Source organism: Nonomuraea sp. NPDC050153, from assembly GCF_044460125.1.
Lineage (GTDB): Bacteria > Actinomycetota > Actinomycetes > Streptosporangiales > Streptosporangiaceae > Nonomuraea.
This window is the reverse complement of sequence record NZ_JBITJQ010000007.1, coordinates 278716-336386: the sequence shown is the minus strand read 5'-3', so window position 1 is coordinate 336386 and position 57671 is coordinate 278716. Positions and strand designations below refer to the sequence as shown.

Annotated in this window: 45 protein-coding genes (2 of these 45 only partly in view); 23 read left to right on the top strand and 22 right to left on the bottom strand. The window is 72.5% G+C overall.

All coding sequences use genetic code 11. From position 1 onward, the window contains the following. Nucleotides 1–229 carry the end of an FBP domain-containing protein gene (locus ACIBQ1_RS20805; RefSeq protein WP_397279612.1) on the top strand. 278 nt of this gene lie to the left of the window's left edge, so only the last 229 of its 507 coding nucleotides appear in the window; its start codon lies beyond the left edge, outside the window; its stop codon occupies nt 227–229. 166 nt (nt 230–395) lie between these two features. Here the strand turns inward: ACIBQ1_RS20805 and ACIBQ1_RS20800 are convergent, their stop codons facing one another. Further along, nucleotides 396–1304 carry a LysR family transcriptional regulator gene (locus ACIBQ1_RS20800; RefSeq protein ID WP_397279611.1) on the bottom strand — a complete coding sequence of 303 codons (909 nt, stop codon included), beginning with the start codon at nt 1302–1304 and terminating at the stop codon, nt 396–398. A gap of 84 nt (nt 1305–1388) precedes the next feature. Between ACIBQ1_RS20800 and ACIBQ1_RS20795 the strand changes: the two genes are divergently transcribed. After that, nucleotides 1389–2210: an oxaloacetate decarboxylase gene (locus ACIBQ1_RS20795; protein WP_397279610.1), complete on the top strand. Its 822-nt coding sequence runs from the start codon at nt 1389–1391 to the stop codon at nt 2208–2210. Nucleotides 2211–2228: 18 nt separating this feature from the next. Here ACIBQ1_RS20795 and ACIBQ1_RS20790 read toward each other — a convergent pair whose 3' ends face one another. The 7 genes from ACIBQ1_RS20790 to ACIBQ1_RS20760 form a co-directional block, all read right to left on the bottom strand. After that, nucleotides 2229–2591 (bottom strand): hypothetical protein, encoded by a 363-nt coding sequence (locus ACIBQ1_RS20790; RefSeq protein ID WP_397279609.1) that lies wholly within the window; start codon nt 2589–2591, stop codon nt 2229–2231. A gap of 46 nt (nt 2592–2637) precedes the next feature. Beyond that, a complete protein-coding gene (locus ACIBQ1_RS20785) occupies nt 2638–4362 on the bottom strand; it encodes a hypothetical protein (RefSeq protein WP_397279607.1) in 1725 nt (574 codons plus the stop codon). Between the two features lies 1 nt (nt 4363). Continuing rightward, nucleotides 4364–7081 carry a hypothetical protein gene (locus ACIBQ1_RS20780; protein WP_397279605.1) on the bottom strand — a complete coding sequence of 906 codons (2718 nt, stop codon included), beginning with the start codon at nt 7079–7081 and terminating at the stop codon, nt 4364–4366. A gap of 260 nt (nt 7082–7341) precedes the next feature. Next, nucleotides 7342–8829, bottom strand: a complete 1488-nt coding sequence (locus ACIBQ1_RS20775) for an MFS transporter (RefSeq protein ID WP_397279604.1) — start codon at nt 8827–8829, stop codon at nt 7342–7344. Between the two features lie 226 nt (nt 8830–9055). After that, nucleotides 9056–9598, bottom strand: coding sequence for a TetR/AcrR family transcriptional regulator (locus ACIBQ1_RS20770; RefSeq protein WP_397279602.1), 543 nt, complete (start codon nt 9596–9598; stop codon nt 9056–9058). 94 nt (nt 9599–9692) lie between these two features. Further along, entirely contained in the window at nt 9693–9920 is a 228-nt protein-coding gene (locus tag ACIBQ1_RS20765) for a hypothetical protein (protein WP_397279600.1), read from the bottom strand. A 41-nt stretch (nt 9921–9961) separates the two neighbouring features. Continuing rightward, the gene (locus tag ACIBQ1_RS20760) at nt 9962–11152 is read right to left on the bottom strand and encodes a cytochrome P450 (RefSeq protein WP_397279598.1); all 1191 of its coding nucleotides are present in this window, start codon (nt 11150–11152) and stop codon (nt 9962–9964) included. Between the two features lie 173 nt (nt 11153–11325). Between ACIBQ1_RS20760 and ACIBQ1_RS20755 the strand changes: the two genes are divergently transcribed. After that, nucleotides 11326–12153, top strand: coding sequence for a hypothetical protein (locus ACIBQ1_RS20755; RefSeq protein ID WP_397279596.1), 828 nt, complete (start codon nt 11326–11328; stop codon nt 12151–12153). A gap of 184 nt (nt 12154–12337) precedes the next feature. Beyond that, a complete protein-coding gene (locus tag ACIBQ1_RS20750) occupies nt 12338–13927 on the top strand; it encodes a sulfatase (RefSeq protein WP_397279594.1) in 1590 nt (529 codons plus the stop codon). Nucleotides 13928–13949: 22 nt separating this feature from the next. Here ACIBQ1_RS20750 and ACIBQ1_RS20745 read toward each other — a convergent pair whose 3' ends face one another. Together ACIBQ1_RS20745 and ACIBQ1_RS20740 are read right to left on the bottom strand one after the other, a co-directional pair. Next, nucleotides 13950–14468, bottom strand: coding sequence for an XdhC family protein (locus ACIBQ1_RS20745; protein ID WP_397279593.1), 519 nt, complete (start codon nt 14466–14468; stop codon nt 13950–13952). A 55-nt stretch (nt 14469–14523) separates the two neighbouring features. Next, nucleotides 14524–14688 carry a hypothetical protein gene (locus tag ACIBQ1_RS20740; RefSeq protein ID WP_397279591.1) on the bottom strand — a complete coding sequence of 55 codons (165 nt, stop codon included), beginning with the start codon at nt 14686–14688 and terminating at the stop codon, nt 14524–14526. 58 nt (nt 14689–14746) lie between these two features. On the opposite strand from ACIBQ1_RS20740, the gene ACIBQ1_RS20735 reads away from it, so the two are divergent. After that, the gene (locus ACIBQ1_RS20735) at nt 14747–15535 is read left to right on the top strand and encodes an SAM-dependent methyltransferase (RefSeq protein ID WP_397279588.1); all 789 of its coding nucleotides are present in this window, start codon (nt 14747–14749) and stop codon (nt 15533–15535) included. Between the two features lie 12 nt (nt 15536–15547). Then, on the top strand, nt 15548–17860 hold the full coding sequence (locus tag ACIBQ1_RS20730; RefSeq protein WP_397279587.1) for a DUF4132 domain-containing protein: 2313 nt from the start codon (nt 15548–15550) through the stop codon (nt 17858–17860). A gap of 51 nt (nt 17861–17911) precedes the next feature. On the opposite strand, the gene ACIBQ1_RS20725 is transcribed toward ACIBQ1_RS20730, so the two are convergent. The 6 genes from ACIBQ1_RS20725 to ACIBQ1_RS20700 all read right to left on the bottom strand — a co-directional run bounded on the left by ACIBQ1_RS20725 (nt 17912) and on the right by ACIBQ1_RS20700 (nt 25633). After that, the gene (locus tag ACIBQ1_RS20725) at nt 17912–19609 is read right to left on the bottom strand and encodes a hypothetical protein (protein ID WP_397279586.1); all 1698 of its coding nucleotides are present in this window, start codon (nt 19607–19609) and stop codon (nt 17912–17914) included. Nucleotides 19610–19613: 4 nt separating this feature from the next. After that, nucleotides 19614–21500, bottom strand: a complete 1887-nt coding sequence (locus tag ACIBQ1_RS20720) for a glycoside hydrolase family 127 protein (RefSeq protein WP_397279584.1) — start codon at nt 21498–21500, stop codon at nt 19614–19616. A gap of 26 nt (nt 21501–21526) precedes the next feature. After that, nucleotides 21527–22333 carry a carbohydrate ABC transporter permease gene (locus ACIBQ1_RS20715; protein ID WP_397279583.1) on the bottom strand — a complete coding sequence of 269 codons (807 nt, stop codon included), beginning with the start codon at nt 22331–22333 and terminating at the stop codon, nt 21527–21529. Continuing rightward, the gene (locus ACIBQ1_RS20710) at nt 22330–23274 is read right to left on the bottom strand and encodes a carbohydrate ABC transporter permease (protein WP_397279581.1); all 945 of its coding nucleotides are present in this window, start codon (nt 23272–23274) and stop codon (nt 22330–22332) included. Before ACIBQ1_RS20710 ends, ACIBQ1_RS20715 begins: the two co-directional genes overlap by 4 nt. Before the next feature lie 4 nt (nt 23275–23278). Then, nucleotides 23279–24544 (bottom strand): extracellular solute-binding protein, encoded by a 1266-nt coding sequence (locus ACIBQ1_RS20705; RefSeq protein WP_397279579.1) that lies wholly within the window; start codon nt 24542–24544, stop codon nt 23279–23281. Between the two features lie 66 nt (nt 24545–24610). Beyond that, the gene (locus ACIBQ1_RS20700; RefSeq protein ID WP_397279577.1) at nt 24611–25633 is read right to left on the bottom strand and encodes a LacI family DNA-binding transcriptional regulator; all 1023 of its coding nucleotides are present in this window, start codon (nt 25631–25633) and stop codon (nt 24611–24613) included. Between the two features lie 373 nt (nt 25634–26006). Between ACIBQ1_RS20700 and ACIBQ1_RS20695 the strand changes: the two genes are divergently transcribed. Further along, nucleotides 26007–29627 (top strand): LamG-like jellyroll fold domain-containing protein, encoded by a 3621-nt coding sequence (locus ACIBQ1_RS20695; protein WP_397279576.1) that lies wholly within the window; start codon nt 26007–26009, stop codon nt 29625–29627. Between the two features lie 169 nt (nt 29628–29796). Here ACIBQ1_RS20695 and ACIBQ1_RS20690 read toward each other — a convergent pair whose 3' ends face one another. The 3 genes from ACIBQ1_RS20690 to ACIBQ1_RS20680 form a co-directional block, all read right to left on the bottom strand. Next, on the bottom strand, nt 29797–30351 hold the full coding sequence (locus ACIBQ1_RS20690) for a hypothetical protein (RefSeq protein WP_397279574.1): 555 nt from the start codon (nt 30349–30351) through the stop codon (nt 29797–29799). Nucleotides 30352–30412: 61 nt separating this feature from the next. Next, nucleotides 30413–31447: a LacI family DNA-binding transcriptional regulator gene (locus ACIBQ1_RS20685; RefSeq protein WP_397279573.1), complete on the bottom strand. Its 1035-nt coding sequence runs from the start codon at nt 31445–31447 to the stop codon at nt 30413–30415. Further along, nucleotides 31431–33848 (bottom strand): glycoside hydrolase family 3 N-terminal domain-containing protein, encoded by a 2418-nt coding sequence (locus ACIBQ1_RS20680; RefSeq protein WP_397279570.1) that lies wholly within the window; start codon nt 33846–33848, stop codon nt 31431–31433. The genes ACIBQ1_RS20685 and ACIBQ1_RS20680 overlap by 17 nt, the downstream gene beginning before the upstream one ends. Nucleotides 33849–34204: 356 nt before the next feature. On the opposite strand from ACIBQ1_RS20680, the gene ACIBQ1_RS20675 reads away from it, so the two are divergent. The 6 genes from ACIBQ1_RS20675 (at nt 34205) to ACIBQ1_RS20650 (ending at nt 41329) form a co-directional block, all read left to right on the top strand. Continuing rightward, the gene (locus tag ACIBQ1_RS20675) at nt 34205–35566 is read left to right on the top strand and encodes an extracellular solute-binding protein (RefSeq protein WP_397279569.1); all 1362 of its coding nucleotides are present in this window, start codon (nt 34205–34207) and stop codon (nt 35564–35566) included. Then, a complete protein-coding gene (locus ACIBQ1_RS20670) occupies nt 35563–36489 on the top strand; it encodes a carbohydrate ABC transporter permease (protein WP_397279567.1) in 927 nt (308 codons plus the stop codon). The genes ACIBQ1_RS20675 and ACIBQ1_RS20670 overlap by 4 nt, the downstream gene beginning before the upstream one ends. Before the next feature lies 1 nt (nt 36490). Next, complete coding sequence (locus tag ACIBQ1_RS20665) at nt 36491–37381, top strand: carbohydrate ABC transporter permease (protein ID WP_397279565.1); 891 nt, start codon at nt 36491–36493, stop codon at nt 37379–37381. 340 nt (nt 37382–37721) lie between these two features. Then, the gene (locus ACIBQ1_RS20660) at nt 37722–38696 is read left to right on the top strand and encodes a pirin family protein (RefSeq protein WP_397279563.1); all 975 of its coding nucleotides are present in this window, start codon (nt 37722–37724) and stop codon (nt 38694–38696) included. Nucleotides 38697–38698: 2 nt separating this feature from the next. After that, a complete protein-coding gene (locus tag ACIBQ1_RS20655; protein WP_355377913.1) occupies nt 38699–39019 on the top strand; it encodes a tetratricopeptide repeat protein in 321 nt (106 codons plus the stop codon). A 153-nt stretch (nt 39020–39172) separates the two neighbouring features. Beyond that, nucleotides 39173–41329, top strand: a complete 2157-nt coding sequence (locus ACIBQ1_RS20650; protein ID WP_397279561.1) for a transglycosylase domain-containing protein — start codon at nt 39173–39175, stop codon at nt 41327–41329. A gap of 163 nt (nt 41330–41492) precedes the next feature. Here the strand turns inward: ACIBQ1_RS20650 and ACIBQ1_RS20645 are convergent, their stop codons facing one another. The 3 genes from ACIBQ1_RS20645 to ACIBQ1_RS20635 are packed head-to-tail and all read right to left on the bottom strand — an operon-like array spanning nt 41493 to nt 45837. Then, nucleotides 41493–43472 (bottom strand): hypothetical protein, encoded by a 1980-nt coding sequence (locus ACIBQ1_RS20645; protein WP_397279559.1) that lies wholly within the window; start codon nt 43470–43472, stop codon nt 41493–41495. Then, nucleotides 43466–44611, bottom strand: a complete 1146-nt coding sequence (dgoD, locus tag ACIBQ1_RS20640) for a galactonate dehydratase (RefSeq protein ID WP_397279558.1) — start codon at nt 44609–44611, stop codon at nt 43466–43468. Before dgoD ends, ACIBQ1_RS20645 begins: the two co-directional genes overlap by 7 nt. Then, the gene (locus ACIBQ1_RS20635) at nt 44608–45837 is read right to left on the bottom strand and encodes an ROK family protein (protein ID WP_397279556.1); all 1230 of its coding nucleotides are present in this window, start codon (nt 45835–45837) and stop codon (nt 44608–44610) included. The genes dgoD and ACIBQ1_RS20635 overlap by 4 nt, the downstream gene beginning before the upstream one ends. Before the next feature lie 145 nt (nt 45838–45982). Here ACIBQ1_RS20635 and ACIBQ1_RS20630 point away from each other — a divergent pair, with 145 nt between their 5' ends. From ACIBQ1_RS20630 to ACIBQ1_RS20585, 10 genes are all read left to right on the top strand, one after another. Then, complete coding sequence (locus ACIBQ1_RS20630) at nt 45983–46792, top strand: NAD-dependent epimerase/dehydratase family protein (RefSeq protein WP_397279554.1); 810 nt, start codon at nt 45983–45985, stop codon at nt 46790–46792. Further along, nucleotides 46789–47253 (top strand): hypothetical protein, encoded by a 465-nt coding sequence (locus tag ACIBQ1_RS20625; protein WP_397279552.1) that lies wholly within the window; start codon nt 46789–46791, stop codon nt 47251–47253. Before ACIBQ1_RS20630 ends, ACIBQ1_RS20625 begins: the two co-directional genes overlap by 4 nt. Continuing rightward, on the top strand, nt 47247–48143 hold the full coding sequence (locus tag ACIBQ1_RS20620) for an extracellular solute-binding protein (RefSeq protein ID WP_397279550.1): 897 nt from the start codon (nt 47247–47249) through the stop codon (nt 48141–48143). The genes ACIBQ1_RS20625 and ACIBQ1_RS20620 overlap by 7 nt, the downstream gene beginning before the upstream one ends. Continuing rightward, nucleotides 48140–49099, top strand: coding sequence for a carbohydrate ABC transporter permease (locus ACIBQ1_RS20615; protein ID WP_397279549.1), 960 nt, complete (start codon nt 48140–48142; stop codon nt 49097–49099). Before ACIBQ1_RS20620 ends, ACIBQ1_RS20615 begins: the two co-directional genes overlap by 4 nt. Continuing rightward, entirely contained in the window at nt 49096–49917 is an 822-nt protein-coding gene (locus ACIBQ1_RS20610) for a carbohydrate ABC transporter permease (protein ID WP_397279547.1), read from the top strand. The genes ACIBQ1_RS20615 and ACIBQ1_RS20610 overlap by 4 nt, the downstream gene beginning before the upstream one ends. Nucleotides 49918–50125: 208 nt before the next feature. Next, nucleotides 50126–53824, top strand: coding sequence for a hypothetical protein (locus ACIBQ1_RS20605; RefSeq protein ID WP_397279545.1), 3699 nt, complete (start codon nt 50126–50128; stop codon nt 53822–53824). Nucleotides 53825–53904: 80 nt separating this feature from the next. Then, entirely contained in the window at nt 53905–55173 is a 1269-nt protein-coding gene (locus tag ACIBQ1_RS20600; protein WP_397279544.1) for a CHAT domain-containing protein, read from the top strand. 9 nt (nt 55174–55182) lie between these two features. Continuing rightward, nucleotides 55183–55689, top strand: coding sequence for a hypothetical protein (locus ACIBQ1_RS20595; protein ID WP_397279543.1), 507 nt, complete (start codon nt 55183–55185; stop codon nt 55687–55689). Nucleotide 55690: 1 nt separating this feature from the next. Next, the gene (locus ACIBQ1_RS20590; protein WP_397279542.1) at nt 55691–57265 is read left to right on the top strand and encodes a hypothetical protein; all 1575 of its coding nucleotides are present in this window, start codon (nt 55691–55693) and stop codon (nt 57263–57265) included. A 10-nt stretch (nt 57266–57275) separates the two neighbouring features. Then, a protein-coding gene (locus tag ACIBQ1_RS20585) for a hypothetical protein (protein ID WP_397279541.1) crosses the window boundary here: on the top strand, nt 57276–57671 show its beginning. The gene runs 2289 nt beyond the window's last position; only the first 396 of its 2685 coding nucleotides appear in the window; the start codon lies at nt 57276–57278; the stop codon falls past the right edge of the window.

The window sequence follows — 57671 nt, the reverse complement described above, 5'->3', positions numbered from 1 at the left end:
CGGGGTGGCGCTGTTCACCGCGCCCAGGGTCGGGGCGGCGGGCCGCCAGGGCAACACGGTCGGCGCCTACATGTGCGCGGACCTGGCCTGCTCCCTCTACGTCCGCGACAGGAAGCAGACGGAGCTGGGCACCCGGTTCGAGTCGCTCACCGTGGCGGAGCGGGTCGCGCGTGCCGCCGCCAACCTGGACGGGTTCCTGGAGCGGGTGCTCGACGGGGAGCTGAGGTGACGGGACTTGGCGGGGGCGACGCCCAGCACGCGTCCGCGGACGGGAAGGGCCATCCGCGGCGCCGTCCAGGCGCTCTGTGAGGCGCCTGCGTGGGCGTCGCCCATAGCTTGGACAGCGCTTGCCCGCCCGGCGGTTCCATCGAAACGCCGATGATCATGCACTCGCGTCAGCCGAGCAGCTCAGGCATGTGGTCCTTGAGGGTGTCCAGGAAGGCCGCCGCCAGCCGGCTCTCATAGCCGCGCCTCCTGCGGACGGCGACCACGGGCAGGCCCGCGTCCAGGTCGTCCACCTCGATCGCCCGCAGGCTGCCGATGCGCAGCTCCTCCCGGACGCTGCTGACGGGCATGAGGGCGACGCCCAGCCCGGCCTCGACCAGCCTCCGCTGCGCGGTCAGGCTGTCGACCCTGGTGATCGCGGGGTCCGCCGCGCCGGACGCGGCCAGGAGACGTCCGAGAAGGTGACCGAAGGAGTCGCTCTGGCCCCGCTCGGGCGGGAAGCCGAGCCACCGCTCCCCCCGCAGGGCCCGCAGGTCGGGCAGGCCGCGGGCGGTGACCGGGTGCGCGGCGGCCACCACGACCAGGAGCTTCTCCACCCCGAGCGGGATCGACTCCAGCTTGGGGTCGGCGTCGGGGAAGTAGCGCAGGCCCAGCGACGCCTCGCCGCCGCGCACCAGCGCGCTGACCTCGCGGCTGGTCGCGGTGCGCAGGTCGACCGCGGCCTCGGGGAACTCCGCCTCGAACGCGCGCAGCGCCCGGACGATGTGCGAGTCGGCCAGGGTGCCGACGATGGCCAGGCTGAGGGCCCGCGCCTCGGCGGGCTCCCGCGACAGGTCCCGTACGGCCCGCTCGCCGTCGCGGATCGCGGCGAGGGCGGCCTCGGCGTACGGCAGGAGCGCGCGTCCGGCCTCGGTGAGCACCACCCGGCGACCGGCCCGCTCGAACAGCGCCGAGCCCAGCGACCGCTCCAGCTCCTTGATCCGGCGGCTGATCGCGGGCTGGGACCGGTCGAGCCGCCTGGACGCCTCCGTGAACCCGCCCAGCCGCGCGATGCACACGAACGTCTCAAGCTCTTCCACGGTCACGATCCATCAGTATTCCTGATGTCAAAAGTCAGATCTATGCATTTGACGGATCACTCAGATGGCGACGACAGTGAGCCCATGACCGATCAGCCGGCCAAGGCCACCCGTTTCCGGGCTCTGCACGAGCGACCGGAGCCCTTCCTGCTGCCCAACCCGTGGGACGCCGGGACGGCGCGACTGCTGGCCGGCCTCGGATTCGAGGCCGTCGCCACCACGAGCCTCGGCGTGGCCAACGTGCTGGGCCGCACCCGGGCCGGCCGGCAGGACGTCCTCGACAACTGCCGCGTCATCAGCGAGGCGACGTCCCTGCCCGTCAACGCCGACCTCGAGAACGGCTACGCCGACGAGCCCGCCGAGGCGGCCAGGATGATCGCCGACGCCTGCGCGTGCGGCGCGGTCGGGGCGTCCATCGAGGACGCGTCCGGCGATCCAGGCGCGCCGATCTACGACTTCGGGCTCGCCGTCGAGCGGATCCACGCGGCCGTCGAGGTCGCCCGCGGGCTGCCCGTCCCGCCCGTCCTGACCGCCAGGGCCGAGAACCTCCTGTACGGCGTCGCCGGCCTCGACGACACGATCAGGCGCCTGCAGGCGTTCGAGGCGGCGGGCGCCGACGTCCTGTACGCGCCGGGGCTGCGCACGCTCGACCAGATGCGCGCGGTCGTCTCCTCCGTCGGCAGGCCGGTCAACGTGGTGATGGGCTTCGCCGACCCCTCGATCACGCTGGAGCAGCTCGCCGAGATCGGCGTGCGCCGGGTGAGCATCGGCGGCGCGCTCTCCCGGCTCGCCCTGCGGTCGTTCCTGGACGGGGCACGGCAGATGCGGGCGGGCCGGTTCGGGTTCGTCGCCGAGATGGCCTCGATCTCCGAGCTCCACGAGGAGTTCGCGCCGCCGCCCGGGTAGACCGCCCGGGTAGGCCGCTCAGGTGGCGGAGAGCAGCCACCGCCAGCGCGGCAGCTCCAGCACCGCGGTGACCACGGCCAGCACCGACACCGCCGCGGCGGCGAACACCGGCCAGGCCACCCACGCCGCCGCCACCGCGGCCACGAGCTGCAGCAGGACCAGCGCGATCGTCACCGGCCCCGGCACCGCGACGATCACGTTCCGCTTGTCGCCCGGGGTGGAGAACAACGTGGGCAGGCCGATCAGCACCACCACCGACAGCACGGCCAGCGGGACGGAGTGCGGGGCCAGCGCCCATGGGGTGGCGACCCAGGCGACCAGCTCGGTGGCGAACCGGAACGCGGAGGCGACGCGGTCGTCCGGGCGCGGGGTGGAGGGCATGCGCGCAATCTACCGGGTCCGTCCCACAGGCTCCTCACCTTCACGATCAAGGCGCCATCGTGGCCTCCATGAAGCCGACCGAGGCGGGATCCCGGGGGTCGCCGTGGATCTCCTCGCCCGCGAAGACCACGAACTGGTGCCACCACCCGCTCAGCTGCCCACCCGGGAACTTCGCGGCGGTCCAGGGCTTGGCGTCGGCGAAGACGTACTCGGCCCAGGGGTTGGCCGGGTTGGGCGGGGCGCCGAAGTAGCGCGGGCCCGCCTTGGGCCAGACGACCGGCCGGCCGCCGTGCCCGCGCAGGGCCTTGAGGAAGCCGTCCGGCGGCGGGTGGCCCATCGCGTATGGGCTCCACACGATCTGCGCCTGCAGCCCCGGGCGGCGCGCCGCGGCGCGGGCCTTGGCGGTGGCCAGCAGGCGGTCCTGACCGGGGTCGGTGAAGCCCACGGTGTCGAAGACCAGCGCCCGGGCCACGCCCGCGCGGTTGCCCGGGTCGTTCAGCAGCTCCCACAGCGCGTGGCCACCGCTGCTGTACGCGCCCACCCACGTGTCCTGGGCGACCCGCAGCGTCCCGTTCGCGGACGCCGCGGCCCCGGGCTGGGGCGGCTGCGGTGGAGCGATCTCGCCCGGCTCCAGCAGTTGCTGGCCTGGCCCGCCGAACCCGCCCCTGGTCCACAGCAGCCGGATCGCGGCCGACAGGCGCGCGGTGTTGCCCGGCCCGGCGTTGCCGCCGTAGCCGTAGCCGGGGCTGTTCTTCTCCGGCACCGGCAGCAGCAGCACCCGCAGGGAGCGCGTCTCGGAAACGAGCTTGGGCGCGGTCCTGTCCAGGGCGTACTCCATGCCGCACGGCAGGAACGAGTAGGCGTTCAGCGGGTGGTCGGCGTCGGGGCTGTGGTCGATGAGCTGGTGCCAGTCCGGCAGCCCGGTGATCTTGGCCTTGCCGGTCCTGGTGTGGCCCTGGAGCAGGTAGCGGCACAGGTTGCGCAGGCCGGTGGTGGCGTGCGCCGGCGCGGCGAGCACGTCGGGCCAGGTGGCGGGGTAGGAGTAGGCGCTGCCGATGGGCCGCAGGAACAGGTATCCGCCCACCGAGGTCTCGCTGGGCAGCTCCCGCACGGGCGGCAGGCTCGCGAACCACAGCATGGGCGTGACGCGGGTGTTGAGCAGCACCCGCAGCCGCTCCGGCCGGTCGTTGCAGGTCGGCTCCAGGTACCAGGGGTTGAAGCCGTCCTCGTGGTTGTTCCGGCACACCCGGAAGTGCAGCGCCCACCACAGGTTGGTGACGTCCAGGAACTCGGTGTCGATCTCGGGCGTGTCCCCGGCCGCCATGCGCAGCAGCGGATGGCGGCCGAAGAAGGACCGCGCCGTGCCGGTCGGCTGCGTGCTCGGAACATCCTGGAGCACCTCGCCGCCTCCGCCGCGCCGCCTGAGGTGCGCGGCGAAGCGGTCGAGCCGGTAGGCGTCGGGCACGAGCACCCGCGGCCTGGCCACGGTCAGCCGCTGGACCACCGACAGCGCCTCCTCGTCCTGGCCCGCGGCCCGCAGCCGCACGGTGAGGCTCAGCCGCAGCGCCGCCGCCGTGTCGGGGACGGTGAAGGCGGCCGACACCTCGTTCGGCGCCCCCGCCGGCGGGCACGGCTGCCCCGCCGCCGGATCGGCCCAGCGTGCCGGTTCGGTGGCGTCGAGTGCCCGCAGCTCGACCTTCACCGCGCCTCGGAGCAGGGGGTGGGCGGCCTCGCCGGGCCGCCGCCACCTGATCGTCGTCGTGAAGGCCATGTCAGAGCTGCTGCCCGGTCTTGGGGTCGTACCGGACCTGCACCGCCACCACCTGGTCGGTCGGCAGGACCTCCACCCACTGGTCGAACACCTGGTACGGCGCGGCCGGCCGGAATCCGCCCTCCAGCGGATCGAACCCGGTCTCGAAGACCTCCTCGGTGGCCAGCGTCTTGGTGATGTCGGTGTTGGCCGCCTGGAGCTCGGCCGCGAGCAGGTCGAGGACCTGGCCCACCGTCTTGCCCTGGTAGGCGGGCGGGTCGCCCGGCTGCATCGGGTACGGCAGCCCGAGCCCGGCCTCGCCCTCGACGTTCGCCTGGGCCAGCCATCTGAGCGCCTCCACCTCGTGCCCCGGCCGGATCGGCAGGACCGCCTTGGCCCAGGAGGCGTTGAGGAACTCGTTGCGCCGCTCGTCGCCGTCCTCCTGGATCAGCCAGCCGAGCGAGCTGCCCAGCGGGGCGGGCTGGGTCTCCTCGGTGAGCAGGTAGTTGACCCGCCATTCCGGCACGGTGTGCAGCTGCTCGTCGAGCGCGTTGCTCGCGTCGGTGTGGGCGTACCAGGTGAGCACGGTCTGCCCGCCGAGCACGCCGGGATTCTGCATGTCCCAGGGCGCCGGCGGGACGGGGTACTTGCCGACGCTGCCCTGACTCGGCGGGGGCACGTCGATCGGCCGCCAGTAGTCGGGGGCGACGAAGTACAGCATCTCGTCCACGTCGAAGATCTGGCGGATCAGCTCGGAGCCGAGGTGGTCGTCGTCGAAGAGCCGCAGCCGGCGGATCAGGTGGGCGTAGACGGTCTGGCGCTCCTCGTCGCGCAGGTCCTCCGAGGACCGCGGGCGGATGCCGCTGACCAGCCGCAGCCGGTCGCGCACGGCGTTCCCGTACGCCTCGTGCTGGAGCGCGGCCACCCGGCGGTCGTAGGCGGTCCGGGCGGCCTCGTTGACGACGTCCACGGCGTGCTTGGCCTCGGGCGTCGGCTCGTAGACCATGATCGCGTCGAACGGCATGAACTTGCGGCCCTCGAAGTTGGCGTACGTGAGCCGGACCTTCAGCGTGTTGGTCGCGGGGTCGGGGTTGACGCCGAGGTCGGCGGCGTCGGTGGTGAACCTGACCTGCGCGCCGTGGAAGTCGAGCATGCCGATCTTCTTGAGCGTGGTCCCCGGCGGCGGGGGCGGCAGCGGGAAGTCGAACCGGAACTCGATGATGTCGTTCGCGCCCACGTCGGGGCGGAAGATGCCGTGGTTGATGTTCTCGTTGGAGGTCTGGTAGGTGTTCTCCGCCTCGTCGTCGGCGCCCTGGTAGAGCACGAACGGCACGGCGAGGTGGTAGGTGACCTGCTGCTCGGCCGGATAGGGCTGAATGTCGGGCTTGGGCACCGCGGTCAGGTCAGGTGCAGTGACGACGTGCACCAGCTCTCCGAGACCGAGCTCGCGGCCGGGCCCGTCGAGGTAGACCTGCCAGCTCAGCCGCGCCCCGATGTGCTGCACCTGGACGCCGACCTTGCGCATCTTGCGCCGCAGCTCGTAGTTGACCAGGTCGTCCGTGGTGTTCTGCACGACGTAGCGGCGGCTGGAGGTGTCGGTGGTCTCGGTGACCGTCTTGAACGTCGTCTTGAAGTTCCGCTTGATCTCGCTGGTGCTCTTGGAGCTCTGCGTGCGGGTGTGCTTGTGCGTCTGCTCCGACGAGCGCTTGACCGTGGTCTGCAGCGAGAAGCTGGCGCTGGCGTCCGCGTGGTAGACGCCGGTGTTGACGCCGCCGCTGGCGGTGACGCCGAGGTTGGTGTCGTTGGCGTTGTCCTCCTTGACGGCGTCGGCGAGGTCGTCCTGGTCGGTCAGGCTCTCCTCGACCTTGCGCGAGGTCTCCTCCGACTGCTCGGCGGTCCGCTCGACCAGCGTGCGGCGGGTGCTGCTCTCGACCACCTCGACCATGCCGCCCGGACTGATCCACAGGTGACCGACGGGGCCGCCCAGGAAGGTGTCGAACTCGAAGAAGTACTCCCTGAAGAGGTTGACCAGCCCGACCGGGGACAGCACGCCCTGCGCGAGCGCGTCGAACCGCTCGACGAGCGCCGCCAGCCCCTCGTGTTCCAGCGCGCGGGCGGCCTCCCCGGCGAAGGCGCCGCCGCCGAGGCCGGCCAGCCGCTCGTCGGCGATCGCCCGCATGGCCCGCAGGGAGCCGTTCTGGCCGAACCATCCGGCCAGCGGCTGGTAGACGCCGAACAGCTCGCTCGAGTACGGCAGCGTGCCGGTGAAGTCGCCGGGCGGTCGCCCGTTGAAGATCGGCGCGCCGGCCATGGGCGCGGTCATGACCTGGAGAGGCTGCCCCGTGGTGCCCGCCCCGGCCAGGAACGGCACCGAGTCGAGCGTCTGCCCCTGCGGCACCTTGGCCACGAGCACCTCGTACGAGGACTCGACCGACGGCGCGACGAACGAGATCGTCTGGGGCCCCGGCGAGCTGATCTGCCGGCCCGCGTACACGCGGCTGGCCGTGGTGTCCCGCAGCACGAAGATGCCTTCGAGCTGCGGGACGCCCGGGTACTGCTCGGGGCCGCGCACGTCCACCCCGCGCGGGAAGCCGATGGCGATGCGCTGGCCCGGCGTGAGATCCCCTTGCCCGCCCGGCCCCGGATTGTTCGTGTCCACCCGGTAGGACCAGATGCTGTAGCCGGTGCCGGCGGCGGGACCGGGGATCGCGGCCCGGCCGGCGAAGGTGACGATCAGCACTGAACACCACTCCCTCGTTCGAAGACCCGTCGCTGACCAGCGTCAGGGACGGCCGCGCGGGACGCATGAGTATGGCCTACTCAACGTGCGCCCATGGCGGCGGAACGTCATCTCCGAGGGCGGCGCCTCAGGTCAGAGGTCCATGTCGCCGCCGCCCGGCATGGCCGGAGCGGCAGGGGTCTTCTCGGGCTTCTCCGCGATGACGACCTCGGTCGTCAGGAAGAGCGCCGCGATGGAGGCGGCGTTCCGCAGCGGTGCGCTCAGTGCTGCGCCGAGGCCAGGTCCAGCCGGGCGGGGGTGCGCCACCAGACGGCCGCCGCCGCCAGCAGCATGAGCACCGCCCCGTACAGGCTGGTCGTCCGCAGCGATTCGGTGAAGGCGAGCGTGGCCTGTGCGGCCAGGTCGGAGGAGCCGAGCGCGCGGGCTGCGGCCAGCGCGCCGCCGAGCGACTCGCGGGCCGCGCCGCCGGCGTTCTCGGGGAGTTCGGCCCGGTAGAGGGCGGCGGCCAGGCTGCCCAGCACCGCGACGCCGAAGGTGCCACCGATCTCGTAGGAGGTCTCCTCGATGGCGGCCGCGCTGCCCGCCTTCTCCGCCGGGGCGCCCGACATGATCACGGCGGAGGCGATGGCGAGCGAGCCCATGCCCGCTCCGATCAGCAGGATCGACACGGCCACCCAGAGGTAGGTCGTCGGGGCGATCCACAGCACCGCGAAGCCGAGCGCGCCGATCGCCAGCCCGCCGGCCAGCACCGTACGCGCGCCGATCCGGACGGCCAGGGCCGGCGCCAGCGGCGAGAGCACGGCGGAGCCGACCGCCATGGGCAGCATGGCCAGGCCGGTCTGCAGCGGCGAGTAGCCCTGGACGAGCTGCGCCCACTGGACCATGAGCAGCATCATGGCCGCCATGGCGATCGAGGTGGTGAAGGCGGCCACGGTGCCGGAGGTGAAGGCGCCGCCGCGGAAGAGCCGGACCTCCAGGAGGGGGTCGGGGCGGCGCAGGCACCGCCGTACGAACCAGGTCAAGGTGACGGCGGCCAGGACGGCCGTGAGGGCGGTCCAGACGTCCAGGCCCTCGGTGGCCAGGTGCTTGATGGCGTAGACCAGGGCGATCATGCCGACCATCGACAGCGCCGTGCCCAGGCCGTCCCAGCGGCCCGGGTCGGGGTTGCGGGACTCGGGCAGCAGGAACAGCCCGGTGCCGACGGCGACGGCCATGATCGGCACGTTCACCAGGAACGCGGCGTGCCAGCTGAAGACCTCCAGCAGCAGCCCGCCCACGATCGGGCCGACCGCGCCGCCCACCGCCGCCATGGCCGCCCAGACGCCCAGCGCGGTGGCCCGCTCGCGGGCGTCGGTGAACAGGTTGCGGATCATCGACAGGGTCGACGGCATGATCATCGCACCGCCGACGCCGAGCATCGCCCGTACCGCGATCACCTCGGCCGGGCTGTCGGCCCACAGCACGGCGACGGAGGCCAGGCCGAACAGGGTGAAGCCGGAGATGAGCATGCGCTTGCGCCCCCAGCGGTCACCCAGTGCACTGACGGCCACCAGCAGGCCCGCCACCACCAGGGAGTAGATGTCGATCATCCACAGCAGCTCCACCGCGCCCGGGCGCAGGTCTGTGGAGATCTGCGGCAGTGCCACGTTGAGGATGGTCATGTCCATCATGATCAGCAACAGGCTCGCCGACAGGACGGCCAGGGCCGCCCAGCGTCTGGGGTTCAGCTCGGTCATCGCGTTCGTCATGAGGTCCTCCGGAGAAAAGGGGGTCGATGAGCAGGCGGAGCACGCACCGGGCTCGCCGCCGGGGGGCTTCACGGCAGGGCCGGTGCGGCCATCGACCGGCCGCGGGTGACGAGGTGGCGAGGTGGCGGGGTGGCGGTGCAGGGTCACGCGGCCGGCCCTCGGTGACCGGATCGGTCCCGGTCGCCGGGGCGGATGGGCAGGTATGGGGGCCGCCCGGGGAGATTCCTCAGCCGGCGTCGGCCTCCACCAGCGCGAGCAGCCGGTCCAGGACGGCCTTCCTGACCGGCTCGGGCAACGGGATCCCACTCGTGGCCTGCCACAGCCACAGCCCGTCGACGGCCAGCCGGGCCAGGAACAGGTCGATGTCGCGAGGCTCGGTCGAGGATGGTGGCGGGGCCCAGCGGCCGATGAGGTCGTCCCACACCTCGGCCAGCTCCGGCGTGGTGGCCGACTCGACCATGAACGCCAGGTCCGCCTTGCTCGCCGAACCGTGCGCGCCCACCCGTACGTAGGCCTCGGCGGCCTCGCGCGGCGACGCCTCCGCCAGCGGCTTGCCCAGCTCGGCGGTGAGGTGGTCCTCCCAGGCGTCGGTCAGATGCTTCTGGATCGCCACCAGCAGCTCGTCACGCGTGCGGAAGTGGTACATGAGCCCGCCCTTGGTCACTCCGGCCTCCTCGGCCGCCGACTCCAGCGTCAGGCCGGTGATGCCGTCGCGCTCCGTCACACGGATCGCGGCGTCCAGGATCTGGTTTCTCTGGCTCGGTCGCATGCCTGCAACTATACCTTCTAGAAGGTACAGTTACGACCAGCTCGTGGCCGGCGCCGACCGGGCGGCGACCGCCATCCGGGCGGGGCGAGCCGCATTACGCCGAGGAGCCACAGCGCCGGCCGAAGACGTGAGCACGAGCGGGCCACACCGGCACTTCGACGACTTCGACGCCTTCCTCGCCGAGTTCGTGCTCGATCGCGTCGACCGGCCACTTCACGATGCGGTACGCCACGGCGGTGGTCACCGCGGTGCGCGCCGACGTCTCCTGACCCCCGGCCGGTGCGGGCTTCGGGGACGGCCGGACGGGGAACGTACTTCGCACAGCGGCGCCGGCCACCTGGCCGAGGCGTGACGCCCGCCGCGTCACTCCCCCACGCTGACCACCAGGCCGCGGATCTCGTAGCCGCCGATGTCGTTGTTGAAGCTCACGCGCGGCGCCGACGCCATCCGCACGCCGTCCATCGCGAACAGGCGGCTGAGGAAGACGTCCGTCTCCAGGATGGCGATGCCCGCCCCCGGGCACCGGTGCGGGCCGTCGCCGAAGGACAGCGCCGCGGCGGCCGTGCCCCCGTCGATGGCGCGGCCGGGGCAGACCGACAGCGGGCGCGAGCCCACGGCTTGGGGATCGGTGTTGGCCGCGTCGACGAACACCTCGATCACCGCGCCCGCCGGCACCGTCACCGGCCCGTCGGCGCCGGCCAGGTCGAGGGCGGCCGTGGTGCGCCGGCGCAGCCGCCCGACCACGGGTTCGAGCCTCAGGATCTCGTGCAGGACGGCGAGGCGACCGGGCTCGTCCGCGGCGCGGTAGCGCTCCAGCAGCGCCTCGTCGGTGAACAGGTGCCAGGCCGCCACGCAGATGAACTCGCGCGTGGTCACCATGCCGGCCGCGGCGAAGGTCAGGCACTCGCCGAGGATCTCGGCGTCCGTGCACCCTTCGGAGATCAGGTGCGAGATGAGGTCGTCGCGCGGCTCGCGGCGGTGGGCGCGGATCGCCGGGCGCACGTCGGCCAGGTAGACCCGCAGCCAGTTCACGTTCTGCCTGATCATCCAGTAGACACCGCTCGGGCTGGTCAGGCCCGGCCGGCCGAACTTCTCGGGGAAGAACCGTTCCAACCGGCCCCGGATCCCCGGCCTGCTGGAGGTGAGGCCGATGATCGCGCCGGCCACCTCGATCGCCATGCCGAAGCTCAGCTCCGACAGCTGCGCCTCCCCCGCCGCCCGCAACGTCGCGAGCCGGCTCTCGGCGACGCGCGCCATCAGGTCGCGATACCGCTCGTCCACCCTGCGGGGCGTGAAGAACCGCGCGGTCTGGCGCCGGTCCTCGCGGTGCTCGGGCCCGTCCCGGTAAAGGACGGGACGCCGGACCCTGGCGGGCAGCTTCTCCACGGTCTCGACGCCCAGCCCGGCCTGGACGGTGTCGTCGCTGCGCAGCACGGCGCGGGCCTGCGCGTAGCCGCGGACCTCCCACGTCCCGTCGTCGGCGCGCCGGACCGGGCAGGAGCCGGATGCGGCCGGGCGCGGGATCTTACGCACGTCCCCGCTCTGGTCGTTCACGCCGGCACGCCTCCTTTGTCGTCGGCCGCCGTTGACCATGCTCGCCCCCGTACGGCGTGAGATCAAGAGGAACGGGCTGCCCGGGACATACCGGATGTCGTGGTTCGACTTGACTGATGATCTTCGATGCACCAGATTGTTCGCGACTTTTCGGACCGTTCCCAAGGAAACCCATGAAGCGAGCCATCATCGGTGCCGCCGTGGTCGCGGGCGTGGCGCAACTCGCCGCGACGCCGGCGCAGGCGGCACCCAAGATCGACCCGGTCAAGGAGCTCAAGGCCGAGTTAGCCGCCGGCCTGGCCGTCAACGTCCAGGCCACGGCGAAGGTGACGTACACGCCCAGCCTGGTCGTCACCTCCGGGCTGGAGGGCACGATCGGGTTCGACCGGCGCGGCGCGGCCGCGTCCGATGTGGCCCAGACCCTGCAGTACAGCGAGGAACTCCTCCGCAGCGTGAAGAAGGCCAGGCCGGAGGAGGTCGAGGCCCTGCGGCAGGGGCCGATCAGGATGATCTCCACGCGGGACGCGAGCTACGTCTCCGGCCCGGTGGTCGGCAACGCGTTGCCCAAGGGCACCGGCTGGGTGCGCTACGGACCGGCCGATCTGCCGCCGAGCAACCTGGTCCTGGAGATCCTGGAGCCCGCCACGCTCAAGACGCTCCTGTCCCATCGCACGTCCTCGCGCGACGGTGTGGTCAAGGGCTCCATCAAGGCCGCCGAGCTCGCGGCGGTGTCCCCCTCTTTCGCGTCGCGCTTCGGTGCGCGCCCCAAGAGCGGCAGGATCGCCTACACCCTCTGGTTCGACGGCGACGGCCTGGTCGAGCGGGTGTCCGCCAAGGCCGTGCTGCCCTTCAACGACCGCTCCGTCACGGTCGAGTCGAGCACCCGGTACGCGGACTGGGGCCGCGAGGTCACCGTTCTCCTGCCTCTGGAGGGTGACGTGCTCGACCGGAACCAGCTCGGGGACAAGGTCCCGGCCGAGGTCCCGGGGATCTGGAACTAGGCAGCGGTACGCCCCTGCCCCCGGCCGCCCTCATGAGGGCCGGCCGGGATGAACTCCCGGGCCTTCCCCCGGTTCCGGAGCACACTCTCGCGGGTGGTATGAAGTTGATTGAGTGCTTTGTCCTGAATTACCGTGCATCGCACCCCCAACCTCCCGTCCCCTGCCGAAGAGACTGCTCATCACGATGTCCGGAAATATCAGGAAAAGCTGGGCGGTGGCGCTCGCCTTCGTCCTCGCCTTGACCGTCGCGTCCCCCGCGGGCGCCGGCACCCTCGCCCCGCCCAAGCGACCGAACATCATCTTCTTCCTCGTCGACGACATGTCCGCCGAGCTGCTCCAGTACATGGACACGGTCAGGAGCCTGAGCCGCGACGGCACCACGTTCACCGACTACTACGTGGCCGACTCGCTCTGCTGCCCGTCCCGCGCCACCATGTTCACCGGCCAGTTCCCGCACAACACCGGCGTACGCACCAACCAGGGCTACGACCACGGCGGCTACGGGGCGTTCGCGAAGCACGAGGGCAGGACGTACGCCGTCTCCCTGCACCAGGCCGGATACCGCACGGGCTACCTGGGCAAGTACATCAACGAGTATCCCGCCGGCCCCGGCTACCACGTCCCGGCGGGCTGGGACGAGTGGCACGTGACAGCGAGCGGCGGCTACAACGAGTTCAGGTACCGGCTCACCCGCTACGTCAAGGAGGAAGCGGGCGCCCGGCGGCCGCTCGACGCCTCCAAGGGCACGTACCTGGTCGACGAGCTGGGGCAGCGCGCGGTGGGCTTCATCGAGCGCTCCCGCCGCTACGCCCCCGGCGAGCCGTTCTTCCTCCAGGTCTCGCCCTTCTCACCGCACAACAGGGTCGACGTCAAGCCCGGTGACACGGAGCCGCGCTTCCCGCCCGCGCCCCGCGACCGGCCGAAGGACCGCTTCCCCGCCGGGGAGTTCCCGCACGGCGACTGCGGCGGCCCCGACTGCGACTCCATAGACGTGACCACCCTGCCGTCGTTCAACGAGGACACCACCGACAAGCCGTCCTGGGTACGGCGCGCGCCCATCGGCCCGAAAATCATCGGCAAGCTCCGGGAGGACTTCCGCGACCGGATCCGCATGGTGCAGTCGATCGACGACATGGTGCAGCGCGTCCTGTCCGCGCTGACCGAGGAGGAGCGGCGCGACACGTACGTCGTGTTCACCAGCGACAACGGCTTCCACCTGGGGCAGCACCGCCTGGTGCGCGGCAAGGCCAGCGCCTACGACCACGACGTACGGGTGCCGCTCCTGGTCAGGCGCCCGCTCTCGGGGCCGCGCGGCGACCTCGTGAGCCACGCCATCGCCCAGAACGTGGACCTGTTCGCGACCTTCCTCGACATGGCCGGCGTCGCCCCCGCGACGCGTGACAGCCGCGACGGCCGCAGCCTGCTGCCCCTCATCCAGGGGCAGAACATCACCGGCTGGCGCGACGCGGCGCTGATCGAGCACGTCAAGCCGAACCCGCGCACGCCGGGCCGGCCCGACCCGGACGCGGACGCCATGAAGCGGGGCAACTCCCGGCCGCCCAGCTACTCCGCCGTGCGCACGGCCGGGGAGCTCTATGTCGAGTACAAGGGCGATCCGAAGCCCGAGTACTACAACACCGTCACCGACCCCCGCGAGGAGTCCAACGACCCCGCCAACGCCAGGACGGCCGCCCTGAGCAAGGTCCTCGACGCCTTGAAGACGTGCGGCAAGCCGGGCGCGACGGACTGCTGGTCGGCCGCTCACCTGCGCTGACCCGGGCGGGGACCTGAAGCGGTCAGAAGGCGAAGCCGCCCGGGCGGGCGTTGCGGTCGGCGATCAGGCCGGCCAGGGTGGCGACGGCGATCTCGGGCGGGGTGCGCGAGCCGATGTTGAGCCCGATGGGCCGGTGCACCCGGGCGATCTCGTCGGGCGGCACGCCGAGGTCGGCCAGCGCCCGTACGTGTGGCGCGGTGTGGCGGGCGCTGCCCATGATGCCGACCCACCGGACGGGGAACTTGAGCACGTCCCGGAGGACCGGCCCGATCTCCTCGCGATGATGGTCGGTGAGCACCACGTCGGCCGTGGCGTCGAGATAGCCGCCGAGCTCGGTCACCGCCGTGAATCCCGCGAGGCGGCGACCGGGGTCGGGTTCGAGGAGGATCGGGCGGAAGCCGAGCTCCGCGCCGAACCTCAGCAGGCAGTCCGCCACCGGGGAGGCGAAGACGGCGACCAGCGTCCGCCCGGCAGGCTCGGCGGGAGCCTCGCTGTGGGCCACCGCGCACGCCGGGTCCTCTGCGTCATGGGTGTGGGCCATATGCGCAGTCTGACATGAGCGGACGGGCTCGCGCCCGACGCGCCCGCGATCCCCGTCAGGAGCTCAGGGCTTGCATGCCACCGCGCCGTACGCGTCGATCGGCTCGTCCGCGTCGTCGCCGGGCCGCCATGCCGCCCATCCAGTAGTACCAGATGCGCGCCGCGTGCGGCGTTCCCGAGTCGACCTTCGCGGCGAGGTCTCCGCGGGGGTCGTCAGCCATGGCTCCGGCTCCCAAACGCGAACGGGGGATGATGGGGAAGATCGTATAGGCTTCGGCAATGGACGCCGACCCCAGGATCGACCGCACCAAGCCGCATTCCGCCCGGGTCTGGAACTACCTGCTCGGCGGGACCGACAACTACGACGTCGACCGCGAGGCAGGGGAAAATCTGCTGCGCGCCTTCCCCGATTTCGCGCAGGTGGCCACGCTCCAGCGCGAGTTCCTGCGGCGGGCGGTGACCTACCTCGTCACCGAGGCGGGCATCCGGCAGTTCCTCGACATCGGCTCGGGTCTGCCCACCGCCGACAACACCCACGAGGTGGCGCAGCGCCTCGCCCCCGAGTCCCGCGTCGTCTACGTCGACAACGACCCCCTGGTGCTCGTGCACGCCCGCGCCCTGCTGACCGGCACCCCGGAGGGCCGGACCGGCTACGTCGACGCCGACGTGCGCGACCCCGGCACCATCCTCGCGGCGGCGGCAGAGACCCTCGACTTCTCCCGGCCGATCGGCCTGATGATGCTCAGCATCGCCGGTCAGGTCCCCGACGACGGCCTCGCCTCCGGCCTCGTCCGCCAGTACGTCGCGGCGCTGCCGCCCGGCAGCCACCTGGCGCTGTCCGACGGAGTCAACGCCAACCCCTCGCTGGTGGAGGCGGTGAGCGCCTACAACGAGCGGGCCGCCTTCCCCTACACGCTGCGCAGCCCCGACAGGCTCGCCGGCTACTTCGAAGGGCTCGAACTCGTGGCCCCCGGCGTGGTCTCGACGCCGCTCTGGCGGCCCCCGGCGGGGGCGCCGCATCAGCCCGCGGTGGTCAACGCGGTCTGCGGCGTCGGCCGCAAACCCTAGAGGACCTGTCACATGCGGCTCTCCCCCACCGCGCAGCGGATCCACCACCACCTGACCGAGCCCGGCGCCGGCTATCCCGCCCCGTGGCCGGACGCGACCCTGCTGAGCGCGGCCGATCTGGGTGCCCTGCTGCCCCTCGCCTACCGGGTGACCGGCGGCGGCCCGGCCTTCTCGATGCGGGTCGCGGTCGAGGGCCAGGCCAAGGAGCGACAGCCGGCCTTCTCTCCCGAGGCGTGCGTGGCCCTGTTCGAGGCCCTGGTCGACGGCTTGGAGGGGCGGAAGTGGGCCGATCTGTCCCTGGCCGCGGCGGCGCTGCTGCGCTGCCCCGGCGGCGCGCCGGCGGCGGCCCTCGCCGCGCCCGCGCGCACCCTGGTCGAGTTCATGGCCGGCGGGAAGCGGGTCGAGCACCCGTATGCGTTCCTCGCCGTGGCCGGTCTGGCCGGGATGGACGAGCTGGCCGAGGTCGTGGAAGAACGGCAGGAGCCGCTGGCCGCCGCCGAGCTCGACCTGCTCATGGGCCTCGACCCGGCGGGCAGGGCGCTGCTGGCCGAGATCGGGCCCCGGTCGTTCGGGGCGCCGCCGGAGCTGCCCGACGCGTGGGAGCGGCTGGCCGCGATGCCGGCGTACGTGGACCTCGCCCGTTCGACGCTGGAGGCCGCCGCGGACCGGCTGGCGGCGATCCACGCGGGCGAGCTCCCCTACCGGGCGGACAAGGCGTTCGGAGCGGCCGAGACGGCGGCGGCCGGGCGGGCCGCCCGGCTGGCGCTCTTCCGCGACGAGCCGTGGCTGCCCGAGCTGCTCGACGGCCTGCTGACCCGGGTCGCCGTCGCGCCCACGGCCGCGAAGACCCTGCCCTCGCAGGCGCTGCTGTACGAGATCGCGCGGGCGGCCGAACGCTTCCCGACGCCGGAGGCGATCACGGCGCTGCGCACGGCCCGCGCGATCACCCGGCACGCGGGCGTGGTCAAGCAGCTCGACCGGATGATCCGCAAGGCCGAACCCGGCCTCGCGGACCGCGTCGAGGTGGCCTTCCGCATGCCGGATCTCGGCTTCGGGCCGGGCGGACGGCTGGAGTCGACGGCCGGCGAGCACCGGGCGGTCGTCGCGGCCGGCGAGGACGGCGCGTTCGCGCTGACCTGGTGGCACGGGGACCGCCCGCTCAAGAGCGTGCCGGCGGCGGTGCGCAAGGAGCGTCCCGAGGAGGTCAAGCGCCTGCGCGAGCTGGTCAAGCAGGTGCAGCGGCAGGTGAAGACCCTGGTCAGGGCGCTGGAGGCGGGCTTCGCCGGCGAGGCCGCGCAGCCGTACGGCACCTGGCGCGAGCAGGTCGCCGAGCACCCGATCGCCTCCGCCGTGGCCCGGCGGCTGATCTGGGAGGCCGAGGTCGCCCCCGGCGAGTGGCGGGCCGCGCTCGGCGAGCCTGAGGCCGGCGGGGCGGAGGGTGGGCGGGTGCGCCTGTGGCATCCCGCCCGCGCGATGCCGGACGAGGTGGCCCGCTGGCGGGAGACCGTGGCCGAAGGGCGGATCAGGCAGCCGTTCAAACAGGCCTTCCGCGAGGTCTACCCGCTGACGCCGGCGGAGGAGCGGACCGCCGGCTACTCCAACCGGTTCGCCGGCCACATCGTCGACTACCGGCGGCTGTACGCGATGTTCAAGGCCCGGGGGTGGCGGGCCGACCTGCTCGGCCCCTGGGACGGCGGCGGCGCCGGCGAGGCCACGCGCGTGCTGGCCGAAGGGCGGTGGCGGGCGTCGTTCTTCCACGACTACCTGTACGGCGACCCGGGCGAGCACGCCTCCACCGACCAGGTGCGCTTCCACCGGCGCACGGACGGCGAGTGGCGGGAGACGCCGCTGCCCGAGGTGCCGGCGCTGGTGTTCAGCGAGGCCATGCGGGACGTGGACCTGTTCGTGGCGGTGACCTCGATCGCGGCCGACCCGGAGTGGGCCGACCGCGGGCACGACCGCCACCTCGACTACTGGCGCGCGGCCTCCTTCGGCGAGCTGACGCCGTCGGCCGAGGTGCGCCGCGACGCGCTGGCCCGCCTCCTGCCGCGCCTGGCCGTGGCCGGCCGCTGCACGCTGACCGACCGCTACCTCGTCGTACGCGGCGACCTGCGCACCTACAAGATCCACCTGGGCAGCGCCAACATCCTCATGGAGCCCGGCGACGTCTATCTGTGCATCGTGTCCGCCGCCGCCCGCGACGCGGGGTTGTTCCTGCCGTTCGAGGACGACGGGCGGCTGGCGCTCATCGTCAGCAAGGCCCTCCTGCTGGCCGCCGACAGCCGGATCACCGACGAGAGCATCGTCCGGCAGATCAAGGGGTGACAGCGCCAGAGACCGGCGGTCCGGCGGGGCGCCGCCGGACCGCCGCTCGGATCACGTGAGCTGGATGTAGTCGAGTTCGGCGTAGCCGGTGCCGCCCGCGAAGAACGGCGAGCCCTTGGCCAGGCGGATCACGTTGTACCCGGCCCGGAGCGTGACGGTCGTGCTGACGGTGGCGCCGAACTGGCCCCACCCCGAGGTGGGCGGGTAGCTGACCGTGCTCCAGGCGCCGCTGTTGTAGGCCAGGCCCTGGGTCGCGGTGGCGCCGGTGCCGTTGGCGTACCCGATGGTCATCGTGTACGAGCGCGCCGTGGGCACGTTGACGACGAAGTCCACGTAGCTGTCGGTGCGCGGCGTGCCCGAGTTGTCGATCCGGCCCACGTAGCCGCCGCCCGACGCGCTGGTGGCGCTCAGCCGCTGGGCGCGGAAGACGGAGGCGTTCTCGGCCTCGTACCGCTGCTGGTAGGCGGGCACTCCGCTGACCGGCTCGACGACGAGCTGGTAGGCGCTGGTGGCCACCATGCCGGGCACGGACACGCTGAGCCGGCCGCCGCTGACCGTCTGGGTCGTCGTGGAGATCGTGGTGGGGGCGGTGACCGCGGTGAAGCGGCCGCTGGACGGGGTGGAGGTCAGCGTGACGCGGACGCTGGAGCCGAGCGCGCCCAGGCCCGTGAGGTTGACGGTGTTGGCGCCGGCCTCGTTGCCGAACACCACGTTGACGATCTTGCGGGTGCCGTCGTAGGAGGCGAAGCCGTCCAGGCCCGTCGTCGTGGTCGACGTGGTCGTGACCATGTTGCCGGCCATGTCGCCGTACCACTTGTACAGCCACCAGGTGCCGGTGGGCTGGGTGTTGTTGACGACCAGGCCGTTCATGGTGCCGTACTCGTACCAGAAGGCCCGGTGCGCGGACTCCACGCCGCCGCGCTCGAACTTGGCGACGTAGCTCGCGATCCGGCCGGGCACGTCGACCTCGCCGGTGGCGGCGTACTCGTTGATGGAGATGCGGCGCGGGCTGATGCCGAGCGAGGACTCCAGGTTGCGGTAGTCGGCGATGTCGGAGGCGATCCTGGTGGGGTTCTGCAGCTCGTGCCAGCAGATGATGTCGGGCAGGGTGCCGGTGTTCCTGGCGTTGGTGAGGAACGACTGCATCCAGGAGCGGTTGTAGGTGGCGGTGCTCGGGCCGACGATCGGCGTGAGCGTGTCGAGCGCGCGCACCGCCCGGAACGTGCGCACCCAGGCGTCGTTGAAGTTGCCCGCGGCGGCGGTGTTCCAGGTGTAGTCGGGTTCGTTCCAGAGCTCCCAGCCGATGACGTTCGTGGCCGTGGTGGCCGACAGCCGGGCGTTGACCATGGTGTTGACCTTGGCCAGCCAGTCGTCCCAGCTCACCCACCGGTACGGGAAGTCGAGATAGATGTCCGGCATGCGGATGAACTCGCCCGCGCCGGCCCGGGTGGCCTGCGGGGCCACCAGCAGCGAGTCGCCGCCGGGCGGCTGGCCGTTGGGGCGCTGGCCGACGCCCGGCGCGGGTTGGGTCAGCGAGTTGACCTTGATCGGGAGGAGGGTGGAGTCGGCCGGCCGGGAGTTCTCGGCCAGGCCGTACAGGCCGCCGGAGGCGACGTGGGTGACCGGCCGGAACGGCTGCGCGACGTCGACGGTCAGCGTCGCGCCGGCGGCCGCGGCCGGGGGCGAGGCGGTCACCAGGGCAGTGGCCGTGGTGACCAGGGCTAAGGCGAGCACTCGGATTCGGGACATCGTGTCACTCTCCTTCGGTGGGCAACCAGACACGCATGCTCGACGGGCCGCGACGGGCCCACGAGTGGTACGGCCGCAGCGGCACGTCGAACCAGCCGGCCTCCGCCGCGGGGGTGGCCGGGGCGCCGGAGTAGGCCCACGGCCGGTCGGGGGGTGCGGCCAGGCGGCCGCGGACCAGCGCTCCGCCGGGCTCGGCCCGGGGGGCCGACCCGGGGTCGATCGCCAGGGCGTCGAGCCCGCCGGGGCGCGGGAGGTCGTGGGACTCGGCGCACAGGACCTCGGGGCCGCGTTCGACGGCGACGCAGCCGCGTACGGCGTCGATGCGGGGGTCCGGCCAGGTGAAGCGGGGCTCCATCGGCAGTTCGAGCGTGATCACCTCGCCCGCCCGGAACGCCCGCCGCACCGTGGCCAGGCCGGGCTCGACCGGCCGCGCCCGCCCGTCCACGGCGATCGTGGCCCCCGTGGCCCAGGCCGGGACCCGCAGGGCGAGCGTCCAGAGCCCGTCGGCCAGGATCCGGACGCGGACGGTCCCGCTGTCGGGGTAGGCGGTCTCGACCTCCACCGCGGCCTCCCGCCCGTCCGGCAGCTCGGCGCGGATGGTCGAGGGGGCGTACTGGTGGAGCTGGAGGCCGTCGTCGTCGGCGGTGGCGAGGTAGCCCTGCAGGCCGGCCAGGGTGCGGGCCACGTTCGTGGGGCAGCAGGACACGTCGAACCACGCGGCCCTGGCGCCGGCCTCGGCGCGCGGGCTCACCGCGTCCGGGTCCGCGGGCCGGCCCGGGGAGCGCTGGTGGAGGGGGTTGGCGTAGAAGAACGCGGTGCCGTCGGGGCTCGGGGAGGTCGCGACGACGTTGTAGAGCGTGCGCTCGATCAGGTCGGTGTAGCGGACGTCGCCGGTGGCCAGGTGGAGCCGCCAGGAGACCATGATCGAGGCGACGCCGGCGCACGTCTCGCAGTAGGCCCGGTCCGGCGGCAGCTCCCAGTCCTCGCCGAAGCCCTCGTCCTGGTGGCGCGAGCCCATGCCGCCCGTGATGTATGTGCGGCGCGCGACCGAGCGCTCCCACTGCCGCTCCACGGCCCGCAGGAGCTCGTCGTCGCCGCGCTCGACGGCGACGTCCACGGCGGCGGCGGTGAGGTAGAGCGCGCGGACCGCGTGGCCGCGCCACACCTCGGCCTCCCGGATCGGGAGGTCGTCCTGGAAGTAGGCGCGGCCCAGCGGGATGTCCCTGAGCGTGCCGTGCCCGCGGCGGTCGAGGAAGATCCGCGCCTGCTCGACGTAGCGCTCCTCCCCCAGCGCCCGCCCGAACTCGGCCAGGCCGACCTCGATCTCCGGGTGCCCGCAGATCCCGGGCCTGCCGTCCGGGCCGAAGGTGCGGCACACGTGGTCGGCGGCCCGCCGCGCCACCCGTACGAGGTCGTCCTCGCCGTGCGTGCGCAGCCGGGCCACCGCGGCCTGCAGGAGGTGGCCGGTGTTGTAGAGCTCGTGGCCCATCTCCAGGTCGCTGTAGCGCGGCGGCTGCCCGCCGTGCCCGAAGCAGGTGTTGAGGTAGCCGTCCGGGTCCTGGGCGCGGGCGACGCGCGCGGTGAGCCGCTTGATCGCCGCCTCCGCCGCCAGGTCGCCGGTACGGCCCCACTCCCAGGACAGGGCCTCCAGGAGCTTGTAGACCTCCGAGTCGGAGAACGACCAGCCGGGACGGTCGGGAGCGGTCGCCCCGTCGGCGACGCGGTCGAAGTTGGCGAGCCAGCCGAGGCGCTCCATCCACGACTCGCAGTGGGCGAGCGTCGCCGTGGCGTTCACGGCCTGCCGGCTCCCCCAGAACCCTCCGGTGATGGAGACCTGCGCGAGCCCGAGGGGACGCACCCGGCCGTGGGACGGCAGCACGGGGCTGGTCATGAATGAACCTTTCGACGAATGGGTGGTCAGTCCTTCACGGCGCCCGCGGTGACCCCGGCGGCGATGTAGCGCTGCGCGAGGACCAGGAGGAAGGCCGCGGGAACGGACGCGATCACGGCGGTCGCCATGATCGAGTTCCACTGCGTGGTGTTGTTCCCGATGTAGCGGAAGATGCCGAGCGTGATCGGGATGACGTCGCTGTTGCGGTTGAGGGTCGAGGCGAAGATGAAGTCCGACCACGCCCACAGGAACGCGAAGAGCGAGACCGTGATCACCGAGTTGCGGCTCAGCGGCAGGATGATCGACCGGAACGTCCGCCAGGTGCCCGCCCCGTCGATCTGCGCCGCGGCCATGAGCTCGCCGGGGATGCTCGCCATGAACGCCCGGAAGAGCAGCACCCCGAACGGCACGGCCAGCGTCGAGTCGGCGACGATCAGGCCGGGGACGGTGTTGAGCAGGCCGAGCCGGATGTAGATGGCGTAGAAGCCCATCGCCATGACGACGGCGGGGATCATCTGCGCGACGAGGAGCAGGAAGTCGATCCCGCGCGCGCCGCGCGGGCGCAGCTTGGCCAGCGAGTAGCCCGCGGGCAGGGCCACGAGCAGCGTCAGCGCGACGGTGCCCAGGCCGATGAACAGGCTCGTGGCCAGGGCCGGCACCTGCTGGGCGAGCGCCGCCGCGTACCCTTCGAACGTGGGGTTCCAGGGGAACCAGTGCGGCGGGTCCGCCCGCATGTCGCCCGTCTTGGTGAGCGAGACGTTGAACATCCAGTAGACCGGGAACAGCATCAGCCCCACCAGGACGACGCCCACCGCGGTCTTCCAGGTCTTCATGCGCGCTCCTCCTTGCGCTGCAGGTGCACGTGCAGGAGCCCGGCGGCGAAGGCGATGAGGATGAGCAGGTTGCCGACGGCCGCCGCCGGTGAGAAGTCGGGCTGGCCGGTGCCGAACGCCTCCCGGTACGACCAGATGGCCAGCGTCGTCGAGGCGTCCGCCGGCCCGCCCCGCGTCATGATCCAGATGATGTCGACGACCTTGAGCGTGTAGATCAGGCCGAGCAGCAGCGTGATCGCCGACACCGGGCGCAGCAGCGGGAAGGTGATGCGCCGGAAGCGCTGCCACCCGTTCGCCCCGTCCAGGCCGGCGGCCTCGTACAGGTCGGCGGAGATGTTCTGCAGCCCGGCGTACAGGATCACCAGGTTGAACGGGACGCCGAGCCAGATGTTGGCGATCGTGACGGCCAGCAGCGAGGTGCCGGGCGAGGTGAGCCAGTTGATCTGGCCGATCCCGAACGCCTCCAGCGCCGCGTTCACGATGCCGTTGTCGCTGTTGAGCATCCACGACCAGGTGGAGGCGGAGACGATCAGCGGCAGCAGCCACGGCACGAGGAACATCGCGCGCAGCACCGCGGACAGGCGGAAGTTGCGGTGGAAGAAGACCGCGAGCGCCAGGCCGAGCGCGTACTGCGCCGCGATGGACACCAGCGTGAACAGGGCCGTGTTGCGCAGCGCCCGCAGGAAGGTGTCGTCGGACAGGATGTCCCGGTAGTTGGCCAGCCAGGTGAACTCCGGGTCGCCCCGCACGAACGCCCGCGGCGTGTAGTCGTGCACGCTCAGGTCGATGTTGCGGTAGAGCGGATAGGCGTAGAAGACGAGCAGGTAGATCACGAGCGGCGCGAGGAAGGCGTAGGCCGTCCACCGCCGCGAGCGTCCCCGCCTCGGAGCCGCGTGCGCCGCCCTGCCCACCGCCACCGCCTCGCTGCTGAGAGAGGTCATCGGATCAGCCGCCGGTGGCCTGCTTCGCCTGGGCCTGTGCCTGCTTGAGCGCGTCGGCGGGAGTGGCCGAGCCGCTCAACGCCTTCTGCACCCCGGTCCACAGCGCCTCGGAGATCTTCGGGTACTTGGTGCCGAGGTTGTCGCTGGTCCGGCCCTTGGCCGACTTCACGGCGTCGACCCACGGCTTCAGGTCCGGCTCCTTGGCGAGGATGGCCTGCCGGCCCTCGGCGGTGGAGGGGATGTAGTACGCGAACGTCGTGCCGGTCTCCACCAGGCCCTCGGGCGTCGTCATGCATTCGAGGACCTTCTTGGTGGCGGCGTAGCGCTTGGTGTCCTTCTGCACCGGGACCGTGATGAACTCGCCGCCGGTGGGCGTGGGGGCGGTGCCCCCGTCCTTGCCGGGGATCTGCACGATGCCGGTGGGGAAGCCCGCCTTCTCGGCGCTGTCGATCTGCCAGGTGCCGTTCTCGGCGAAGGCGAACTCCCCGGTCAGGAACTGCTCCCAGGTGGTGTTCTGGGAGTTGCTGATGACGGAGTTGGGGGCGGTGCCGTCCTTGACCCACGTGGTCCACAGGTCGAGCGCCGCGACGGCCTCGGGCGAGTCGAGCCGGGTCAGCTGCGCGCCGGAGCCCCAGAACCACGGCAGGAACTGGAACGAGCCCTCCTCCGTCCCGATGGCCGAGAACGTGATCGGCTTCTTGCCCGCGGCCTTGACCTTCTTCAGCGCCGCGTTGAGCGTGGCCCAGTCCTTGATCGAGGCGGGGTCGACGCCGGCCGCGTCGAGGATCTTCTTGTTGTAGTAGAGGGCCAGGGTGTTCGCGCCGATGGGGATGCCGTACGTCTTGCCGTCCAGCTCGCCGGCGGCGATGAGGTTCTTGTCGAACCGGGCCGTGTCCAGGCCGAAGTCGGACATGCTGGAGAGCATCCCGGCGTCCGCGAGCGTCGAGACGGCGGGGTTGTCGAGGAGGATGACGTCCGGCGCGTTGCCTTCCTGGCCGGCGAGCAGCGCCTGGTTGGTCAGCGCGGTGGTGTCGTAGGCGGTGCGCTGGATGGTGACTCCGGCCTGCCGCCCGCAGGTGTCCACCCGCTTGGCCCAGGCGGAGGACGCGTCGTGCTGCGGGTACGGGTCCCACCACGTGTACGCGCCGGCGCCGCCCGCGGAGGCGGAGGTGGTGGTGGAGCCGCCTTGGGGAGCGGACGCGCAGGCGGACAGGGCCAGAAGGGCGGTTCCGAGGACCGCCGCCTTCGCGGAAACCGACGTGCGGTTCATCGAGGCCTCCAATGTTAGCGCTCACAATCGAGCGCGGCCGGAAGGTGCTGAGGTCGGGCCCGTGAGCTAGCGGGCGGTCGGGGGCGCGGTGCTTCCGCGCGAGACCAGTTCGGGAGAGATGAAGCGCACGACGAACGGCTCGTCGCGGGCCGCCGGCGACTCCACGCGGCGCACGAGCTGGCGTACCGCCATGGCGCCGAGCCGGTCGGGCGCGCTCTCGATGAACGAATAGGGCAGGGAGAAGGTCGCGGCGAACTCCTCGGAGTAGCGCCCGATGACCGAGAGGTCCTCGGGCACCCGCAGCCCTCGCTCGTGGGCGACGGAGGGCAGGGCCGCGGTGGCCGCCTCGTTGTTGATCAGCAGGCCGGTCGCGGACGGGTAGGCGTCGAGCAGGGCGTTGAGCAGGCGCCCGACCGCGGGCTGCCGGGACTCGCCGTACACGGCGTGCAGGGTGACGCCGAGCTGGCGGGCCCGTTCGAGTGCCGCGTCGCGCAGGCGCCACACGTACGCGCCGCCCCGCTCGACGACGTGCTCGGGCTGCGAGATCAGGATGAGCTCGCGGTGGCCGAGGCGATGGAGGTGCTCCACCATGACCCGGCCGGCCTCCTCGAAGTCGAGGTCGAACACGTCGAGCCCCGAGCAGTCGCCCGGCAGGCCGACCAGGGCGCCCGGCTGCGGCGCGGCCCGCAGGATGGGCAGCCTCGGGTCGACCTGCGCGATGTTCATCAGGACGACGCCGTCCACCATGCGCGAGTCGGTGATGCGCCGCAGCGCCCGCACGCCGTCGGCCTCGGTGACCAGCAGCGTGTCGTAGCCCAGGTCGCGGGCGGTGTTCGTGACGCCCAGGATGTACTGCATCATCGCGGGCGCGAACTCGTCTTCGTGGAACTGGGCGAGCAGACCGAGGACCTTGGTCTGGGAGGTGGCCAGCGCCCGGGCGCCCGCGTTCGGCGTGTAGTCGAGCGCCTCGGCGGCCGCCAGCACCCGGCGGCGGACCTCCTCCGAGATGGGCCGCTTGCCCGACAGCGCGTAGGACGCCGTGCTGCGGCTCACCCCGGCCTCCCGGGCCACGTCTCCGATCGTCGCCACTCTCACCTCCTGTTACGTAATTGAACCGGTTCGACAGTTGCGTCGCGAAACACCCTCGGATCGCCGACCGGAAGGTGCCTTTTCCTGGGGGTCCGCAGGATCGATCCGCCCGCGGCCGGTCATGGCCCGGGATCGACTCCGTGTGCGGGCCGCCGGAATCAGCGAACCGGTTCAACGATGTGGCTCGACTGTCGCGCCGCCGGTCAGCGGGCGTCAAGAGTGAGAACGGTCGGCGATACCGAATCGTGACACGCCGGAAACGCCCATTGACGTGTGGGGCGCGGCTACGTAACCTACGCGAAACCCTCAGTTGCGTTTCACCGATCGCCCTCCCTGAGATTTGTTAACGCTCACACCTCCCAGGGACATCGTGATGATCACCAAGGCCATGTGGGCCGGGCTGCTCCCGGCCGCCCTCGTCGCCGCCTTAACCACGGGCGTCGCGCATGCGCGGACCGTGGATCCGCCCCCTCCCGTGCTCGTCTACACGTTCGACTCCGACGACCTCGCCACCGGCTCCATCGCCGACTCCTCCGGCAACGGCCTGAACGGCACCCTGGTCAACGGCTCCACCGCGGCGCTGGTCGACGGCGCCGCCGGTGGCCACGCGCTGAGCCTGCCCGGCGGCGCGCCGGCCTCCGACGGCGCGTACGTGCGGCTGCCGCTGGACGCCATCAAGGGCAGGACCGACCTGACCGTGTCGGCGCGGGTGAAGTGGGACGGCACCGCCGCGCCCTGGCAGTGGATCTACGCGCTCGGCAAGGACACCAACCGCTACCTGTTCAGCACGCCGTACAACGGGGACGGCGTGCTGCGCACGGCGGTCACCACCTCGGGAGGCGGCGGCGAGGCCAAGGTCACGGGCTACGCCCCGCTGCCCGCCGGCGCCTGGAAGACGCTGACGGTCACCCTCGACACCGCCGCCAAGCGCGTCACCACCTATCTCGACGGCGCCGCCGTGGCCTCGGCGGCCACCGCCGTGAGCGCCGCGCAGCTGATCGACGCCGCGACGACCTCCGCCGGGTTCATCGGGCGCTCGTTCTACCAGGACCCGCTCTTCGACGGCGCGATCGACGACTTCCGCGTCTACGCGGCCGCGCTGTCGGCGGAGCAGGTGGCGGCCGTCACCGGCGGCCTGCCGCCGACCCCGACGGGCCTGGCGCAGAGCGCCTTCCCCGTCCGGACGACCATCGGCACCGCGCCGGTCCTGCCGGCGGCGGTCCGCGCCACCTTCACCGACGGCTACGACCGCGACCTGCCCATCGCCTGGTCGCCCGTGGATCCCGCGGACTACGCCGCCGCCGGGACCTTCACCGTGACCGGCACGGCCGGCGGGCGGCCCGTCACGGCCGGGGTCACCGTCATCCGCGAGGGCCAGCTCGTCATCGACCTCGCCGAGGACACGGGTCCCTTCCACGGCGGCGCGTCGGGCACGCTCTACGGCCTCTACGGGCCGGGCGTGCCGACGAACAACCTGATCGAGGGCATGCGCCTGCGCACCGTCTCGACCAAGGCCCAGGACGGCCCGCAGCACCCCGGCGCCGACGCCCTCGAAGTCGTCAAGCCGCTGGCCGACAGCACCGACGGCGACGTGTACATCTACATGACCGACATCCACCGCGGCTTCCCCTACCAGTGGCCCGGCGCCACGCCGGAGGAGAGGCTCGACCTGTACAAGCAGAAGATCGCCAAGCAGGTGGACCAGGTGCTCCAGCTCGACCCGAAATATCAGGACAACATTGTCTTCGTGCCGTTCAACGAGCCCGAGGGCAACATGTTCGGCACCGGCGAGTGGAGCTACAACCGGGTGAGCTGGCTCAGCGACCCGCGCGACTACTTCAAGGCGTGGGACGACGTCCACGCCCTCATCAAGGGCAGGATGCCGGCCGCCCGGATCGCCGGCCCCAACACCAGCGTGCTGTACGCCCAGGTCAAGGGCTACCTGGAGCACGTCGTACAGGCCGGCACCGTGCCCGACGTGATGACCTGGCACGAGCTCAGCCACCCCGAGCAGGTCAGGGCGAGCGTCAAGCGCTATCGCGAGATGGAGGCCGAGGCCTTCGCCGGCACGAAGTACGCCGGGAAACGGCTGCCGATCAACGTCAACGAGTACGCCTTCAACTACCACACCTCGGTCCCCGGCCAGATGATCCAGTGGGTGTCGGCCATCGAGGAGTCGAAGGTCGACGCCGACATCGCGTACTGGAACATCGACGGCAACCTGTCCGACTCCGCCGTCCAGGCCAACCGGGGCAACGGCCAGTGGTGGCTGTTCAACGCCTACGGCGGCATGAGCGGCCACACCGTGCGGGTCACGCCGCCGTACCCGGGGCAGAACTACACCCTGCAGGGCGTCGCGACGCTCGACCCCGGCAAGAAGCAGGCCCGCGCGATCTTCGGCGGCGCCGACAGCGCCGGGCACATCCGCTTCGAGCACGTCCCCGCCAAGGTCTTCGGCCGCCGCGTGCACGCCTGGGTGCGGGAGATCCCGTGGACCGGCCAGGTCGGCGACTCTCCGCAGCCGGAGATCGTCGCCGAGCGCGACGTCGAGGTGAAGGACGGCACCGCGGTCTTCGACTTCGGCGCCGGTGACCTGCCCAGGCTCAAGGAGTCGTCGGCGTACGAGATCGTCCTCACCCCCGCCGGATCGGGCACCGCGACGGCGCCCGCGCCCAAGCTGTGGGAGGGCTCGTACGAGGCCGAGGACGCGAAGTACACCGGCGGCGGCTACAGCCGCAACGGCCCCGAGGGCTCCCCGTCGGACGTGTCGAAGTTCTACACCTCCGGCCGCTACGACGTCGGCGGGCTGCGTACCGGCTCGGACGGGGTGCTCGACTTCACCGTCGAGGTGCCGAAGACCGGCCGTTACGACCTCAGCGTGTTCGCCAACTCGCTGAACACCTTCGACCGGGTGCGCGAGCAGGGCCCGACCAACGTCTTCGTGCGCGTGGACGGGGGCGCGGAGCAGGAGCTGTTCCTGCCGCTGGGCTACAAGTGGGTGGTGTGGGACCACGCGGACACCACCGTGGAGCTCACGGCGGGCAAGCACGTCCTGTCCCTGGCCGCGCGCGGCCTCGACGGCGCCAAGGCCACCAAGGGCGACGCGATCGTCGACCGGATCCGGCTCTCGCTGCCCAACCCGGCGGCGGCGAACTCGATCTACGAGGCCGAGCTGGCCGACCTGCACGGCGCCCGCCCGTCCTACGCGGCGCACGGCGGCGCGCTCTCGGGCTCCGGGGTCGTCACCGCCGGGCGCGACCAGTCGGCCACGTTCTGGGTGTACTCGGCGAAGGACGCTCCGGCCACCCTGGACCTCAAGCTGCTCGGCTCCGGCAAGGCGGCGGTGACGGTCAACGGCGTGCGCGTGCTGGACCGCGCCCGGCGCGGCGACGCGACCGCGGCGGTGTCGCTGTCGGGCGGCGTCAACAAGGTCACGGTCACCGGCCGGTCCGGCACGTCGCTCATCGACCGGCTGGAGGTGCGGCCCGCCGGCGGCGCGCTGCCGGCCACCGGGTACGAGGCGGAGTCCGCCCGCCTCGCCGGGACGGCGAAGGCGTCGCAGCTCTCGCTGGCCAGTGGCGGGAGCGCGGTGACCGGGGTCGGCGGCACGCCCGGCAACGCCAACACGCTCACCTTCGACGTGCGGGCCGCCGCCGACGGCACGTACGCCATGCGCGTGCGTTACTCCAACCCGGAGCAGTCGGCCGCCACGCACTACAACCCGGACCCACTCGCCAGGCCCGCCGACATCTCGGTGAACGGCGCCGCCGCGCAGCGCGTCCTGTTCCCCCACACCTTCCACGAGAACAACTTCTGGGAGCTCACCGTCCCGGTGCGGTTGAAGAAGGGCCAGAACACGGTGCGCTTCTCCGCCGAGGAGCTGCCGAACTTCGACGGCACCACCTACGCGTCGGAGACCTTCCCCGGGGTGCTCCTCCGAGCGCAGTACGCTCCCGTGATCGACAAGATCACGGTCGCTCCGTACAGCGGCTGACCCCTCGCGATGCCGCCCGTGCCCCCGGTTCTCCCGGGGCGCGGGCGGCGTCGCGATCAGCTCTCCCTGGGCGCGAGCGGCGAGCCCGGCGTCGGACAGGCCGCGCCCGACCAGGGTCAGCACCTCGCGTTCGCGTCCGGTGACGCCCGCCCGGTGACGCCCTGGCCGGTCAGTCCCGCGTCGGGGTGAGGGTGCGCAGGGCCTCGCGGAGGTCGGCGCCGGAGCCCGCCGCGACCACCCCGCCGTTCCGGTCGACGGCCACGGCGGAGAAGACCGGGCCGGCCGGAGCGTCCAGGTCGCAGGTGAGGGTGATGGCGTGCCCGTCGACCAGCATCGCCTCGGCGCCCGTCCTGGACGGGGTAGCGGGCCGGTCGACGAGGCTGCGGGCCGCGATCAGGGCGGCGACCGGGGTGCGGTGGCGGCCCAGCAGGACGGGGCTCTCGTCGTACGGCTGCGCGACCTGCCGTACGAGGTCGCCGAGCTTGCCCCGCGCGGTCGAGAGCGGCACGAGCTGGAGCCCGCTCAGGATGCCGGGCACCTTGGAGAGCGGCACGAGCGCGGCCCACTCCCAGCGTTCGCGGGTGATCAGGACGGTCTCCCCGTCCCTGGCGGCCTTGACGAGGGCGCTCCATCGGGCGCGGGCCTCCTCCACCCCGAGCGGGGTGCCGAGCCTGGCCTGCAACTCGGCGTAGGAGGGCCGCTGGACCCCGGATTCGTTGATCATCCCAAGAACAGTAAGGCACCTTACAGAATATTCGCAAGGCGCCTGACAGAACTCATGCCGGTCAGGCGTGCTCCGCGCAGGTCACGTCCGCCGTGGAGGCGCGGACGATCAGCTCGGTCGCCAGCTCGACGTGGTGGGAGTCGATCTTCTCACCGGCCGCCAGCCTCAACGCCGTGCGCAGCGCCACCCCGCCCATCTCGCGCAGCGGCTGGCGGACGGTAGTAAGCGGCGGGGAGGCCATCCGCGCCATCTGGGTGTCGTCGAACCCCACGATGCTCAGATCTTCCGGGACGCGCAGGCCCCGCGCCCTGGCGGCCTCCATGACGCCCAGCGCGCTCTCGTCACAGCCGGCGAAGATCGCCGTCGGCCGCTCCGGCAGGTCGAGCACGGCCGCGCCGTACTCCAGCCCGTCCTCATAGCGGAAGTGCCCGGATCGCGTGTAGGCGGGCGGCACCGGCACGCCTTCGGCCTCCATGGCGGCGCGGTAGCCGTGCAGGCGGGCCTGGTTGCAGGCCGCGGTGGCCGGGCCGCCGATGTAGGCGATGCGCCGGTGGCCGAGGGACAGCAGGTGCTGGGTGGCGGCCAGCCCGCCGGCGAAGTTCGTCGAGCCGACGCTGGTCACGCTGGCGTGCGGCATGTGGAGCGGGTCGATCACGACCAGCGGCACCTGTACGCGGGACAGCGCGGTGAGCTGCCTGGTGGTCAGCTGGTCGCACGTGACGCAGATCAGCGCCCGGCGTCCGGCGGCGGCCAGGTCGCGGGCCCACGCGGCGGCGTGGTCGATCTTCTTCCTGACGCTGACGACGATCCCCACGCCGGCCTCGGCCCCGGCCCCGACCAGGCCCTGGATGATCTCGGTGGAGTAGGTGCTGAAGTCGTCGTCGAACTGCACCTCGACGGTGTCCGTGGCGACGGCCCCGTCCCGGCGCGGCGACGGCGCGATGTAGTCGTGCTCCCGCAGCAGCGACTGCACCAGGGAGCGGGTGGTCGGCGCCACGTCGCTGCGGCCGTTGAGCACCTTGGAGACGGTCGCCACCGACACGCCCGCCGAGGCCGCGACCGTGGCCAGCGTGGCGCGCCTAGAACTGGACGGCATCGTTTCCCCCCTCCCGCTCGACCGACACGGGCGTGTCCAGGCGCCGGTCGTGGCCGACGACCCGGACCCGGCCGCCGCCTGGGCCGGTCAGCCGCACCGTGCCCCGGCACGGCAGGTCGGCCGCCGACGTGCCGACGGACACCTCGATGTCCCCGGGCTCCACGATGCGCCTCAGATCACGTCCGGTGAAGGCCGTCCGGTCGGCGTGCACCTCGAACGTCACGCGGGCACTCGCCCCGGGCTCCAGCCGGACCCTGGCGAACCCGGTCAGCTGCCGGACCGGCCGGGTGACCTGGGCGAGGAGGTCGTGCAGGTAGAGCTGGACGACCTCCTCGCCGGCCCGGTCGCCGGTGTTGCGCACGCTGACCGTCACGCCGAACTCGCCGTCCACGGGGACCTCGGCGTCGCTGATCCGCAGGTCGCCGACCTCGAAGGCGGTGTAGGTGGAGCCGTACCCGAACGGGAAGAGCGGGGTCGGGTCGAGGTTGCTGATGCCCTGGCTGTCGGCGCCCAGCGGCGGCTGCAGGTACGTGCCCGGCTGCCCGCCGTGCCCGCGCGGGATCTGCACCGGCAGCCGGCCCGACGGCATGACCCGGCCGGACAGCACACCGGCGATGGCCGCGCCGCCCTCCTCGCCGGGCATGAACGCCTGGACGAGCCCGGCCGCGCCCGCGTGCACCCGGCCCAGCGCGTACGGACGGCCGGAGACGACGACGGCGACGACCGGCGTGCCCGTGGCGGCCAGCTCGGCCACCAGGTCCTCCTGCACCCCGGGCAGGCGCAGGTCGTCGGCGTCGCAACCCTCGCCCGAGGTGCCGTGGCCGAACAGCCCGGCCAGGTCGCCCACGGCCACCACGCACAGGTCGGCCCCGCGCGCCACCTCCAGCGCGGCGGCGAACCCGGAGCGGTCCCCGCCCTGCACATCGCAGCCCCGCTCGTGGACGATCTCGGCGTCCGGCAGCTCGGCCCGCAGCGCGTGGAGGAGGCTGGGCGCCTCGACGCCGAGCCCGAGCCCGGGGTGGCGGGGCAGCACGTGGTTGGGGAAGGCGTAGCAGCCCATGAACGTCCGCGGATCGTCGGCGCACGGCCCGACGACCGCGATCCGGCGCAGCCCGGGGCTCAGCGGCAGCGCGTCACCGGCGTCGAGCAGCACGATCGACCGCTCGGCCAGCTCGCGGGCGATCTCCCGGTTGCCCGGCGAGTCGAGGTCCACGCCGGCCGCCCCGGACACGGACTTCTCGGGCGTCCAGTCCGGGTCGAGCAGCCCGAGCTGCACCTTCTGGGTGAGCAGGCGGCGCACCGCCCGGTCGATCAGCGACTCGGGGATCTCGCCACCGCGTACCCGCTCGACCAGGTGCGGGCCGAAGCCGAGCGTGTCGGGCAGCTCGACGTCGATGCCCGCGGTGAGGGCCTGCACGCCCGCCTCGGCGGTGTCGGCGGCGACGAGGTGCATGGTCGCCAGGAACGGGATCGACCAGTAGTCCGACACGACCGTCCCGGTGAAGCCCCACTGCTCGCGCAGCACCTCGGTCAGCAGCCAGGGGTCGGCCCCGGCCGGCACGCCGTCCACGTCGGAGTAGGAGTTCATCACCGACCGCGCGCCGCCCAGCGCGATGGCGGTCTCGAACGTCGGCAGGATCATGTCCATCAGCTCGCGCCGCCCCATCGGCACGGGCCCGTGGTTGCGGGCCGCCCGGGAGGCGGAGTATCCGGCGAAGTGCTTGAGGGTGGCGATGATCCCGGCGCTCTCCAGCCCGCGCACGTAGGCGGCGCCGAGCATCGAGACGAGGTACGGGTCCTCGCCCATCGTCTCCTCGACCCGCCCCCACCGGTAGTCGCGCACCACGTCCAGCACAGGCGACAGTCCCTGGTGCACGCCCACGGCCCGCATGTCGCGCCCGATGGCGGCCGCCATGCGCTCCACCAGCTCCGGGTCGAACGTCGCCCCCCACGCGATGGCCGCCGGATAGACGGTCGCCCCGTACGTCGTGAACCCGGTCAGGCACTCCTCGTGGACGATGGCCGGGATCCCGAGCCTGGAGCGCTCGACGACGGCCCGCTGCAGCCTGACCACCTCGGCGGCGCCCTCCCGCGCGGTCACGGGCGCGCTGCCGTGCACGCGGGTGAGATGGCCGAGCCCGTGCTCGATCGCCTCGTCGAGGGGAACCGTGCCCGAGGCCGCGAACACGTCCTGCATCGGCGCGACGTTGACCGTCTCGGCGTCGTCGGGCAGGTCGTGCTGCATGTCGTTGCCGATCCAGCGGCTGCCGAGCTGACCGACCTTCTCCTCAAGGGTCAGCTCCGCGAGGAGGGCCTCGACGCGGTCGGCCACCGGGAGCGCCGGATCCTGCCACGGGCGGAGCACGCCGTCCATCGCGGGGGTGCGATCCAGAGCCGTCATCTGCTCTCCTTAAGCCGATTCCCGCCGTGATTATTTCGAAATGTTTCGATGTCGTCGAGTGGCCTGTGAGCATGCGTCCCTGATTACAGACGACCAGATGAACGCCGCGCCTGAGTACTTTACACACGCCCTGCTCGAAAGGGCAGATTCCCGGATATGACGGTCTTGACAGGCCCAGAGTCGAAACCTAAATTGACGGACCACGCGGCATGTCGCAAATGTTTCGACGAGCTCACTCAAAGGAGACGTGACGAGCGGCTTCGGCAGGCGCCGCGTCCACGGCCGCCCGCCACCGACATCCGACGATCAACGAGCCGCGCGGCCAATCCCCCCGGCGTTCAAGTACGGAGATCAGCGTGGAGACCAGGTCAACTTCTCGCCGCACCTTCCTCAGCCTCTCCATGGGCGTTCCCCTCGGAGCGGCACTGGCCGCCTGCGGAGGCAACGGCCCGACCCAGGCCGGCGCCGGTGGCGGCGGCGGCAGCACCAGCTCGGGTGGCGGAGCCGGCAAGGCCACCTACTGGTATCTCACCGGACAGCCACAGGAAGGTGTCCGGACCCGCGCCGTCGAGCGCTTCAACAAGGCCAACCCCAGCGGCCAGCTCGCGACCACGATGTTCCAGAACGACGCCTTCAAGACGAAGATCAAGACCGCGATCGGCGCGGGCGAGGCGCCCACCATCATCTGGGGCTGGGGCGGCGGCGGTCTGAAGAGCTACGTGCAGGCCGGCCAGGTCGACGACCTCACGTCCTGGTTCGACCAGAACGCGGCCCTGAAGGACAAGCTGTTCCCGTCCTCCTTCGGCGCGGCCACCGTCGACGGCAAGATCTACGCGCTGCCGGTCGAGGCCGTGACGCCGATCGTCCTGTTCTACAACAAGAAGCTCTTCGAGAAGGTCGGCGCGCAGCCCCCGCAGAGCTGGGGCGACATCATGGACCTGGTCAAGAAGTTCAACGCCGCGGGCATCGCGCCGTTCTCCCTCGGCGGCCAGTCGCGCTGGACGAACATGATGTGGCTGGAGTTCCTCTTCGACCGCATCGGCGGCCCCGAGGTCTTCCAGGCCGTCTTCGACGGCGAGAAGGACGCCTGGAACAACCCGGCCGCCATCGACGCCCTGACCAAGATGCAGGACCTCATCAAGGCGAACGGCTTCATCAAGGGCTTCTCCTCGATCACCGCCGACTCCAACGCCGACCAGGCGCTGCTGTACACCGGCAAGGCCGCGATGATGCTGCACGGCGGCTGGACGTACGGCAACATGCGGGACACCGGCGGCGACTTCGTCAAGGGCGGCAGCCTCGGGTACCTGAACTTCCCGCCGGTCGACGGCGGCAAGGGCGACCCCAGCGACACCGTGGGCAACCCGGCCCAGTACATGTCGATCTCCTCCAAGGCGACGCCCGAGGCCAAGGAGATCGTCAAGAAGTTCTTCGCCACCGAGATGAACTCCGACGCGCAGAACAAGGACTGGGTCAGCAACGGCTTCGTGCCGATCGTCAAGGGCGCCGACGCGCAGTTCGGCACCGACATGGACGGGACGTGGCAGCGGTTCGTCTACGACGTCGCCAGCAAGGCCAAGTCGTACCAGCAGTCCTGGGACCAGGCGCTCAGCCCGACCGCGGCCGAGGTCCTGCTCGACAACATCGCCAAGCTGTTCCAGCTGTCGGTCTCGCCGCAGCAGTTCGCCACGAACCTCAACGAGGTCATAGGCAAGTGACGGTCCCCCCGATCTCCGCCAGGGGAAACGCGTCCCCGGCCGCCGTGCCCGGCGGCCAGGGGCGCGGCCTGGCCTGGCTGGCCGTACCGGCCCTGCTGTTCTTCGTCGCCTTCGGCGTCATCCCGCTCGTCGGGGTGTTCCTGCTCAGCTTCACCGCCTGGGACGGGCTCGGCGAGATCCGCCTGGCGGGCTTCGACAGCTGGCGGGCGGTGCTCTCCGATCCCGGCCTGCCGCACGCGCTGTGGGTGACGTTCCTGGTCATCGCGCTGTCGTGGGCGGTGCAGACGCCGGCGAGCATCCTGCTCGGCACGTTCCTGGCCGGCTTCCAGCGCTACCGCGCGGTGCTCTCGGTGATCTACTTCATCCCGCTGCTGCTCAGCTCGGCGGCCATCGCGATCACCTACAAGGCGCTGCTCGACCCGAACTTCGGGCTCGGCGCCGGGCTGGGGATCCCGCTCCTCGTGCAGGACTGGCTCGGCGAGCCCGTCCTCGCCTTCGGCGTGGTGATCTTCGTGGTGTCGTGGCAGTTCATCCCGTTCCACTCGCTGATCTACCAGGGCGGCGTACGCCAGATCCCGCGCTCGATGTACGAGGCCGCCGAGATCGACGGCGCCGGCCGGGTCCGCATGTTCTTCAGCATCACCCTGCCCCAGCTCAAGTACACGATCATCACGTCCTCGACGCTGATGGTCGTGGGCTCGCTGGTCTTCTTCGACCTCATCTTCGTGCTCACCGCCGGCGGCCCCGGGGACGCCACCCGGGTGCTTGCGCTGGAGATGTACAAGAGGGGCTTCCAGGCCAACCTGATGGGCCCGGCCAGCGCGATCGCGGTCATCCTGGTCCTGGTGGGCCTGGCGCTGGCGCTGCTGCTGCGCCGGCTCGGCGGCCGGGACGCGAGCCACAGCCAGCTGGAAGGTGCCTGACATGACGACGACGCTCGCGAACGACGCCACGCAGGCGACGGCACGGCACACCGCTCCCGGCCCCAAGGGGGTGACCCGCCGCCCCAACTGGCTGGGCAGCGCGATCGCCTGGCTCTGGCTGGCGGTCGTGGTCGTGCCGATCTACTGGATCGTCATCACCAGCTTCAAGTCGCAGAGCAACTACTACGTCGAGAACCCCCTCGTGCCGCCGTCCGAGCCCACGCTGGCCAACTACCAGCTGGTCATCGAGTCGGACTTCATCCGCTACTTCATCAACAGCGTCGTCGTCACGGTCGGCGCGGTGGTGCCCGCCGTGGTGGTGTCGTTCATGGCGGCGTACGCGATCGTCCGCAGCGGCAGGGGCCGCTTCCTGCGCTGGACCAACTCGGCGTTCCTCATGGGCCTGGCCATCCCCCACCAGGCCACGATCATCCCGATCTACCTGATCATCATCAGGCTCGGCCTCTACGACACGCCGATGGCGCTGATCCTGCCGTCGATCGCGTTCGCGATCCCGCTGTCGGTGCTGATCCTGTCGAACTTCATCAGGGACGTGCCCAAGGAGCTGTTCGAGTCGATGCGCCTCGACGGCGCCAGCGAGCTCGGCACGCTCTGGCACCTGGCGGTCCCCCTGACCAGGCCCGCCGTGGTGACGGTGACCATCTACAACGCGCTGACGATCTGGAACGGGTTCCTGCTGCCGCTGATCCTCACCCAGAGCCCCGAGCAGCGCACGCTGCCGCTGGCGCTGTGGACCTTCCAGGGCCAGTACAGCATCAACGTGCCGGCGGTGCTCGCCTCCGTCGTCCTGACCTCGTTGCCCATCCTCATCCTGTACGTGGTGGGCCGCCGCCAGCTGCTGGCCGGCCTGACCGCCGGCTTCGGCAAGTGAGCGCCGCCGCGCGGGCCGCCTGAGGCCCGCGCGGAGCTGGAGCGCCTGCCAGGCCCGCCGACCAGGGCGGCCGAGGCGGGGGGCGACGGCGGCCTACCGTCCGGAAGTAGTTGCGCAGCGCCGCCTGCGCCATGCCGGCGTTGCCGAGGGACGGCGTCGGGTGGATGCCCGACTGCCCGGCGGTGAACAGGATCGCGCCGTCGCCGCGCTCGACCAGGTCGGGCAGCAGGACATGGCGTTCGTGACGTGGCCCCGACGAGCAGGAACGGCCGGGAATGCCCGGCGGTGGCCGCGTGTTGTGGCGGGCAACAGATTGAATTTTCAACCAACAGGAGGGGTTATGCCCGCCATCACCGCTGACACCCTGGCCCTGCCCCGCGTCGCCGTACCCGACCCGGCCTCCGTCGCGCGGCGGCCCGTGACGTCGGTGACCACCGCGCCCAGCGGGTTCGAGGGCGAGGGGTTCCCGGTGCGGCGCGCGTTCGCCGGCGTGCCGCAGTCCGCGCTGGACCCGTTCATCCACATGGACCAGATGGGCGAGGTCGAGTACGCGCCCGGCGAGCCCAAGGGCACCCCCTGGCACCCGCACCGCGGCTTCGAGACCGTCACGTACATCATCGACGGCATCTTCGAGCACCAGGACTCCAACGGCGGCGGCGGCACGATCACCGACGGCGACACCCAGTGGATGACCGCGGGATCGGGCCTGCTGCACATCGAGAAGCCGCCGGAGCACCTGGTGGTCTCGGGCGGGCTGTTCCACGGCGTGCAGCTGTGGGTCAACCTGCCGCGGGCGCACAAGTTCCACGCGCCCCGCTACCAGGACATCCGCGGCCGCCAGTCGGTGCTGCTCGCCTCGTCCGACGGCGGCGCGCTGCTGCGGGTGATCGCCGGCGAGCTGGACGGGCACGCCGGTCCGGGCGTCACGTTCACCCCGATCACGATGGTGCACGCCACCGTGAGCCCCGGCGCGCGGCTGGAGGTGCCGTGGAATCCCGCCTACAACGCGCTCGCCTACGTGCTGGCCGGACAGGGCCACGTCGGTGAGGAGCGCAAGCCGGTCCGCAAGGGTCAGCTGGCCGTCTTCGGCCAGGGCGGGGCGCTCACCGTGGCCGCCGACCCGGCTCAGCCCCAGGCCGAGCCGAACCTGGAGGTGCTGCTGCTCGGCGGGCAGCCGATCCGCGAGCCGGTCGTCCAGTACGGCCCCTTCGTGATGAACAACCGCGCCGAGATCCTTCAGGCGATGGAGGACTACCAGGCCGGCCGCCTGGGTGTCGTCCCCGCCGAGCGTCTTCCGCACACCGGAGAGGAGTGAACGTGCCGATCGAGAGGCTGGCCGAGGAGTACAAGCGCGGGCGCCGGTTCTTCGACTCGCAGGACTACATCGGGGCCGCCCGCATCCTGGCCCAGGTGGTGGCCGCGGCCCCGGACAACCTGGCGGCCCGGCTGCTGCTGGCCCGCGCCTACTACCACTCCGCCCAGCTCGGCCGGGCCGAGGCCGAGCTCCGGCTGGTGCTGGAGCGCGACCCGGCGGAGGGGTACGCCTGCCTGCTGCTCGGCCGTACGCTGCAGCGCCAGAACAGGCCGAAGGACGCCGAGCCGTACCTGCGCATGCACGCCGCGATGACCGGCGAGTGACGTAGGCGACGCGGCGCGCCGCCCGACCGGGAGGGCGGCGCGCCGCACCTGCGGCGATATCCATTCGAATATCAATAATCGAGGCATATCAGTCTTGGACAGGGCAAACACCCCTGTGCTGTCATGACGCCCATGTCCCCTTCGAGATCCTTGTTGAGCCTTGCCCGTCTGGCCGGAGCGGCCCTGGCCGCCGGCACCGTGGTCGCCGCGATCGCGCTGCCCGCCGTCGGCGGCACGGGCTCCCTGTTCGTCTCGGCCGCCGAGACGCTCGATCTCAAGCCCGCCCAGCTCGAAGAGCCGCCCCTGGCCCAGACCTCGGTCGTGTACGACGCCGAGGGCAACCGCATCGCCCAGTTCTACGCCGAGAACCGCAGGGAGGTGCGCCTGGACCAGATCGCCGACGTGATGAAGACGGCGATCGTCGCCATCGAGGACTACCGCTTCTACGAGCACGGCGCGCTCGACCTGGAGGGCACCGCCCGGGCCCTGGTCAAGAACCTCACCTCGGGCGGCATCGCCCAGGGCGGCTCGTCGATCACCCAGCAGTACGTCAAGCAGGTCCTGCTGAACTCGGCCGACTCCGAGGAGGACAAGAACAGGGCCCTGGAGGCCAGCTACGCGCGCAAGCTCAAGGAGCTGCGATACGCGATGGGCGTCGAGGAGAAGTACTCCAAGGACGAGATCCTCCGCCGGTACCTGAACATCGCCTACTTCGGCGCAGGCGCCAACGGCGTGGAGGCGGCGGCGCGCCGCTTCTTCGGCGTCCCGGCCGCCGCCCTGAACCTGACCCAGGCGGCGACCCTGGCCGGCGCCGTCCAGGACCCCAACAGGACCGACCCCGCGCTCGGCGGGCAGGCCCGCAAGCTGCTGCTGGACCGCCGGAACGTGGTGCTGGACCGGATGGCGCAACTCGGCCGGATCACGCCGGAGCAGGCGGCGCGTGCCAAGGCGGATAAGCTCGGCTACAAGGGTGTCGAAGCGCCCAACGGCTGCCAGGCCGGCCGCTATCCCTACTTCTGCGAGTACGTACGCCACGAGCTGCTCGCCAACCCCGCCTTCGGCAGGACCGAGCGGGCCAGGAAGCAGCGCTTCGCCCGCGGCGGCCTGAAGATCTACACGACCCTCGACCCGAAGGCCCAGCGGGCGGCGGAGGCCGCGATCAGGAAGCACGTCTTCGCCTCCGACCACCCGGTCGCCGCCGAGGCGCTGGTCGAGCCGGGCACCGGCAAGATCAAGGCGATGGCGGCCAGCCGCCCCTTCGGCCGCTCGGCCAAGCGGAAGGAGATCTCCTACAACCCGGTGGCGGACAAGCGGCACGGCGGGTTGACCGGCTTCCAGGCGGGCTCGACGTTCAAGACGTTCACGCTGATCACGGCGCTCGCGCAGGGCATGAAGATCGACGACGGGATCAGCGTCACCAACGCCTACACCGCCCCGGGCTACGCCTCGTTCAAGAACTGCAAGGGCCAGAACATGGGCATCCCGTCCTGGACGGTCACCAACGACGAGGGCTCGCCGGGCTTCAAGACGCTCGCGACCGGCACGTGGGGGTCGGTGAACACGTTCTTCATGGCGCTGGAGCAGCGGGTCGGCCTGTGCGAGACGGTGCGGACGGCCAAGTCGCTGGGCATCAGGCGGGCGGACGGGGGCCCGTTGCAGGAGTACGAGACGTTCACGCTCGGGATCAACGAGATGGACCCGGTGACCGTGGCCACCGCGTACGCGGCCATCGCGGCGCGCGGCACGTACTGCGCGCCCATGGTCGTCACCAAGGTGACCGAGGCGAGCACGGGCGCGGCGACCTCGTACGACCCGTCGTGCCGCGAGGCGCTCGACCCGGAGGTGGCCGACGCCACCGCGCACGTCCTGTCCGGCGTGTTCACCGAGGGCACGATGCGCGGGGTCGGTGGCATCGGCCGCCCGGCGGCGGGCAAGACGGGCACCACGGACGGGTATGCCACGGCCTGGTTCGCCGGGTTCACCCCCGACCTGGCGGGAGCGGTCAGCCTGGGCGACCCGCGCGGCTCCCAGCGGTACAAGCTGACCGGCGTCACGATCGGCGGCCGCGCCTTCGGCGCGGTGGCAGGCGCCTCGGTGCCCGGCCCGATCTGGAAGGACACCATGACGGCGGCGCTGAAGGACGTGCCCGCCTCGGACTTCACCCCGGTGAACGCGGCCCGCTTCGGCGACTGCGGCCAGAGCTGCGCGCCCTCCCGCGACGACCGCCCGGACCCGACCCAGGACCGCCCCGCGGACACCGAAGACCGCCCCCGGCCCGGAACCGAGGACGACGCACCCGTGACCCCGTGATCCAACGCCCGGCCCAGGCGGGCGCCCCGCGAAGGTCTGGCGCGAGACGCACCGGTCGATCCACCCCGTACGCGAGCGGGCCCACCGCCAGCCGCAGCACCGTCTCGCAGGACCGCGGCAGTCACCGCCGTACGGCGGGCCCCGCGGCCGCGGGTGGGCCAGGTCACTTCTGCGAACGCAGGAGCAGGGCGAGGGCCCAGTCCTGGTCGTTGGCGAGCGGGTCCGGCCGGTGCGCGGGGCGGCCGTCCACGCAGCTGGGCATCAGGAAAGCGCAGGTCGCCCGGCCGTCGGGGCCGAAGTCGGCGAGGTTGGCCGCGAAGATCGCCTCGGCGACCCGCTCGGTGTCCTCGGTCCGCAGCGGCTCGGGGAGCTGCCGGAGCGCGACCGCCGTGAGCACGCTCCAGTAGTGCGGGAACGTGTCGCCCCACTGGCGGTCGAGCCCGAACCAGTACCCGTCCCAGTGCCGGATGCCGATGTCGCGGAGCCGGACGTGCGGCTGCGGCCCGCCGAACGCGCGCAGCCACCGCAGGGCCGGCCGCAGCGCCGCCAGCAGGCGCTCGTCGGGCGCGCCGGCGTACGCGGTGGCGAGCAGGCTGACCAGCGGCGCGACCATCGACTGCTCGTAGCTCACCTCGTGCGCCGGCAGCGCGCTGCCGAGAGACGCGAAGCCCCGCGCGTGGTCGACCAGCGCGTCCCGCAGCCGCTTGGCCCGCGCCGGGTCGCCGTGCCCGTCGAGCGAGCCGGCCACCGCGACCACCGCCTCGGGCAGGCCGATGAGCAGGTGGTCGCGGACGCCGAGCGAGTAGGACGTCTCCAGCAGCCGGGCCGCGCGGTCGAGGTCGGCCGGGTCACCGTACAGGGCGAACTGGTCGTGGAAGAAGTGCGCCAGCCACGGCGTGTTGTAGAGCCGCAGCCCTTCGGGGGCCGGGCGGCTGCTCCGGCGGACCGAGCCGTCGGGCTGGATCAGGCGCTCGACGGCGAAGCGGGCGAACCCGCGCAGCGCCTCGTCGATCGCGTCCGGAGCCCCCCAGCCGCGCAGGCGGGCCTGCTGCAGCAGCACGGCCATGCCGACGCGCTCGGCTCCGTCGGTCCAGTCCTGCCAGCCGTTCTCGGTCTGTCTCAGGCCGGTGCGGGTGTCGACCGGCACGAACGCGTACCGCTCCGGTTCCGGCCGCTCGGCGGGCCGGTGCTCGCCGAGGATGCGGGCGACGCGCGCCTCGACCAGGTCCCGCACCGGGGCGAGGAAGGCGACCGCCGTCCTGCTCCGGCGGCCGTCGCGCTCGAAGTCGAGGTGCCGGATGCCGTGGGCGCGCGACGTGACGCCCTCGCCGAGCACCGTGCCCTCGGCGAGATCGACGGCCAGGGCGGCACCGACCGGCGCCGTCAGGAACGGCAGGCCGGCGGGCGCGTCGGTGGCGGCGAGGAACGCCTCGCGGTCGCCGTACCAGCCGAGCTCCCACGCCAGGACATGCTCCTCTCCCGGCGCGAGGTCCAGCACGGGCTGGCCGCCGAACGCCTCGGGATTGCGCGCGTGGTCGGTGGGATGGACGACGAGGTGGCCGCGGACGTCGGACGAGGTGACGGTGTTGCGGGACTCGACCGAGTACGCCCACAACGCGCCCGTCCGGACGATCGCGCCGAGCAGCGGCGGGGCGCCGGACATCGGCTCGGCCAGCACCCACGACCACGATCCGCCGGTGAACACGTGCGCGTGGCAACTGCGGGCGAGCGCGGTGGCCGCGCCGTCGTACACGTCTCTGACCGGCACGTTCAGCCCGAGCCCGGTGACGCGCAACGGCTCACCGCCGGTGTTGGTCCAGGTGTGGGTCTCGGTGTAGCGCTCCCCCGCGACCTGGCGCCGGACCTCGAGCTCCAGCCCGCGCACCGGCCGGTGCCGGGCGGTCGCGCCGTCGGCCCGCCAGTCGATCTCGTACGGCCGCTGCCAGCGGCCCGAGCCGCGGGACGTGATCGCGAAACCCGCGCCCCAATGGTGGTCCGGGCCGTGCCAGGCGTCCGTGGCCTCGTCGAGCAGGTAGAGCCGGTCAGGATCCGAGGCGTGCCCGAACGCCGTCGGCGCGGCGTCCGCCCCGAGGGCCACCCAGCCGCCGCCGAACGCGAACCGTCGTGTCTTGATCGTCACCATTCGGCGAAAGACCCGTCGTTGTGGCGGAAGTACGGGGTGCGCCAGGTATGGCCCTTCCGCGCGGCGGAGCGCACCGCGTCCTCGTCGATGTCGATGCCGAGGCCGGGTCCGGTGGGGCGTTCGACGTGACCGTCCGCGAACCTGAACGCCTCCGGGTCGGTGAGGTAGCCGAGCAGCGCGCTGCCGCCGCCGTGCTCGATGTCCAGGCTCTGCTCCTGGATGAGGAAGTTCGGGGTCGCCAGGTCGATCTGCAGGCTCGCGGCCAGGGTGATCGGGCCGAGTGGGCAGTGCGGCGCCACCGCCACGTCGTACGCCTCCGCCATCGCCGCGATCCGGCGCACCTCCGAGATGCCGCCGGCGTGCGACAGATCAGGCTGTGCGACCGCGATGCCGGTGGGCAGGACGTCGCGGAAGTCCCACCGGGAGTAGAGCCGTTCGCCGGTGGCGATCGGGATGCTGGTCCCGTCGGTGATCCGGCGCATGTCCCGGGCGAACTCCGGCAGCACCGGCTCCTCCACGAACAGCGGGAGCAGCGGCTCCAGCAGCGGCAGGATCCGGCGGGCCGCCGCGGTGCTGAAGCGGCCGTGGAAGTCCAGCGCGATGTCGACGTCGTCGCCGAGCGCGTCGCGCAGGATCTCCACGCGGCGCACCATCGCCCGCGTCTCGGCCGCGCTCGGCACGGGCGGCAGGGCGTCGGAGACGTTGAGCTTGACGGCCGTGAACCCGCTCGCGACCTTGGCCAGCGCGTCGTCCACCAGCGCGGCGGGGTCCGCGCCGCCGACCCACGTGTACATGCGCACCCGGTCGCGGACCGGGCCGCCGAGCAGCTCGTGGACGGGAACGTCGTGATAGCGGCCCTTGATGTCCCACAGGGCCTGGTCGATCCCGGCCAGCGCGCTCGACAGCACCGGCCCGCCGCGGTAGAAGCCGCCCTTGGCCAGCACCTGCCAGTGCCTCTCGACGCTCAGCGGGTCGGCGCCGACCAGGTGCTCCATCAGCGTGGTGAGGGCGCCGTGGACGGCCTCCGCGCGGCCTTCGACGATCGGTTCGCCCCAGCCGCTGAGGCCTTCGTCGGTGTCGACGCGCAGGAACTGCCAGCGCGGCGCCACCCGGAACGTCTCGTATCCGATGATTTTCAAACTGCCTCATTCGGTTGGGGTTCGACACGTGCCAGCAGCGCGCCGACGAGCTGGTCGGTCTCGCGCAGGACCAGGGCGGCCGCGCCGGAGGCCGCGGCTCGCTCCCCCAGGTCGAGGGCCGCCGCGACCACGTCGGCGTCGCGGGTGAGCACCATCGCCGAGCGGCGCAGGGTGGCCCGGATCGGCTCCAGCAGGACGTCGCCGGCGCGCGCCAGCTCGCCGCCGATGATGATCCGCTCGGGGTTCAGCAGGTTGCAGAGGTTCGCGAGAACCCGGCCGACGACCTCGCCGGCGTCGTGGAGCACGCGGCGGCAGTCGGGGTCCCCGGCCGCCGTCGCGGCGAGGACGTCGTCGACGCCGATGCGCTCGCCCAGCGCGGGTCGCAGTAACGCCAGAACGGCGGGGATCGACGCGTACTGGACGAGGCAGCCGCGGTTGCCGCACGGGCAGGGCTCGCCGGCGGGATCCGCCGAGATGTGCCCGACCGAACCGCCCCCGCCACGGGCGCCGCCGTGGTGCAGCCGGCCCCCGATCTGCAGGCCGGCGCCGATGCCGGTGGACAGGCCGAGGTAGAGCACGTCGCGGACGCCGCTGCCGGCGCCCCAGGTGAACTCGGCGATGGCCTCGAGCCGGGTGTTGTTCTCGACCAGCACCGGAGGGGACAGGTGCCGGCCGAACTCCTTGGCCACGTTCACCCCCGCCCAGGCCTGACCCGGCAGCGACGGCCCGACCGGGCCGGTGCGCAGGTCGATCGGGCCCGGGACGCCGACGGCGACGCCGAGCAGCGACGAGCGGTCCCGGCCCGCCGCGGCGAGCAGGTCGTCGAGCAGGCCGAGGCCCGCGGCCAGCCGCTCCTGCCAGGGCGTGTCCGCCGCCACGGTCGCGCCTTCGCTGGCCAGCGTCGTGCCGGCCAGGTCGGTGACGTGGCACCAGATGCGCTCCAGCGTGAAGTCGAGCCCGGCCGCGGTGCCCGCGGCGGGGTTGGCGCGCAGGAACGCGCGGGCCCGCCCGTCCACGGCGGAGGTGTCGGCGTCGCCGGCGGACTCGATCACCACCCCGCTCTCGATCAGGTCACCGACGATGTTCGACACCGTGGTGCGCGAGAGCCCCGACAGCCGGGCGAGCTCCGCGCGGTGCAGAGCGCCGTGCTCCATCAGCGCTGACAGCAGGCGCTCCGAGTTCGTCCGTCGGAGCGCTCTGAGGGATCCGGTGTCCTTGGTAGCCACGTGGTCGAGTATCGGGGCACCGCCGCACAGCCGTCAACGGAGTTTCGACATTGTTCGGCAACACTTTTGACACAAATCCGCCCGTGCTCGAACAATTTCCGGCAAGTTCGGGTATCGGTCCCGGCCAGGCGATCTGGATGGCGGCATGGACGCACTGCGGAACGATCGCGAGAAGCCACTGCTGGTGATCACCGGCGGCCTCGGCCGGGTGGGTACCGCGCTCCGGCCGTACCTGCGGCGGCACCACCGGCTGCGGCTCGTCGACACCGCCACGGGAGCCGAGCCCGAGCCTGACGTGGACATTCGCCACGCCGACATCGGCGACCCCGATGCGGCGTACGAGGTCTTCGGCGGAGCGAGCGCGATCCTGCACCTGGCCGGCGACGCCGACCCGCGGCACGGCTGGGAGGAGGTGTTCGCCGCCAACGTGCGGCCGATGCCCGTGCTGCTGCGGGCAGCCGCCGCGCGCGCCGTGCCGAAGATCGTGCTGGCCAGCTCGCTGCATGTCGCCGGCGAGCACAACCGGCCGGAGTTCTGGCCGGTCAGTCCGCGGCTGGACCCCCGGCCGTGCTGCGCGTACGGGCTCAGCAAGGTCGTCGTCGAGTCGCTCGGCCGTTCCCACGCGGAACGCACCGGCGCCTCGGTCACCTGCCTGCGGCTGGGGCTGACCGCCTGGCCGCTGACAGAACGGCGCTACCTCGGCATGTGGCTGTCGGACGGCGACGCCGCCCGGCTCGCGCACGCCGCGCTGCGCTCCCGCGAACCCTTCGGGGTGCACTTCGGCGTCTCGGCCAACAGCCGCAAGCACTGGGACACCACGTCCGCGCGGACCGAGCTCGGCTACCGGCCCCAGGACGACAGCGAGCAGTACGCCGGCACCGCGGGACCGGGCGGCGCTCCCACGTGCCGTCTCTTCGATGATTCACCCGACCTCAGGATGCGAGGCATGACATGACCACAGCGGGCCAGGGGCTCTCGAGACGCCGGTTCCTCACTCTCTCCACGGCCGCGGCCGGCGGCGCCCTCGCCGCGGGTTGCGCGCCGGCCTCCTCGACGAAGACCTCCGCCGCGGGCGCGGCCCCCGGCAGGACCACGGTCACGATCATGACCATGACGGGCGAGTTCGGCCCGGACGACGCCAAGGCGGCCTCCCAGGCGCTGGGCTTCACCGTCAAGACCGTCGAGTACGACCTGACCAAGCTGACCGCCATGCTGACCAGCGGGAACCCGCCGGACGTCGTACGCGGCCTGGGCGCGACGGACACGCCGTACCTCGTGGCCCGCGACGCGGCGGAGAACCTCGACCCGTACTTCGCCAAGAGCACCCTGATCAAGGAAGACGACCTCGACCCCGTCAACGACGCCTGGCGCTTCACGGCCGGAAGCAGGGCGCGGGCCCGCGCTACGGCATGGTGAAGGACTACTCGCAGGACGCCATGCTCTGGTACAACGGGGCGCTGTTCGACGCCGCCAAGGTCGACCGGCCGAACGCGACCAGCCCGCTGCTGTTCGACGAGCTGCTCGAGACGGGCAAGCGGCTGACCAAGCGCCAGGGCGCCAAGGTCAGCGTCTACGGGCTGAACCCCAACGGTCTGAGCCTGTTCACCACGCTGCTGGGGATGACCGCCTCGGCCGGCGGGAAACTGCTGTCGGACGACCTCGCGTCCGTCGACTTCAGCAGCCCGGAGGCGCTTCGCGCCCTCACCTGGTACGTCGAGTACGCGAAGGCGGGCATCGGGCCGACGGTGCTCAACCCCGACCCGAACGGCTGGGACGGGCCGACCTTCCAGGCCAGCCGGATGGCGACCACGACCAACGGCTACTGGTTCGGCGCGCTGTTCGCCACCGACGCCAAGACCGCGAAGGTCGCGCGCCTCCTGCCTGCGCCGCAGTTCGACACCGGCCGGCGGGTCAGCCCGTGCTACGGCGCCACCGGGCTGTGGATGCCGAAGGCCGGCAAGAACAAGGAGGCCGCCTGGCGGTTCATGGAGTGGTACCTCGCCGGCGATCCCGCCAGGCAGCGGGCCGGCGGTGGCTGGGGGATCCCGACGCTGAAGTCCCTGCGGGGGCTGATGCCGCAGCAGCAGCCGTACCAGAAGGAGGCGTACGACGTGCAGATGGAGGAGTTGAAACACTTCTCGGTGCTGTCGTTCACGCCGTACCTGCGGGTCGAGGCCCTGGACACCGCCATCAACCGGGCGCTGCCCAAGGCGATCAAGGGAGAGCTGTCTCCGGCGCAGCTGGCCGACGCGCTGAACGGCGAGCTCAACAAGCAGCTCGCCGACGGGAAGAAGCGGCTGCGATGACGACCGCGTCGCTGACGGCCGCGCGGGCTCGTCGCACGGCGGTGCGGTCGACGTCCGGTCTGCGCCGGGCCCGCAGGTTCTACATGTTCATCGCGCCGTGGGCCATCGGGTTCGTGGCCTTGACGGTGTTCCCGCTCGGCTACGCGTTCTGGCTCAGCCTCACCGACTCCGACGGCCTGTCCCCGCGGACGCACTTCGTGGGGCTGGAGAACTACGTCGAGTTCTTCCAGGATCCGCTGACGCTCAGTTCGCTGGCCAGGACCGGACTGTTCACGCTGGTCACCGTGCCGCTGTCGATCATCGCCGGGCTGCTGCTGGCGGTGCTGGTGAACCAGCCGATCCGCGCCCGGGGCTTCTTCCGGGCGATGATCTACCTTCCGGCGGTGGTCCCGCCGGTGGGGGCGGCGCTGACGTTCAGGCTGATCTTCGACCGTGACGCGGGCGCCGCGAACGGCGTGCTCAGCGGCGTCGGCGCGGATCCGATCACCTGGCTGGTCGACCCGAACGCCCGCTATGTCCTCTACGCGCTGGTGTTGTGGGGCTGTGGCGGCTCCATGATCATTTCACTGGCCGGCCTTCAGGACATCCCTCGCGAAGTGCTGGAGGCCGCCCGGGTGGACGGTGCCACGTCGTGGCAGGCGTTCACCCGGATCACGATCCCGCTGCTGTCGCCGGTGATCCTGTTCCAGGTCATCACGGGCGTGATCGGCTCCTTGCAGTCGTTCGCGCCGCTGCTGCTGTCCACGGGCTCGCTCGGCGGCGCCGGCTCGGTGCCGGAGGGCAACTACCTGTTCATGATCCACGTGATCGCGCAGTACTTCGGCGCCTCGCGCTTCGGGTACGCCTCCGCGATGTTGTGGATGTTGTTCGCCGTGATCCTGCTCGTGACGCTGCTGATCGTCAAGGTGAGCGCCAGGACCGTCTTCTACACCGTCGATCCGGAGGGGAAGCGGTGAGCCGTTCCTATCGCTACGCCCTGTACGTCGTCCTGGCCGCGGTGGTGCTCGCGCTGCTGAGCCCCATCGCCTGGCTGGTGCTCACCTCGCTGAAGTCCCCGGCCGAGATGGCGGCCTTCCCGCCCACCTGGGTGCCGGACGAGCCCCGGTTCGGCAACTACGCCGACGCCGTGACCAGCATCGACTTCCTCGGCGCGACCCAGAACTCCCTCACCATCGCGATCATCCACACGACGCTCACCACGCTGAGCTCGGCGTGGGTGGGCTTCGGGTTCGCCAGGTTCAGCGCGCCGGGCAGGAAGCAGCTGTTCGTCGTGCTGCTGTCGACGATGATGCTGCCCGGCATCGTCACCCTGGTCCCCACGTACCTGCTGTTCGCCAAGGTCGACCTGGTCAACACCTTCTGGCCGTGGGTGCTGTGGGGCCTCGGCGGCAGCCCGTTCCTGATCTTCCTGTTCCGCCAGTTCTTCGCCGGCATCCCCCGGGAGATGGAGGAGGCGGCGGTCATCGACGGGTGCGGGTACGCCCGCATGTTCTGGCGGATCTTCCTGCCGCAGTCGTGGCCGGTGATCGCCGCCAGCGTGATCCTCAACTTCACCTGGAGCTGGGGCGACTTCGTCGGCCCTGCCCTGCTGCTGAGCCCCGACAGCACCACCCTCGCGGTGGCGATGGCCGGCGGTTACGTGAACGAGCAGGGCCTGCCGCTGAACAACCTGGTCGCGGCGGGAGCGGTGCTGTACCTGCTGCCGGTGCTGGTCCTGTTCCTGTTCATGCAACGACGCTTCGTCAGCGGCCTGACCACCACCGGCCTGAAGTGACACGGCGGTCCCGATACGGGCCGCCGGCCCGGCTCCCGGGGACGGGGGCGGGGCGGGGCGGGGGCGGCTGGTTTGAGGCCGGAGCCACGACCTGGCCCGCCCCGGACCCGGCCTTGAGCGGCCGGACTTGCGTGGCGGGGAGGTGATCGGCCACTATCGTCGGCATGACTAGTGGAAAGGGCGGTCTCCGCCCAGCCCGTTGAGGCCCATGGAGCCGGCCGAGGAGCCGGCCCTCGACATCCCCGCCGACGCCTTGCTGGCGCTTCTCGCGCCGCTCCCCTACCCGCGACGCATGCGGGCGCTGGCGCTCCACGCCCGCCGGCTGGCCGGCACCTCCCAGCTGCGGGTGCTCCTGGATGATCTGTCCGCGCAGGATCGGTACGCCCGGCGCCTGGCGCTGCACATGGCCATGGCGGCTCGCGACCTCGATCACATCAAGGAAGTTCTCGCGGGACCGGACATGGGGCTGCGGCGCGCCGCTCTGCGCGCGGTGCGCACCCTGCCTGTGCCGGATCCGGCGGTGGCCGCCGCGTTCCACGACGCGCCGGCCGAGCTGCGGTTCGCGCTGTATCGCACGCTGGCGCTGGCCGGACGGCACGCGCTGGCCGAATCGCTCCTGCCGGACGTCCACGCCCGGTGGGGAGCGCGCGAGGCGGCGGCGCTGCTGCCGGCCTGCGGCGCCGGGACCGTCGCGCGATGGCTGCCGGACGTCGCGCACGCGGTGACCTCCTGGACGGCGCTGGCCAAGCGGCACCCGGGCGCGGTCATGACGGTGGCCGAGCTCGAACTGGGCAGCGGCGTGCACGCGTGGAGCTGGTGGCGACGCCGGGGGGCGGGCGTGGTGCTCGCGGCCCTCGCCGAGCCGGCCCGCATGCCGGCGGGCCAGATGCCGGCAGCCCAGATACCGGCCGGCCAGATGCCGGCGGGCCAGATGCCAGTCGGCCAGATGCCGGCGGGCCAGATGGCGGCAGCCCAGATGCCGGTCGCTCGGATGCTGGCCCTGCTGGAGCGGCACGAGCTGCGTCACGGCCTGCGCGAGCTTCCCGCCACGGTCGTGAACGCGCTGTTCAGGGTGGACGCCGCGCGGGCCTGGAAGGTGTTCGCCGACCCGGGTGCGGCGGGCTGGGCGGGTCCGGCGAAGGCGGTGCTCCGCCACCTGAGGTCGGGCTCGGACGCGGAGATCCTGCGTCTGGCCTCGTCCGGACGCCAGCTCGACCTGGTGCTGCACTCCCTGCCGCCCGCCCGCCGAGCCGCGATCTTCGAGGCGGTGGCCGCGCGCAGGGGCGGTTCGACCGGGTTGTGGGCGATGCCGTTGCTCGGCCGGTTGCCTGCCGAGGTGGCGGCGGCCGAGGCCAGGCGCATGCTGGCCTGGCACGAGTCGGTGTGGCACTCGGCCCGTTCCCGCCTGGACGATCCGGACATCCCGCTGGAGCTCACCTCGTACCTGCCTTACGAGGAGGCCGTCGGCCCGCTGCGCGAGGCCGCCGTGGGCGGGGACCCGCGGCGGCGCGGACTGGCCAGGACGCTGCTGCTCCAGGCCACCGCCCGCACCCGGGACCGGGCGGCGCTGCACGCGCTGCTGGCCGAGCTCGCGCTGCGCACCGCCAACGAACAGGACCCGCTCCGCCGGGATCTGCTGACCGCTCTGGGCGACGTCCCACCCGCGCTGCTCGACGACTCCTGCGCCGGGACGCTGGAGCGCGTCGCGGCCGACACCGTCGAGGCCCCGGACTCCTCCCCCGCCACTCAGGAGGCGCTCCGGAGCCTGGCCGGACGGGTCCTGCGGCACCACGACCCGGCCACCGCGCCCGCGCTGACGGCGTGGGCGCTGGGCACGTACGGCAGGCTCGTGGCGCGGCACGGCGCGAGCGGTCTGCCCGCGCGGGAGCCCTGGCCCTCCCCCGTCCGTCGCCGCCGCTCTCGCTCCTCCGGCCCGGTCGCGGAGCCGCACCGGCTGGACCTGGTGCTGCGCGCGGGGCAGGAGCACGACCTGCTCGCGGTGCTGCGGCCGCACCTTCGCGCCGCACGCGAGCGGGAGGACTTCGCCCTGGCCGTGGCTCTCGCCCACGCGCTCGGCCGCCGGGCGTGGGCGCTCGCCGAGCTCCAGGACGACCTGCGCGCCGCCGTCCGCACGGCGCCGGAGCCGCTCGCCCGCGAGGCCGCCGACCTCTGGCTGACCCGTCCGCACCGCCGCCCGCGAACGTCCCGCCCCCACCGGCGCCCGCGGACACTCCGTCCCGCACCCTCCGAGCCCGCGCCCGCTGGGGTGGAAAGGCGACCGGAGCGCTCGCAAGGGAGCGGGATCGAGCGGCCGCACGGAGGTGGGGCGGCCGAGCGGGAGGAGCGGGTCGTCGAGCTCGTACGGGAGGATCCGTCCGCCCTGACGCTGCCCGCCGTCTGGCGCACCCTGGCCCGGCGCCGTACCGACCTCCTCCTCTCCCTCCTGGACGGCCCCCGTGACGGCCGCTTCGGCAACCCCGCATGGGTGCCGCGGATCGACGGCGGCGACGCCGGCCGATGGACGCCCGTCCAGTGCGAACGCATCCGCGCCGAGCTCACCGCCGCCGTCCACGACGAGGGCCTGCCCATCGCCGCGCGGCTGGCCGCCGTCCAGGCGACCGGCCGGATCACCGGCGGGCTGGACCTCCTCGCCGCATGGGCCGAGCGGGAGGAGACGATGCTGGCCGAGGCCGCCGTCACGGCCATGGCGCACGCCGGCGAACCCTCCCGGGCGGCGTCCGTGCTGGTGGGCCACGCCGGCGGCCCGGCCTCCCGCGTCGCGGTGGCCGCGCTGGCCCGCTGTTGCCGTTCGGTCGCCCCGTCCCTGCTCGGGCCGCTGCTGGAGCAGGCGCTGACCGCCCCCGGCAGCAAGGTGACGCTGCGCAAGCTGGCCGCCCGCCAGCTGGGCCGCAACCGCCCGCCCGGCGCGGTGGACGTGCTGCTGCGGGCGTGGGCGGACCCCGGGCTGCACCGGGACGTACGGGTGGCCGTCGCCTCGGTGCTGCGCACGATGCCCGAGGACCCGCGGACCCTGGACGCGCTCGGGGACGCCGCCGGCCGGCACGCCGGCGAGCTGATGCTGCGCACGCTCTTCCAGGCCCACCCGATGGAGTACGCCCCCGGCGCCCGCACCCGTTACGCGGACCTGGTCCGGCGGCTCCTCATGGCCGCCGACCAGCCAGGGGTGAGTTTCCGCGCCTCGAAGGCGTTCGGCCTGTGGGCGCACTGGTACCGGGGCGACCTCGGCGAGATCATCGAGGCCGCGGCGACCCCGGAGACGACCGGGCACGTCATGGAGGTGTTCCAGAGGCTGCTTCGGGCCGGCGTCATCCGGTCTCAGACGCTGGACGTCCTCGCCAGGCTGGCCGCCGCCGTACCCGGGGAGGACCTGCGCACCCCGGCCCGCCAACGCGTGGCGGCCATCGCCGGCAGCCTGGCCGCGAGACCGGAGGAGATGGAGCCGTGGCGGCGCCGGCTCGCCAGGGACGCGATGGACGTGCTCGCCGCGGAGCCGCTCCTGCTGCCCCAGGTGGCCGCGCTGGGCGTGGCCCTGCTCCCCAGGGAGACCGACGGGGACGGCCTCGGCGACGACCTGTGCGCGCTGGCCGGCCTGCTCGCGGACCGGCCGGTGCTCGCCGTCCGGACGGCGGGCCAGGTCGTCTCGGAGCTGTTCGGCGAGTACGGATGGCAGCCGGCGCTGCCGATCGCGGCCGCCCTGCCCCCGGCCCGGCGGCTGGCCGCCCGCGGCGACCTGTCCGGCGAGCTGTTCGCGCTCATGCTCACCCAGGCCGGCGGCCGGCGCACCGAATGGGCGGCCCCATGGCGGGAACTCCTCCGCGACCTGCGCGATTCCCCGCACCTGGAGGTACGGCAGGAAGCCTGGGACACCTCCGTGGACCGGCAGTGAATACCGGATGGCCCTGCGGCACGGTCGCTGTCACAATCTGATCGATAGCTCGTTGTGACATCCACCGCGCTGGGGGTCTCATGCAGGGAGCGACGGGGGCGACCGGCACGCCGCGCATCGTCCTCGTCGAATACTTCCTGAGCGACGAGCGCGCCCTGGTCTTCGGCCTCACCGCCGACTCCCCCGAGGCGGAGTTGGTCACCGTCCCCTTCTCCCGCGCCGAGATCCGCGCGCTGGCCGGGCGGATCCGGGCGGAGCTGGGCGGGGGGCGTCCGGCGCTGGGCGCGCTGCTGCGCGAGGAGCCGCTGGCCCGGCTGGTGGCGCCCGTGACGCGGTGGGCACGCCCCGGGGACCTGGTCTATCTCGTCCCGCACGACGTGCTGCACCGGTTGCCGCTGCACGCCGTGCCCGTGGACGACGGGGTCCCGCTGTCCCGCCGCAATCCGGTGGTGGTGACACCGAGCGCGTCCGTGCTGCAGTACTGCCTGACCAAGCGGACGGAACGGCGGCGCGACTCCGCGCTGATCGTCGCGGACCCGCCCTCCGATCGGCCCCTGGTCTTCGCCCGCGAGCAGGCGCGGGCCATCGCGGCGCGGCTCGGGCCCACCCGGACGCTGGTGGGGAAGACGGCCTCGCGGGCGGAGCTGCTGGCGGCGCTCGCCGCGAACGACACCGCCCCCGGGATCCTGCACTTCAGCGCGCACGGCGTCTTCGACCCCGACGAGCCCATGCGGTCCGGCATCGAGCTGGCCGACGGCCGCCTGACCGCTCAGGACCTCCTCGGCATGACCCTCGACGTGGACCTGGTGACGCTGGGCGCGTGCGAGAGCGGCGTCAGCGACCGGCGGCCGGGCGACGAGTTGATCGGGCTGACCCGCGCCCTGCTCTACGCGGGCGCGCCGTCGGCGCTGGTGACCCTGTGGCGCGTGGACGAGCTGTCGACCAGCATGCTGCTGCGCGACTTCTACGCCGCGCTGGCCGGCGGCACCTCCAAGGCCGAGTCGCTGCGACAGGCCCAGGCCCTGCTGTCGGAGCGGACGCTCGCGGACGTACTCGCCCATGCCCGCGAGTCACGCGAACGCCTCGGCGACGAGCCCGCCGCGACGGCCACCCTGGCCCGCGAGGAGGCCCGCATGCTCGCCCGCTCCGGCGACGTCGAAGCCGCGCTGCGCCTGCTCGCCGACACGCTCAGGACGCCCGGACTCAGCGCCCCGGATCTGGAGCTGCTGCGGGTGACCCGGAAGCAGATCCTGCTCGCCGGGCCCGCCACCGACGCCGGGCCCGGCTCCCAGGTGTTCGCGGACCCCTACTACTGGGCTCCTTTCGTCCTCGTCGGCGACTGGTACTGAGAGGTGGAGATGGGAGAGGTGACCTCGGGGCGGCCGGTCTCCGAGCTGGCGGACACCGGATTCCTCCGCGGGGAGAGCGTCCCCGAGCAGGTGGGAGAGCGGCCGTTCGTGCTCGTCGACGCGCAGGGCCGCACCGCCGGCCTGGTCGGGCCCACCGGGCCGGGCCCGGCGGTCGCGATCCCCGCCGACACGCCGCTCGCGGTGGTCCTGAACTCCGAGGAGGTGCTGGACGCGCTGCTCGCCGGCGCGGACGCGCTCGTCCTCACCGACCCCGGGGAGCGCCCCGTCGGCGTCGTGCCCGTGCCGGCCGTCCGCGCCGAGCTGGCCCGTGCGCTGGCCGACCCTCACGAGCTGGGCGCCGGCGACGGGCTCGGCCGGCCCAGGTCGCTGGCGCCGCCGCTGCGCATCCGCTGCCGGACCTGCGGGGAGGTCAACACCTTCACCCGTTTCCAGCAGACCGAGACCTACGACTGCGTCTCGGGCCACGACTTCGTGCCGTTCTACGGGGCGCGCTGACGTGGGTGGCCTGTTCGACGCGCTCTTCGGCGCCCTCGACCGCCGGTTGTTCTCCACGGTGCTCATCCCGATCCTGATCTTCCTGGCCGCGCTCGGCGCGCTGATCGCCGCGGGCGTGGGCTGGACGGAGACCCTGCGCTGGTGGACCGGCCTGAACGCCGAGTCACACGTCCTGCTGACCCTGCTGGCACTGGTGCTGGTGCTGCTGTCCGCCCAGCTGTTCGCCGCGCGGCTGCCCGTCCTGATCAAGCGGTACCAGGGCGACTGGCGCGACCTGCCCGGCGGCGAGCGGCTGGCGGGGCGGCTCACCCGCCGGCATCGGGTGTTCTTCCGGTGGCTCACCGAGGAGGACGACCGGTGGGCCTCCTACCCCGTGAGCGAACGGCAGCTCATGCCCACCACGTTCGGGAACATCCTGCGGGGCGCCGCCGAGCACAGCGCCGACCGCTACCGCCTCGATTCCTCGACCGCCTGGCCGCGCCTCTACCCCGTGCTGCCGGAGGCGTTCCGGCAGGCGTTCGCCCTGGCCACCGCGGACCTGGAGCTCGCGATCACGATCAGCGCGCTCGGCGGCGCGTTCGCGGTCGTCGGGGGGTTGCTGGGCGCGTTCCTGCTGCCCTGGTACGGGGCGCTCCTCTGCCTGTCCGGCGGCCTGCTGGTCGCCTGGGGCGGCTACCGGTCGGCGATCCGCGCCGCCGAGCCGTACGGGCAGCTCTACCGGTCGGCGTTCGACGTGCACCGCTGGCTGCTGCTGGACGCCATCGGGCTCGACCGCCCCGCCGACTTCGACGCCGAGCTGAAGCAGTGGACCGCGCTCGACCAGATGTGGATGCGCGGCAGCGTGAGCACCGACCGGGCCGCCCACCTCGGCTACCCGAAGGTCCTGCCGCCAACGCCCGAAACCGGCGAACCGCCGCCCGGTACCGGCGAACCCTCACCCGGAGCCGGCGAACCACCGCCCGACACCTACAGACCCTCACCCGGAGCCGGCGAACCACCGCCCGAGATCGAGCGCCCGCCCAGCGTGGCCACCAGGCCGATCCCGCCCTCCCGGGTGCGGCGCTCGCGCACCAGCCCGGTGCTCGTCGCCCTCCTCGCCGTGGTGTTCCTCGGGTGCGCCGCCCTCTGCGTCGTCTCGGTCCGGCGGTCCCCCGGCTCCGGGACCGCCGCCCGCGACCTGCCCGCCTACCACGTGCTGGCCGCCGGCGACGTGACCGGCGCCGCCCCCGACCGCCTGCTCGGCCGGTACACGCTGCGGCCGGTCGCGGCCAGGTCGCCGATCGCGCCCGGGGATCTCGGTCCGGCCCTGCCCGGCGGGCGCCTGTCGGGACGTTCGGCCCTCGCGCTCGGGCCGCCCCAGCTGACGGTCACGCCCGCGCTGGGCCGGGGCGGGATCGTCACGATCCACGTCGTCCCGAAGAATCCCGGGGCGGCCTCCGCCACCGTCCCGGGCGCCGTGGTCCTCGACGTGCTGGGCGAGCGCGGCGTCGTCCTGGCAGTGACCCGCGACCAGCTGACCGAGTTCACGTCCGCCCTGCCCGACGGCACCGTCCACCTCGTGCTCGAACTCCCGTAGGGAGCGGCTCATGCCCGTCAACCTCGGCTTCTACCGGTATCCGGAGTTCATCGAGAAGACGTTCGTCAACGCCGACCTGGCGCTGCGCGTGCGGCAGGAGGGCGCGGTGGTGCTCGCCTTCCGTGCGGGCCGGGTCGTGTGGTGGGCGCTGGTCGGCCTGGTGGCCGTCGAGCCGTACACCGCGGTGTTGCGCGCCGGGCCGGGCGCGCTGGCGTGCGTGGCCGCGCTGGGGCTGGCGCTCGGGCTCCTCGGCTGCCTGGCGGCGCTGGTCGGCGGCGCCGTCATGGTGGCGGGCGGCGTGCCGTTCGCGGACCTGTCCTGGTGGACGATCCCGCTGCTGGCCGGCTGGGCCCTCGGGGCGCTGCCCTGGCCGACGGCGAAGGTTCGCGTCGCCAGGATCTACTGC

Bases quoted from the DNA above. Each gene is read 5' to 3' on its own strand.
- ACIBQ1_RS20795 (WP_397279610.1), top strand. From the start codon at position 1,389: ATGACCGATCAGCCGGCCAAGGCCACCCGTTTCCGGGCTCTGCACGAG.
- ACIBQ1_RS20790 (WP_397279609.1), bottom strand. From the start codon at position 2,591: ATGCCCTCCACCCCGCGCCCGGACGACCGCGTCGCCTCCGCGTTCCGG.
- ACIBQ1_RS20785 (WP_397279607.1), bottom strand. From the start codon at position 4,362: ATGGCCTTCACGACGACGATCAGGTGGCGGCGGCCCGGCGAGGCCGCC.
- ACIBQ1_RS20775 (WP_397279604.1), bottom strand. From the start codon at position 8,829: ATGACGAACGCGATGACCGAGCTGAACCCCAGACGCTGGGCGGCCCTG.
- ACIBQ1_RS20770 (WP_397279602.1), bottom strand. From the start codon at position 9,598: ATGCGACCGAGCCAGAGAAACCAGATCCTGGACGCCGCGATCCGTGTG.
- ACIBQ1_RS20755 (WP_397279596.1), top strand. From the start codon at position 11,326: ATGAAGCGAGCCATCATCGGTGCCGCCGTGGTCGCGGGCGTGGCGCAA.
- ACIBQ1_RS20750 (WP_397279594.1), top strand. From the start codon at position 12,338: ATGTCCGGAAATATCAGGAAAAGCTGGGCGGTGGCGCTCGCCTTCGTC.
- ACIBQ1_RS20745 (WP_397279593.1), bottom strand. From the start codon at position 14,468: ATGGCCCACACCCATGACGCAGAGGACCCGGCGTGCGCGGTGGCCCAC.
- ACIBQ1_RS20740 (WP_397279591.1), bottom strand. From the start codon at position 14,688: ATGGCTGACGACCCCCGCGGAGACCTCGCCGCGAAGGTCGACTCGGGA.
- ACIBQ1_RS20735 (WP_397279588.1), top strand. From the start codon at position 14,747: ATGGACGCCGACCCCAGGATCGACCGCACCAAGCCGCATTCCGCCCGG.
- ACIBQ1_RS20730 (WP_397279587.1), top strand. From the start codon at position 15,548: ATGCGGCTCTCCCCCACCGCGCAGCGGATCCACCACCACCTGACCGAG.
- ACIBQ1_RS20725 (WP_397279586.1), bottom strand. From the start codon at position 19,609: ATGTCCCGAATCCGAGTGCTCGCCTTAGCCCTGGTCACCACGGCCACT.
- ACIBQ1_RS20720 (WP_397279584.1), bottom strand. From the start codon at position 21,500: ATGACCAGCCCCGTGCTGCCGTCCCACGGCCGGGTGCGTCCCCTCGGG.
- ACIBQ1_RS20715 (WP_397279583.1), bottom strand. From the start codon at position 22,333: ATGAAGACCTGGAAGACCGCGGTGGGCGTCGTCCTGGTGGGGCTGATG.
- ACIBQ1_RS20710 (WP_397279581.1), bottom strand. From the start codon at position 23,274: ATGACCTCTCTCAGCAGCGAGGCGGTGGCGGTGGGCAGGGCGGCGCAC.
- ACIBQ1_RS20705 (WP_397279579.1), bottom strand. From the start codon at position 24,544: ATGAACCGCACGTCGGTTTCCGCGAAGGCGGCGGTCCTCGGAACCGCC.
- ACIBQ1_RS20695 (WP_397279576.1), top strand. From the start codon at position 26,007: ATGATCACCAAGGCCATGTGGGCCGGGCTGCTCCCGGCCGCCCTCGTC.
- ACIBQ1_RS20690 (WP_397279574.1), bottom strand. From the start codon at position 30,351: ATGATCAACGAATCCGGGGTCCAGCGGCCCTCCTACGCCGAGTTGCAG.
- ACIBQ1_RS20685 (WP_397279573.1), bottom strand. From the start codon at position 31,447: ATGCCGTCCAGTTCTAGGCGCGCCACGCTGGCCACGGTCGCGGCCTCG.
- ACIBQ1_RS20680 (WP_397279570.1), bottom strand. From the start codon at position 33,848: ATGACGGCTCTGGATCGCACCCCCGCGATGGACGGCGTGCTCCGCCCG.
- ACIBQ1_RS20665 (WP_397279565.1), top strand. From the start codon at position 36,491: ATGACGACGACGCTCGCGAACGACGCCACGCAGGCGACGGCACGGCAC.
- ACIBQ1_RS20660 (WP_397279563.1), top strand. From the start codon at position 37,722: ATGCCCGCCATCACCGCTGACACCCTGGCCCTGCCCCGCGTCGCCGTA.
- ACIBQ1_RS20645 (WP_397279559.1), bottom strand. From the start codon at position 43,472: ATGGTGACGATCAAGACACGACGGTTCGCGTTCGGCGGCGGCTGGGTG.
- ACIBQ1_RS20630 (WP_397279554.1), top strand. From the start codon at position 45,983: ATGGACGCACTGCGGAACGATCGCGAGAAGCCACTGCTGGTGATCACC.
- ACIBQ1_RS20625 (WP_397279552.1), top strand. From the start codon at position 46,789: ATGACCACAGCGGGCCAGGGGCTCTCGAGACGCCGGTTCCTCACTCTC.
- ACIBQ1_RS20620 (WP_397279550.1), top strand. From the start codon at position 47,247: ATGGTGAAGGACTACTCGCAGGACGCCATGCTCTGGTACAACGGGGCG.
- ACIBQ1_RS20615 (WP_397279549.1), top strand. From the start codon at position 48,140: ATGACGACCGCGTCGCTGACGGCCGCGCGGGCTCGTCGCACGGCGGTG.
- ACIBQ1_RS20605 (WP_397279545.1), top strand. From the start codon at position 50,126: ATGGAGCCGGCCGAGGAGCCGGCCCTCGACATCCCCGCCGACGCCTTG.
- ACIBQ1_RS20600 (WP_397279544.1), top strand. From the start codon at position 53,905: ATGCAGGGAGCGACGGGGGCGACCGGCACGCCGCGCATCGTCCTCGTC.
- ACIBQ1_RS20595 (WP_397279543.1), top strand. From the start codon at position 55,183: ATGGGAGAGGTGACCTCGGGGCGGCCGGTCTCCGAGCTGGCGGACACC.